47 protein-coding genes (2 of these 47 cut by a window edge) are annotated in these 57671 nt (G+C 69.6%); 25 read left to right on the forward strand and 22 right to left on the reverse strand.

Annotated elements, in window-relative coordinates:
• Both HXX10_RS11605 and HXX10_RS11610 read left to right on the forward strand, forming a co-directional pair.
• Nucleotides 1-163: the 3' end of a cupin domain-containing protein gene (locus HXX10_RS11605; protein WP_296522368.1), read on the forward strand. The gene continues 269 nt to the left of window position 1, outside the view; only the last 163 of its 432 coding nucleotides appear in the window; its start codon lies beyond the left edge, outside the window; it ends in the stop codon at nucleotides 161-163.
• Between the two features lie 797 nt (nucleotides 164-960).
• A complete protein-coding gene (locus HXX10_RS11610; protein ID WP_296522370.1) occupies nucleotides 961-2322 on the forward strand; it encodes an MFS transporter in 1362 nt (453 codons plus the stop codon).
• A gap of 81 nt (nucleotides 2323-2403) precedes the next feature.
• On the opposite strand, the gene HXX10_RS11615 is transcribed toward HXX10_RS11610, so the two are convergent.
• Nucleotides 2404-3276, reverse strand: a complete 873-nt coding sequence (locus tag HXX10_RS11615) for an EamA family transporter (RefSeq protein WP_296522371.1) — start codon at nucleotides 3274-3276, stop codon at nucleotides 2404-2406.
• Nucleotides 3277-3538: 262 nt separating this feature from the next.
• On the opposite strand from HXX10_RS11615, the gene HXX10_RS11620 reads away from it, so the two are divergent.
• From HXX10_RS11620 to HXX10_RS11640, 5 genes are all read left to right on the forward strand, one after another.
• Nucleotides 3539-4780: an ABC transporter substrate-binding protein gene (locus tag HXX10_RS11620; RefSeq protein ID WP_296522372.1), complete on the forward strand. Its 1242-nt coding sequence runs from the start codon at nucleotides 3539-3541 to the stop codon at nucleotides 4778-4780.
• A gap of 246 nt (nucleotides 4781-5026) precedes the next feature.
• The gene (locus HXX10_RS11625; RefSeq protein WP_296522373.1) at nucleotides 5027-5887 is read left to right on the forward strand and encodes a branched-chain amino acid ABC transporter permease; all 861 of its coding nucleotides are present in this window, start codon (nucleotides 5027-5029) and stop codon (nucleotides 5885-5887) included.
• The gene (locus HXX10_RS11630; protein ID WP_296522374.1) at nucleotides 5884-6891 is read left to right on the forward strand and encodes a branched-chain amino acid ABC transporter permease; all 1008 of its coding nucleotides are present in this window, start codon (nucleotides 5884-5886) and stop codon (nucleotides 6889-6891) included. The genes HXX10_RS11625 and HXX10_RS11630 overlap by 4 nt, the downstream gene beginning before the upstream one ends.
• Complete coding sequence (locus tag HXX10_RS11635; RefSeq protein ID WP_296522376.1) at nucleotides 6888-7625, forward strand: ABC transporter ATP-binding protein; 738 nt, start codon at nucleotides 6888-6890, stop codon at nucleotides 7623-7625. The genes HXX10_RS11630 and HXX10_RS11635 overlap by 4 nt, the downstream gene beginning before the upstream one ends.
• Nucleotides 7615-8334, forward strand: a complete 720-nt coding sequence (locus tag HXX10_RS11640; protein ID WP_296522377.1) for an ABC transporter ATP-binding protein — start codon at nucleotides 7615-7617, stop codon at nucleotides 8332-8334. Before HXX10_RS11635 ends, HXX10_RS11640 begins: the two co-directional genes overlap by 11 nt.
• 142 nt (nucleotides 8335-8476) lie before the next feature.
• On the opposite strand, the gene putA is transcribed toward HXX10_RS11640, so the two are convergent.
• Entirely contained in the window at nucleotides 8477-11596 is a 3120-nt protein-coding gene (gene putA / locus HXX10_RS11645; RefSeq protein WP_296522378.1) for a bifunctional proline dehydrogenase/L-glutamate gamma-semialdehyde dehydrogenase PutA, read from the reverse strand.
• Between the two features lie 189 nt (nucleotides 11597-11785).
• On the opposite strand from putA, the gene HXX10_RS11650 reads away from it, so the two are divergent.
• On the forward strand, nucleotides 11786-12811 hold the full coding sequence (locus HXX10_RS11650; RefSeq protein WP_296522380.1) for an ABC transporter substrate-binding protein: 1026 nt from the start codon (nucleotides 11786-11788) through the stop codon (nucleotides 12809-12811).
• Between the two features lie 30 nt (nucleotides 12812-12841).
• Here HXX10_RS11650 and HXX10_RS11655 read toward each other — a convergent pair whose 3' ends face one another.
• A complete protein-coding gene (locus tag HXX10_RS11655) occupies nucleotides 12842-13753 on the reverse strand; it encodes a LysR family transcriptional regulator (protein WP_296522381.1) in 912 nt (303 codons plus the stop codon).
• Between HXX10_RS11655 and HXX10_RS11660 the strand changes: the two genes are divergently transcribed.
• On the forward strand, nucleotides 13752-13919 hold the full coding sequence (locus HXX10_RS11660) for a hypothetical protein (RefSeq protein ID WP_296522382.1): 168 nt from the start codon (nucleotides 13752-13754) through the stop codon (nucleotides 13917-13919). The two genes, HXX10_RS11655 and HXX10_RS11660, sit on opposite strands and share 2 nt — an antisense overlap.
• 87 nt (nucleotides 13920-14006) lie before the next feature.
• Here HXX10_RS11660 and HXX10_RS11665 read toward each other — a convergent pair whose 3' ends face one another.
• On the reverse strand, nucleotides 14007-15515 hold the full coding sequence (locus tag HXX10_RS11665; protein ID WP_296522383.1) for an aldehyde dehydrogenase: 1509 nt from the start codon (nucleotides 15513-15515) through the stop codon (nucleotides 14007-14009).
• Between the two features lie 305 nt (nucleotides 15516-15820).
• Here HXX10_RS11665 and HXX10_RS11670 point away from each other — a divergent pair, with 305 nt between their 5' ends.
• The 4 genes from HXX10_RS11670 to HXX10_RS11685 all read left to right on the forward strand — a co-directional run bounded on the left by HXX10_RS11670 (nucleotide 15821) and on the right by HXX10_RS11685 (nucleotide 19734).
• Nucleotides 15821-17194, forward strand: a complete 1374-nt coding sequence (locus HXX10_RS11670; protein WP_367141964.1) for a D-alanyl-D-alanine carboxypeptidase family protein — start codon at nucleotides 15821-15823, stop codon at nucleotides 17192-17194.
• On the forward strand, nucleotides 17191-18366 hold the full coding sequence (locus HXX10_RS11675; RefSeq protein ID WP_296522384.1) for a GTP-binding protein: 1176 nt from the start codon (nucleotides 17191-17193) through the stop codon (nucleotides 18364-18366). Before HXX10_RS11670 ends, HXX10_RS11675 begins: the two co-directional genes overlap by 4 nt.
• Before the next feature lie 6 nt (nucleotides 18367-18372).
• Entirely contained in the window at nucleotides 18373-18960 is a 588-nt protein-coding gene (locus tag HXX10_RS11680) for a DUF924 family protein (protein WP_296522385.1), read from the forward strand.
• 117 nt (nucleotides 18961-19077) lie between these two features.
• Nucleotides 19078-19734, forward strand: a complete 657-nt coding sequence (locus HXX10_RS11685; RefSeq protein WP_296522387.1) for a DUF2147 domain-containing protein — start codon at nucleotides 19078-19080, stop codon at nucleotides 19732-19734.
• 193 nt (nucleotides 19735-19927) lie between these two features.
• On the opposite strand, the gene HXX10_RS11690 is transcribed toward HXX10_RS11685, so the two are convergent.
• Nucleotides 19928-22576 carry an MMPL family transporter gene (locus HXX10_RS11690; RefSeq protein WP_296522388.1) on the reverse strand — a complete coding sequence of 883 codons (2649 nt, stop codon included), beginning with the start codon at nucleotides 22574-22576 and terminating at the stop codon, nucleotides 19928-19930.
• Between the two features lie 564 nt (nucleotides 22577-23140).
• Here HXX10_RS11690 and hpnH point away from each other — a divergent pair.
• The gene (gene hpnH, locus HXX10_RS11695; RefSeq protein WP_296522391.1) at nucleotides 23141-24283 is read left to right on the forward strand and encodes an adenosyl-hopene transferase HpnH; all 1143 of its coding nucleotides are present in this window, start codon (nucleotides 23141-23143) and stop codon (nucleotides 24281-24283) included.
• Nucleotides 24284-24288: 5 nt separating this feature from the next.
• Nucleotides 24289-25005, forward strand: a complete 717-nt coding sequence (locus HXX10_RS11700) for a phosphoribosyltransferase (RefSeq protein WP_296522393.1) — start codon at nucleotides 24289-24291, stop codon at nucleotides 25003-25005.
• A 162-nt stretch (nucleotides 25006-25167) separates the two neighbouring features.
• Here the strand turns inward: HXX10_RS11700 and shc are convergent, their stop codons facing one another.
• From shc to hpnC, 4 genes are read right to left on the reverse strand one after another with little or no spacing between them, the layout of a single operon-like run.
• Nucleotides 25168-27150 carry a squalene--hopene cyclase gene (gene shc, locus HXX10_RS11705; protein WP_296522394.1) on the reverse strand — a complete coding sequence of 661 codons (1983 nt, stop codon included), beginning with the start codon at nucleotides 27148-27150 and terminating at the stop codon, nucleotides 25168-25170.
• A gap of 31 nt (nucleotides 27151-27181) precedes the next feature.
• Entirely contained in the window at nucleotides 27182-28414 is a 1233-nt protein-coding gene (gene hpnE / locus HXX10_RS11710; protein WP_296522395.1) for a hydroxysqualene dehydroxylase HpnE, read from the reverse strand.
• Nucleotides 28414-29262 (reverse strand): presqualene diphosphate synthase HpnD, encoded by an 849-nt coding sequence (gene hpnD / locus HXX10_RS11715; RefSeq protein ID WP_296522396.1) that lies wholly within the window; start codon nucleotides 29260-29262, stop codon nucleotides 28414-28416. The genes hpnE and hpnD overlap by 1 nt, the downstream gene beginning before the upstream one ends.
• A gap of 24 nt (nucleotides 29263-29286) precedes the next feature.
• Nucleotides 29287-30168, reverse strand: coding sequence for a squalene synthase HpnC (gene hpnC / locus HXX10_RS11720; protein WP_296522398.1), 882 nt, complete (start codon nucleotides 30166-30168; stop codon nucleotides 29287-29289).
• A gap of 455 nt (nucleotides 30169-30623) precedes the next feature.
• Here hpnC and HXX10_RS11725 point away from each other — a divergent pair, with 455 nt between their 5' ends.
• Nucleotides 30624-31586, forward strand: a complete 963-nt coding sequence (locus HXX10_RS11725; RefSeq protein WP_296522399.1) for a polyprenyl synthetase family protein — start codon at nucleotides 30624-30626, stop codon at nucleotides 31584-31586.
• A gap of 275 nt (nucleotides 31587-31861) precedes the next feature.
• Here HXX10_RS11725 and HXX10_RS11730 read toward each other — a convergent pair whose 3' ends face one another.
• The 9 genes from HXX10_RS11730 to HXX10_RS11770 form a co-directional block, all read right to left on the reverse strand.
• A complete protein-coding gene (locus tag HXX10_RS11730) occupies nucleotides 31862-32419 on the reverse strand; it encodes a 2-oxoacid:acceptor oxidoreductase family protein (protein WP_296522400.1) in 558 nt (185 codons plus the stop codon).
• Entirely contained in the window at nucleotides 32416-33261 is an 846-nt protein-coding gene (locus tag HXX10_RS11735) for a thiamine pyrophosphate-dependent enzyme (protein ID WP_296522402.1), read from the reverse strand. Before HXX10_RS11735 ends, HXX10_RS11730 begins: the two co-directional genes overlap by 4 nt.
• Complete coding sequence (locus HXX10_RS11740; RefSeq protein ID WP_296522403.1) at nucleotides 33254-34396, reverse strand: 2-oxoacid:acceptor oxidoreductase subunit alpha; 1143 nt, start codon at nucleotides 34394-34396, stop codon at nucleotides 33254-33256. Before HXX10_RS11740 ends, HXX10_RS11735 begins: the two co-directional genes overlap by 8 nt.
• Nucleotides 34393-35292 carry a 2-oxoacid:acceptor oxidoreductase family protein gene (locus HXX10_RS11745; protein ID WP_296522404.1) on the reverse strand — a complete coding sequence of 300 codons (900 nt, stop codon included), beginning with the start codon at nucleotides 35290-35292 and terminating at the stop codon, nucleotides 34393-34395. Before HXX10_RS11745 ends, HXX10_RS11740 begins: the two co-directional genes overlap by 4 nt.
• Nucleotides 35292-37127 carry an indolepyruvate ferredoxin oxidoreductase subunit alpha gene (gene iorA / locus HXX10_RS11750; protein WP_296522405.1) on the reverse strand — a complete coding sequence of 612 codons (1836 nt, stop codon included), beginning with the start codon at nucleotides 37125-37127 and terminating at the stop codon, nucleotides 35292-35294. The genes HXX10_RS11745 and iorA overlap by 1 nt, the downstream gene beginning before the upstream one ends.
• Nucleotides 37128-37412: 285 nt before the next feature.
• Nucleotides 37413-38687, reverse strand: a complete 1275-nt coding sequence (locus tag HXX10_RS11755; protein WP_296522452.1) for a phenylacetate--CoA ligase family protein — start codon at nucleotides 38685-38687, stop codon at nucleotides 37413-37415.
• A 403-nt stretch (nucleotides 38688-39090) separates the two neighbouring features.
• Complete coding sequence (locus HXX10_RS11760; RefSeq protein ID WP_296522406.1) at nucleotides 39091-40311, reverse strand: hydantoinase/carbamoylase family amidase; 1221 nt, start codon at nucleotides 40309-40311, stop codon at nucleotides 39091-39093.
• Between the two features lie 78 nt (nucleotides 40312-40389).
• Nucleotides 40390-41232, reverse strand: coding sequence for a DUF2189 domain-containing protein (locus HXX10_RS11765; RefSeq protein ID WP_296522407.1), 843 nt, complete (start codon nucleotides 41230-41232; stop codon nucleotides 40390-40392).
• A gap of 164 nt (nucleotides 41233-41396) precedes the next feature.
• Nucleotides 41397-42383 carry an ABC transporter substrate-binding protein gene (locus tag HXX10_RS11770; protein ID WP_296522408.1) on the reverse strand — a complete coding sequence of 329 codons (987 nt, stop codon included), beginning with the start codon at nucleotides 42381-42383 and terminating at the stop codon, nucleotides 41397-41399.
• Between the two features lie 596 nt (nucleotides 42384-42979).
• Here HXX10_RS11770 and HXX10_RS11775 point away from each other — a divergent pair.
• The 9 genes from HXX10_RS11775 (at nucleotide 42980) to HXX10_RS11815 (ending at nucleotide 54329) form a co-directional block, all read left to right on the forward strand.
• Nucleotides 42980-43399 carry a methyltransferase gene (locus HXX10_RS11775; protein WP_296522409.1) on the forward strand — a complete coding sequence of 140 codons (420 nt, stop codon included), beginning with the start codon at nucleotides 42980-42982 and terminating at the stop codon, nucleotides 43397-43399.
• A gap of 427 nt (nucleotides 43400-43826) precedes the next feature.
• Nucleotides 43827-45128: a L,D-transpeptidase gene (locus HXX10_RS11780; protein ID WP_296522410.1), complete on the forward strand. Its 1302-nt coding sequence runs from the start codon at nucleotides 43827-43829 to the stop codon at nucleotides 45126-45128.
• 398 nt (nucleotides 45129-45526) lie between these two features.
• Nucleotides 45527-47539 (forward strand): hydrogenase 4 subunit B, encoded by a 2013-nt coding sequence (gene hyfB / locus HXX10_RS11785; RefSeq protein ID WP_296522411.1) that lies wholly within the window; start codon nucleotides 45527-45529, stop codon nucleotides 47537-47539.
• Nucleotides 47530-48486, forward strand: coding sequence for an NADH-quinone oxidoreductase subunit H (locus HXX10_RS11790; protein WP_296522412.1), 957 nt, complete (start codon nucleotides 47530-47532; stop codon nucleotides 48484-48486). Before hyfB ends, HXX10_RS11790 begins: the two co-directional genes overlap by 10 nt.
• Nucleotides 48486-49157, forward strand: coding sequence for a hydrogenase-4 component E (locus HXX10_RS11795; RefSeq protein WP_296522413.1), 672 nt, complete (start codon nucleotides 48486-48488; stop codon nucleotides 49155-49157). Before HXX10_RS11790 ends, HXX10_RS11795 begins: the two co-directional genes overlap by 1 nt.
• Nucleotides 49157-50617: a hydrogenase 4 subunit F gene (locus tag HXX10_RS11800; protein ID WP_296522414.1), complete on the forward strand. Its 1461-nt coding sequence runs from the start codon at nucleotides 49157-49159 to the stop codon at nucleotides 50615-50617. Before HXX10_RS11795 ends, HXX10_RS11800 begins: the two co-directional genes overlap by 1 nt.
• Nucleotides 50618-50622: 5 nt before the next feature.
• On the forward strand, nucleotides 50623-52143 hold the full coding sequence (locus HXX10_RS11805; RefSeq protein WP_296522415.1) for a hydrogenase expression protein HypE: 1521 nt from the start codon (nucleotides 50623-50625) through the stop codon (nucleotides 52141-52143).
• A gap of 148 nt (nucleotides 52144-52291) precedes the next feature.
• Nucleotides 52292-52828 (forward strand): NADH-quinone oxidoreductase subunit NuoB, encoded by a 537-nt coding sequence (locus tag HXX10_RS11810; protein WP_296522416.1) that lies wholly within the window; start codon nucleotides 52292-52294, stop codon nucleotides 52826-52828.
• 157 nt (nucleotides 52829-52985) lie between these two features.
• The gene (locus HXX10_RS11815; protein WP_296522417.1) at nucleotides 52986-54329 is read left to right on the forward strand and encodes a dicarboxylate/amino acid:cation symporter; all 1344 of its coding nucleotides are present in this window, start codon (nucleotides 52986-52988) and stop codon (nucleotides 54327-54329) included.
• Nucleotides 54330-54528: 199 nt separating this feature from the next.
• Here HXX10_RS11815 and HXX10_RS11820 read toward each other — a convergent pair whose 3' ends face one another.
• The 4 genes from HXX10_RS11820 to HXX10_RS11835 form a co-directional block, all read right to left on the reverse strand.
• Entirely contained in the window at nucleotides 54529-54987 is a 459-nt protein-coding gene (locus HXX10_RS11820) for an acetyl-CoA carboxylase biotin carboxyl carrier protein subunit (protein WP_296522418.1), read from the reverse strand.
• 30 nt (nucleotides 54988-55017) lie between these two features.
• Nucleotides 55018-55377, reverse strand: a complete 360-nt coding sequence (locus tag HXX10_RS11825; protein WP_296522419.1) for a hypothetical protein — start codon at nucleotides 55375-55377, stop codon at nucleotides 55018-55020.
• A 34-nt stretch (nucleotides 55378-55411) separates the two neighbouring features.
• Nucleotides 55412-56974, reverse strand: a complete 1563-nt coding sequence (locus tag HXX10_RS11830; protein ID WP_296522420.1) for an acyl-CoA carboxylase subunit beta — start codon at nucleotides 56972-56974, stop codon at nucleotides 55412-55414.
• Nucleotides 56975-57204: 230 nt separating this feature from the next.
• On the reverse strand, nucleotides 57205-57671 hold the 3' end of the coding sequence (locus HXX10_RS11835) for a xanthine dehydrogenase family protein molybdopterin-binding subunit (protein WP_296522421.1). Its footprint extends 1858 nt past the window's final position; only the last 467 of its 2325 coding nucleotides appear in the window; its start codon lies beyond the right edge, outside the window; it ends in the stop codon at nucleotides 57205-57207.

Raw genomic sequence — 57671 nt, forward strand, 5'->3', positions numbered from 1 at the left:
CTGCCGGGCGACCATCGCCGGAAAGCAGCTCGAGGCGAAGGCCGGCTCGCTTCTCTACATCCCGGCCGACGCCGTCCACGCGATCAAGGTCACGTCGGACCACGACGTGGTCTTCTTCACGGTCAAGGACGCATCACACAACCTCTTCGGCATCAAGGCGTAAGGCCCCACGGCAGTGGCCGATGACGGACACTGCCGTGACCCATCGGTCCGGTTTGCCGCCGCGCGCTCCGCGCGGCCGGTGTATGTCCGCATGGGCCCGCCGGCCGGAGCCGACAGCCGCCGCGGTGGCGGCGCGGAGCAATCAAAAAAATCGATATAACCATGAATATTCAAGTTTGATATTGACTCTCGATTTTCTGGGTTTCACCGTCGACCCACTGTCCGATGCTCGACGGCCGCGGTCCGCCCGGATGCGGCCGGCGCTTGCCGCTTCCGACCTTTGCGATGCACCCCCCGCAAAGCCGCGCTCGAACTCCCGATTTGAATCGGAGATCGTGATGCCACCGGTCCGACAGGTTTTTCGCCCGTTTCCGAGCCGCCGCCGCAGTGTGGCGGCGGGCAGTTTCGCACCGTCCCGCCCCGCCTGAAGGCGCTGCCGCGCGCGGCCGTCGCGTCGGTGACGCGAGGCCGCGGCGAACGCCCTCCATCCGGCACCCCCGCGGAACGACGACAGGATTGCCGCTCCCCACCGACGCCCCGGCGACACGGTCGCCGGGTGTCGTCCGCCTCTCTCCGCGGGTCACGGCGCGCGTCCGTGATCCGCGTCTTCGCAGAAGCAACGACACGATTGTGACACCGCGGCCCGGGCCCGCAGATGCGGTCCGTGCCATGGGCAAATGGGGGAAGTCGATGTCTATCTCGGACGAGACCAAGACGACACCCGTGGCACCGGGCGTCGCTGCGGGGTCAACCGACCTCAATCTCAGAATTGTCGGGCATGCGATCGATGCGTCGCCGGTGACGAAGCCCATGCTCGGGGTCATCGTCATCGCGGCGCTCGCCTCGCTGTTCGACGCCGCGGACGCCTATCTGCTCGGCTTCGCGATGCCGGGCATCGCCAAGGAGTTCGACCTGAAGCCCGAGACGCTGGGACTGATCGCCTCGTCCACGCTGCTCGGCATGTGCGTGGGGTCGTTCTTCTGGGGCTGGGTCGCCGACAAGTGGGGCCGCAAGATCGCCTTCACGGTGACGATCCTGATGTTCTCGATCTTCTCGGGTGCGTCGGGGCTCGCCTTCTCGGTCGGGACGCTGCTCGGCGCCCGCTTCCTCTGCGGCGTCGGCATCGGCGGCTCGATCCCGGTCGACGCGTCGATTCTGGCGGAGTTCGCGCCCGCCCGCATCCGCGGCTACTCCAACGGGGCGCTGCCGATCACTTGGCCGCTCGCCACCTTCATCTCCTCGTCGCTGGCCCTGATCGTGCTGCCGATCTGGGGCTGGCGCGGGCTGTTCCTGTGCGGCGTGGTGCCGGCCCTGCTGGTGTTCTGGGTTCGCCGCAACGTGCCCGAATCGCCGCGCTGGCTGGTCAATCGCGGCCGTCACCAGGAGGCCCGTGATGCGCTCCACTACCTGAACATCTCCGACGCGGCGATCGAGCGCTCGCGCGCCGCGGTGGTGAACGAGATGCCTCCGCCCGTGCTGCCGCCGGCTGTGTTCGGCGATCTGTTCACCCGCGAGATGCGGGTCCGGACGATCCACACCTGGATGCTGTGGATTCTGCCCCTGATGGCGTCCTGGGGCATGAACCTGTGGATCCCGCAGCTCTTCGTGAAGCTGCACGGGCTTCCGGTCCAGCAGGCCGTCGCCAACATGCTGTACATCTCCTTCTTCTCGGTCGCCGGGCGCCTCACCGTGTACCTGCTGAGCGAGAAGGTCGGACGGAAGCCGTTCATCGTCATGGGCTTCACGGGCGCCGGCGTGCTGTTGCTCGGCCAGATCTGGACCACGAGCGCGTCCGAGTTCTTCTGGGTTGCCGCCATCTACGTGTTCTTCATGGAGATGGGCCTGTGCGGCAGCACCATCTACCTGCCCGAGGTGTATCCGCTGCACGTCCGCGTGCTGGGCGCCTCCACGGCGATGGGGCTCGGTCGTATCGGCGGCGCCATCGGCGGCTACGCGATCGGCGCCTTCATGGGGGCCGGCCTGGTGACCGGCATGTGGATCTTCCTGGCCACCGGCTGCCTGATCGCCGGCATCGCGACCATCTGGCTCGGCATCGAGCCCAAGGGCCAGAACCTCGAGGAACTCAACAAGGCGGGCGCCGAGGGCGCCGCGAAGCGGCTGCGCAGGGGCGAGGGCGCCCAGGAGCCTCTCGCGGCCTGATCGGCTCGACAGGTTGAGGCGGATCATGGAGCGGCGCGCGTCCGGCGATGCGCGCCGCTTCCTTTGGACGGGTCGATCGGCTCACCCCCAGGCGAGCAGCGCGAGGGCGGCGAGCGCCACCGCGAGGCCGAGCCCCTTGCGGACCGTCAGCGGCTCGCCACCGATGACGATGCCGAGCACGGACGCCGGCACGAAGCCCATCTGGGCGATCGGCACCACGACGCTCGCCGGACCCGAGCCGAGCGCGTGCACGAAGAACAGGAAGGCAGCGATCAGCACCACGGCCGCCGGCACCGCGTGCCGCCACAGGCCGGGCGGCCAGCGGAGTGACCTCTCCATGGTTGCCGTGAGCAGGGTCGCGAGGCTGGCGAACACCATGGCCTGCGCCGCCACCAGGGTCGACGGCGCTGCTCCAGCCGCGGTGCCGAGCTTGTGGCAGAAGTAGCCGATCCCGGCCAGCACGGTCGCGAGCAGCACCTCCAGCAACGAGCGGCGCGACGTCGGCGAGCGGCCAAAGGTCGCAGCACCGCTGGCGGTGCCGCCGGTCGTGCCGAGCAGCAGCCAGACGGCGATCAGCGCAAGCATTAATCCCGCTGCCTTTGCGGCCGTCAGCGGCTCGCCCAGCACCACCACGGCAAGGCCGACCGTGACGACGAAGCCGAGCCGGAAGATCGGTCCGTTGACGCTGACCGGGCCGCTCCGCAGGCTGCGGGCGAACAGCAGGAGGCCGAGAAACAGGAACAGGCCGGCGAGATTGCCCCAGGCCGCGCCGCCCGCCAGCGTCAGCGTCCCGGTCGCGGCGGCATAGAGGACCACGGACGGGCAGAACAGCCAGGCCTGCCCCATCAGGAAATGGTGGGCCGAAACGCCGTCGCGGGCGGCGCGCCGATAGATCCAGTCGCCGAGGCCGAAGAAGACCATGGCGACGAGGGCGTATTCTGTTCCGGCCGTCATCGCGGGCGATCGCCCGGCTGGTTTATACACAAAGCATGTTTCCACCTCGCCGCGGCATGCGTCTCCGCCCGCCGACCTCCGGCCCCGATCTCTTCCCTTTGCATTTCCCTCGGCCCTGTCGGATGATCGCGACCCTGCGATTTGTCCTCTCCAATCTCACCGCGACACGCGGTGCCGTCTTGAACGCACGAAGACGGCTCTCTAAAAGAGTCTCTGGGAGAAGAAGTTCCTGTCGAAATAACAACAGAAGGAACGAAACGCCATGCCGAGAGTGAACCGCCGTGCCTTCATGGCCGGTACGGCCGCCGGAACCGCCGCTGCGGCTCTGGGAATGCCTGCCATCGCCCAAGCCGCCCCCTTCAAGATCGGGCTTCTGACCGTCAAGACCGGTCCGCTCGCGCAGGGCGGCATCCAGATGGAGCAGGGCATCGTCACCCTGCTCAAGCAGAAGAACAACACCTTCGCCGGCCGCAAGGTCGAGCTGATCTCGGCCGACACCGGCGGCAATCCGGCCGGCGCCAAGACCAAGGCGTCCGAGCTGATCGAGCGCGACAAGGTCGACGTGGTGCTCGGGCCGCTCGCCGCCTTCGAGATGCTCGCCATCAACGACTATATCCGCCAGCAGGGCACGCCCCTGATGAGCCTCGCCGGCGCCGAGGACATCACCCAGCGGCTCGCCAATCCGTGGGTGATGCGCGGATCGGCGAGCTCGGCCCAGTGCTGCCATGTGCTCGGGGACTACGCCGCCAAGGAGCTCAAGTACAAGCGCGCCGTCACCATCGCCGAGGACTTCGCCTTCGGCTACGAGCAGATGTCCGGCTTCCAGCGCGTCTTCGAGGACGACGGCGGCAAGGTGGTCAAGAAGCTGTGGCCGCCGCTGGTGACGCCGGACTACACCCCCTACATCGCCCAGATCGGCAACGTCGACTGCGTGGTCAACGGCTTCGCCGGCTCCAACCCGGTGAAGTTCATGCGCGCCTATGCCGATCTCGGCATGAAGCGTATCCCGCTGCTCGCCGGCTGGACCGCGATGGACGACGCGTTGCTCAAGAGCCTCGGCGACGAGGCGATCGGCGTGGTGTCGGCGGCATGGTACTCGGCCTCGCTCGACAGTCCGGTCAACAAGCAGTTCGTCGCCGACATGGCGAAGGACTACAACGTCATCCCGGGCGGCTACTCCGCCGGCATGTACGTGGCCGGTCAGGTCGTCGAGGCGGCGCTCGCCAAGACGGGCGGCAAGGCCGACGACAAGAAGGCGTTCAACGAGGCGCTGCGCGGTGTCTCGCTGTCCGACACGCCGCGCGGACCGGTGAAGTTCGACGCCTACGGCAACGTGGTCGGCGACATCCATATCCGGCGCTGCGAGCGCAAGGGCGGGGCGCTCGTCAACACGATCATCAAGACGTATTCCGACGTGAGCCAGTTCTGGACTTACGGCGACAAGGCCTTTCTCGCGAACCCGGTCTACTCGCGCGATTATCCGCCGGCCAAAAACCTCGAATAACGAGCCTCGGCGCGACGGACGCATCGCGGGCCCCCCCGCGGTGCGTCCGGACGCCGGTCGGCGGCAAACGTCATAGTCGAAGCGGGCGCTCCGAACTCCGCTCATTCCCGCGCAAGCGGGCCGCCAGTGTCTCGACGTCCGGGTCCCTGCTTGTGCGGGGGTGAGCGGACCGCGATACGCCTGTGGCGATCCCCGCACGTCCGCAGTGAAGGCGACAATGGCAAGCCAGAATTGTCGGAGCCCGTCATGAGTCTCTGGTTGACCCTCGCCGTGAACAGCTTCGCCCTCGGTGGGCTGCTGTTCCTGCTGTCGGCGGGATTCTCGCTGATCTTCGGGCTGATGCGCATCCCCAACCTGATGCATGGCTCGTTCTTCATGCTCGGCGCCTATTTCGGCGTGACGTTGCTGAGCCAGGGTGTCAATTTCTGGCTGGCTGCCCTGGGGAGCGGCCTGCTGACCGCCCTGCTCGGCGGCCTGATCGAGCGTTTCCTGCTGCGCCGGCTCGAGGGCCAGGTGCTGCCGCAGGTTCTGCTGACGCTCGGCTTCGCCTTCATCATCGGCGACGTCTGCCTGATGATCTGGACGGGCGATCCCTGGCAGCCGCCGACGCCGGCGCATCTGCAGGGCGCCGTGCAGGTCGCCGGCCTGTTCTTTCCGATCTACCGGCTGGTGATCCTCGCCGTCGCCGTGGTGATCGCCGTCGCGTTGTGGATCCTGGTCGACTGGACGCGCCTCGGCGCCATGATCCGGGCCGGCGTCGACGACCCGCCGATCGCCCGCGTGGTCGGCATCCGGGTGTCGCAGCTCTTCACCCTGGTCTTCTCGCTCGGCGCGGCGCTCGCCGCCTTCGCGGGCGTGATGGGCGCGCCCTATCTCTCGGTCTATCCGGGCCTCGACTTCGAGATGCTGCCGCTCGCCCTCATCGTCGTCATTCTCGGCGGCACCGGCAGCCTGCTCGGCGCGCTGGTCGGCAGCTTCATCATCGGGTTCCTGTACAATTTCGGTCAGGCGATGTTCCCCGACCTCGCCTATGTCATCCTGTTCCTGCCGATGCTGCTGGTGCTCGTGCTGCGGCCGCAGGGCCTGTTCGGCAAGGTCGTCGCATGAGTGCGGTCGCCCGCCTGATCACGCCGCGCGCCGCCGCCATCGTGGTCGCGCTGCTGCTGCTGCTCACGCTGCCGGCCTGGGTCGGCAACCCCTACTACATCAACATCGCCAGCCAGATCCTGTTCTTCGCGGTGTTCGCGCTGGCCCTCAACGTGCTGGTCGGCTATGGCGGCCTGGTATCGCTCGGCCATGCCGGGCTGTTCGCCATGGCCGGCTACACGGCGGCGCTGCTGCTCGCCCGCGGCCACGGGCATCTCGTCGCCGACACGGCGGCGCTCGCCGTCACCGTCGTCACGGCCGCGGTCTATGCGCTGCTGTCGCTGCGCTCCACCGGCATCGGCTTCCTGATGATCACGCTGGCGATCGGCCAGATTCTCTGGGGCATCGCCTATCGCTGGGCGAGCCTCACCAACGGCGACAACGGCGTCAACGTCGCCTCGCGGCCGTCCCCGTTCGGCTTCTCGCTCGCCGGTGCCGACGGCTTCTACTATCTCTGCCTGGTCGTCTTCCTGGTCTGCGTCGCCACCATGGCCGTGGTGGTGCGCTCGCCCTTCGGGGCGAGCCTGCGCGGCACTCGCGACCAGGAGCGCCGGATGAGCGCGCTCGGCTACAATGTGTGGCTGATCCGTTTCTACGCATTCCTGCTGTCGGGCTTCTGGTCGGGTGTCGCCGGGCTCCTCTTCCTCTACTACAACCAGTTCATCAGCCCGCAGATCGTCGCGCTCACCACATCGGCCGAGACGCTGCTGATGGTGATCTCGGGCGGCACCGCGACGCTGCTCGGCCCGATCGTCGGCGCCGCCATCGTGGTCATCATGAAGAACGTGGTCAGCGCCTATATCGTGCGCTGGAACATGGTGCTCGGCATCATCTTCATCCTGATCATCAGCTTCATGCCGGAGGGGCTGGTGCCCGGCTCGGCACGGCTGTGGGCCTGGCTGCGGCACCGCTGGGGGGCAGGCAAGGCGCAGCCCGCCGCCAAAACCGGGGAGGACGGGGCATGATGGCGCTCCAGGTCAGCGAGCTGCAAAAGTCTTTCGAGGGCCTCAACGTCACGCGGCGCGTCAACCTCGCGGTCGAGGCGGGCGAGCGGCGGCTGATCATCGGGCCGAACGGCGCCGGCAAGACGACGCTGTTCAACCTGATCACCGGCGAGATCGCGCCCGACGGCGGCTCGATCGGCCTGTTCGGCGACGACATCACCAGGACGTCGGTGCGCGCGCGCGCCCATCTCGGCATGGCCCGCACCTACCAGATCATCACGTTGTTCGGCCGCGACACGCTCTTGCGCAACGTGATGCTGGCGCTGCTCGGCCTCTGCCCGCGCCGCTGGAACCCGCTGATCGACTTCGAGCGGCAGCAGGATCTGGTCGAGAAGGCCGAGGCGGCGCTGGCGCGGGTCGGGCTCGCGCATCTGGCCCATCGGCCGCTTGCCGAGACCTCCTATGGCGAGCGGCGGCGCGTCGAGATCGCCATGGCGCTCGCCCAGAACCCGCGCGTGCTGCTGCTCGACGAGCCCTTCGCCGGCCTGTCGATCGACGAGCGGCGGGACGTGCAGAAGCTTCTCCTCGCCATCCCGCGCGACGTCACCATGGTGATGATCGAGCACAACATGGACGTCGCGCTCGAGTTCGCCGAGAAGATCACGCTGCTGCATTTCGGCGAGGTGATCGTCGAGGGAACCCGGGCCGAGGTCGTCGCGAATCCGCGCACCAGAGAGGTCTATCTTGGCCACTAGCGCGCTCGAGCTTCACGATGTGGACGCCTATTACGGCGACAGCCACGTGCTCCAGGGGGTGTCGTTCCGGCTGGGCGAAGGGCGGCTTCTCGGCCTGCTCGGCCGCAACGGCGCCGGCAAGACCACCTGCCTGAACGTCACGGTCGGGTTGCTGCCGCCGCGTCGCGGCGGCGTCCTGGTGTTCGGCGAGGAGGTCGCCCGGCTGCCGCCCGAGCAGATCGCGCTGCGCGGCGTCGCGCTGGTGCCGCAGGGCCGCCGCGTCTTTCGCAGCCTCACGGTGCGCGAGAACCTGGCCGTCGCCGCCCGCAAGCCGACTCACGGCACCGCGTCCGCCTGGACGTTCGACACCGTCTACGCGATGTTTCCCCGCCTCGAGGAGCGCAAGAGCCAGATGGCGGCGCATCTCTCCGGCGGCGAGCAGCAGATGCTGGCGATCGGCCGCGCCCTGATGTCGAATCCGCGCGTGCTGCTGATGGACGAGCCCTCCGAAGGCCTCGCGCCCCAGATCGTCGCCGACGTGATGACGACCGTCCGCAAGCTCAAGGAAAGCGGCCTCTCGATCGTGCTGGTCGAGCAGAATCCCAGGCTCGTCTTCGAGATCGCCGACGACATCGTCATCCTCAACACGGGCCGGGTCGCGGTTGCGGCGACGACGGATCAGGTCGAGCACGGCGGCCTGGACCTCACCCAGCATCTCGGGGTGTTTTGAGCGGCGCAATTTGCAGCCCGAGCGATTGTCTCACCGTCATTCCGGGGCGCACCGAAGGTGCGAGCCCGGAATCTATAACCCCTGTCTGTGTGTATGGATTCCGGGCTCGCCGCTGCGCGGCGCCCCGGAATGACCAGCGAAATCACTCCTCCTTCTCGGCCAGCAGGGCGGCGTTGCCGCCGGCCGCGGCGGTGTTGATCGTCACGGTCTGCTCGACCGCGAAGCGGCGCAGATAGTTCGGCCCGCCCGCCTTCGGCCCGGTGCCGGAGAGGCCGCTGCCGCCGAACGGCTGGGTGCCGACGACGGCGCCGATCATGTTGCGGTTGACGTAGACATTGCCGTGCGACAGCCGTGTCGTCACCTGTTCGGCCGTCGTGCCGATGCGCGAATGGAGGCCGAGCGTCAGGCGCGTGCCGTTGCCGGCAATGTCGTCAAGGAGCTCGTCGAACGCGTCGGCACGCCAGCGCACCAGATGGAGGATCGGGCCGAACACCTCCTCCCTCAGGTCGTGGGCGCGGTCGAGCGCGACGATCGCGGGCGGCACGTAAAACCCGCGCCGGGGCAGCAGTCGGTCCTGGTCGGCCCGGTAGACGACGCTTCCCTGCCGCTCCATCTCGGCGAGCCAGGCCGTCAGCTTTTCGCGCGCATCGGCGTCGATCACCGGTCCGACATGGGTCGCCGGGTCGCGCGGGTCGCCGACCAAAAGCTCGCGGGCCGCGCCGACGATCATCTCGGTCACGGCGTCGGCGATGTCGTCCTGTACGCACAGTAGTCGCAGGGCCGAGCAGCGCTGGCCGGCGGAGCGGAACGCCGAGGTGATGACGTCGTCGACGAGCTGCTCGGGCAACGCGGTGGCGTCGGCGATCAACGCATTGATGCCGCCCGTCTCGGCGATCATCGGGAGGAGCGCGCCGTCCTGCTCGGCGCGCACGCGGGCGATCGACCGCGCCACCGCGGTCGAGCCCGTGAAGGCGACGCCGGCGAGCCGCGGATCGCGCACCACCAGGGCACCGACCGCGCCATCGCCGGGCAGAAGATGCAGCGCGGTCTTCGGGATCCCTGCCAAGTGCAGCAGCCGCACGACGCGGGCGGCGACCAGCGGGGTCTGCTCGGCCGGCTTCGCCACCACGGCATTGCCGGCGGCGAGCGCGGCGGCGACCTGGCCGGTGAAAATCGCCAGCGGAAAATTCCACGGACTGATACACGCGAAAACGCCGCGGCCGCGATAGCGCAGGGTATTCGATTCGCCGGTGGGGCCGGGCAGGGCCTCCGGCACGAGCGCGCGGCGCGCCTGTGCCGCGTAATAGCGGCAGAGGTCGACCGTCTCGCGGATCTCGGCGATCGCGTCGTCGAGGGTCTTGCCGCCTTCCGCCTGAAGAAGCGCGATCAGCGGTCCGCGGTCGGCCGCGATGGCGTCGGCGGCGCGCATCAGCGCATCGGCGCGGGCATCGACCGGCGTCGCGTCCCAGGATGCAAAGCCCGCTTCGGCCGCCGCCATGGCGGCGATCACCAGCGCCGCGTCGGCCTCGGTGACGCGGCCGAGCGGGGCGCCGTCGATCGGCGAGGTCACGGCGCGCTCGTGGCCCGGCAGCGCGAGGCCATCGACCAGCGGCGCTGCCATGGGCGCGTCGGGCAAGCGGATCTCGGCCTGAAGCGCCGCCAGGCTGTCGGCATGGCCGAGCTCGATGCCTTCTGCGCCCCGGCGGTCGGGGTAGAGACCACAAGGCAGCGCCAGGCGGGGATGGCGGGCGCGGTCCGGCGTTGCGATCACGGCCTGCGGGCGTCGCAGCACGGTGGCGATCGGCACGGCGGGGTCGGCCGCGAGCGACACGAAGGAGGAGTTGGCACCGTTTTCCAGCAGCCGTCGCACCAGATAGGCGAGCAGGTCGCGATGCTCGCCGACCGGCGCATAGACCCGGCAGGTCGCCGTCGTCTCCTCGGTCAGCAGCGCCGCATGGAGCGCCTCGCCCATGCCGTGCAGCCGCTGGAGCTCGTAGCCCTCGGTGCCGCCGGCGATCTCGATCACGGTGGCGATCGTCAGGGCGTTGTGGGTGGCGATCTGCGGCCAGAGGTGTGGGCGCGCCGCCAGCAGGGCGCGGGCGCAGGAGACATAGGAGAGGTCGGTCATCGCCTTGCGGGTGAACACCGGATAGTCGGCCAGGCCGCGCTCCTGCGCCCGCTTGATCTCGGTGTCCCAGTAGGCCCCCTTCACCAGCCGCACCGGAATGCTTGTGCCGTGCCGGGCGGCGAGGTCGGCGAGCCAGGCGATCACGGCGCCGGCGCGCTTCTGGTAGGCCTGCACGGCGAGGCCGAGCCCGCCCCAGCCGGCCAGCGCCGGGTCCGCCAGAACCCGGCCGAACAGGTCGAGCGACAGCTCCAGCCGGTCGGCCTCCTCGGCGTCGATGGTCAGGCCGATGTCGTGCGCTCTTGCGGCGCAGGCGAGATCGGCGAGGCGCGGGACGAGCTCCGCCACGACGCGGCCGTGCGAAACCGCTTCGTAGCGCGGATGCAGCGCCGAAAGCTTGACGGACAGGCTCGGCCGGCCGTCGCCGCGCGCGGCATACCGGTGCGTTGCGATGCCGGCGAGCGAGGCGGCATAGTTCGCGGCATAGCGGTCGGCGTCGGCCGCCGTGCGGGCGCCTTCGCCCAGCATGTCGAAGGAGTGCCGCACCCGGGGGTGGCGCTCGGCCCGGCCGATCGCCTCGGCAATGGTCTCGCCCAGCACGAAATGCGAGCCGAGCAGCTTTATCGCCTGCCGGACCGCGGCGCGCACGGCCGGGCGGCCGAGCCGGCCGACCAGGCCGGTGAGCACGGAGTGCGGCGGCTCGCCCGCGGCGACGACCCGGGCCGAGAGGCCGAGCGCCCAGGCGCCGGCCGCGCCCACCAGCGTCCCGGACCGGCCGGCATGGTGGGCGAAGTCGGCGGCACGCAGCCGATCCTCGATCAGCCGGTCGGCGGTGGCGTCGTCCGGCACCCGCAGCAGGGCCTCGGCGAGCACCATCAGGGCGAGCCCTTCGCGGGTCGAAAGGGCGTATTCCTGCAGCAGGTCGTCGATGCCGCCGATGCCGGCGGGGCGCCGGCGCACGGCCTCGACCAGGCGGGTGGCGCGTGCGTCGACCCTCGCCTCGGCCGCGGCATCGAGGCCCGGCTCGGCCAGGAACCGCGCCGCCAGCGCCTCGTCGGGCGGCCCATAGGGGGCGCGGAACGGCGCCGGCCGGCCTGCCGCCCCGCCGGCTGCTTCGTGTCCTGGCGCTGCCGTCATCGCGACCTCCTGGACAGGCCCTGATCCACCGCGCTGCCGCCATGAACGGCGCAGGTCGCCGCTGCGACACAGTGTCGAGCGGCGGCGTCGCCGACCGAAGCAAAATCCCGCGCGGTTCGGGCGCCCTTGTGGCATCGTCCCGACGGCGCCGGCAAAGCGAGGCGGCGAGACCGCAAAAGGGCAAGAACAATGACGATCCGCGGGCTCCTGCGGTGCCTGTGTCCGCTCCTCGCGCTGGCGGCCGCGTTGTCCACCGGTGTGCCGGCGGCTGCCCAGCCCTTCCTGAAGTTCTCGCTCGACGGGCGCATCGACGGCGAGGCGACACCCTACCTGCTGGCGCTCGACCGGGGCTACCTCAAGGCCGAGGGGCTCGACGTCTCGATCGATCCGGCGGCCGGCCCACATGAGACGCTGACCCGTGTGGCGTCCGGCACCTACGACCTCGGCGTCGTCGACATCAACGCCCTGATCCGGTACCGCGACCAGAATCCGGGTGTCGCGATGCCGGCCGTGTTCATGGTCTACAACCGCCCGGCCTTCGCCGTGCTGGCGCGGCGCAGCCGCGGCATCAACGGCCCGCGGGATCTCGACGGCAAGCGCGTCGGCGCCTCCGCGGCCGACGGCTCGCTCGCCTATTTTCGCATCTTCGCAAGGCTCAACGACATCGATGCGGCGCGGCTGCGACTGGAGACGGTGGCGCTGCCGGTGCGCGAGCCGATGCTGGCGGCCGGCCAGGTCGATGCGATCAGTGCCACCACCTTCACGGCCATCGACCTCACGGCGCGCGGCGTGCCGGCCGACGACATTGCGGTCCTACCGATGGCGGACTACGGGGTCGAGCTCTACGGCCAGGCCATCATCGCCAGTCCGCGGCTCGCGGCGGAGCGCGGCGACACCGTGCGGGCCTTCCTGCGGGCCTTCGTCGAGGCGCTGAAGGACACGGTGCGCGACCCCGGCCGGGCCGTCGAGGTCGTCGTCAAGCGGATCGACGGTCAGCCGCGCGCCCGCGAGCTCGAGCGGCTCGAGATGGCCCTGAAGGGCAACATTCTCACCTCGGAAGTCCGGGCCAACGGGTTCGGCACGATCGAGCCGGCGCGGTTCGCCCGCGCGATCGATCAGCTTGCGTTCAGCTACGAGTTCCGTGCCAAGTCGAAGGCGGTCGACGTGTTCGAGCCGTCCTACCTGCCGCCGAAGGCAGACCGCATGCCGCCGTGAGGTTTCGGAAGGGCGTCGTACGGTCCCGCCTCAGGCCACCGACTGCATGGTCGGTCGTGGCCGCGTTTCGGCGATGACCGGCTTGGTGGCCGGACGCGGATTCAGGGTCTCGGCCAGCAGGGCGACCAGGTCGTCGCGCACGGCCGGCTCGGTGTCGGTGCCGACACAGATGCTGCAGGCAAGGTCGGCGAGCTTGGGCAGGCTCGGGTCGTCGCAGATCAGCGCCGGGTCGGCGAGCGTGCGGGTGAGGGCGGTGAGGCCCAGCCCGGCCGCGACGGCGCGGCTCAGCTCGTCCACATGGCCGGCCATGAAGACGATCTCGAAGCTGCGGCCGGCCGCTTCCAGCGCGGCCACCATATGGCGGTGGAACATGCAGTTCTCGCCGCGGCTGACCAGCGGCAGCGGCTGCGTCGGATTGATCGGCGCCATCGGGCCGCGCACCCAGACCAGATCCTCGCGCCAGTGATGGCTCGCCATCTCGTGCGGCTGCGGGCTCGTCATCGCCACGACGACATCGATATCGCCCATCTCCAGCTCGTGCAGCAGCGTGCTGCTGCAGCAGGTCTTCATGTGCAGCCGCACATCCGGCCAGCGAGCCCGGAACGCCGCGAGGCTCTGCCACAGCGGCAGCCCGACGAAGTCGCCCGGCAGGCCGAACCGCAAGAGCCGGCTGCGGCCGTTGCCGCGCGCCAGCGAGACGATCTGGTCGTTGATGGCGAGCAGGCGGCGCGCCTGGCTGACGACGCAGCCGCCCTTCTCGGTCAGGCTCACGCCCGGGGCGCTCTTGTCGAGGAGGTCGAATCCCAGGAGGAACTGCAGCCGCTTGATCTGGGCGCTGACGGCCGGCTGGGTGACGCCCAGCTTTTGCGCCGCCTTGGTGAAGCTGCGCAGATCGACCACCGTGAGCAGCGTACGCAGAAGCTCGGTCGGGATGTTGGTCATGAGGAACCTGCTTTGCCTCGGTGTCGTGCGCTCGATCGGCCTCGCTCCTGGGGTCGATCGCAAGAGCGTGCCAAATCTTTCCGGCCATAAATTTGATTTAGGTCAGTTCACGCGCTGCAGTGCGGCGTTTTCCGCTCCTGCAGCGCGTTCTGCAGACATTTTATGACCCGACCGCGGGTTTCCGCGGCCGACCCGACCGGCAATCCGGGGCTCCGCGTGCCCAGGAACTCGGACTAAAGACGGAGTAGCCCGATCAGGAGTAACGCTTCTCGCCCCCGTCGTCGGAGTACCAGTCGAACGCCGCGTCCGACAGGTTGACGATGACGCTCTGTATCTGGGTGTACTCGTCATAGGCGATCAGGCCGTTCTCGCGGCCCAGCCCGCTCATCTTGAAGCCGCCCCACGGCGAGGCCGGATCGATGCGATGATGGTCGTTGATCCACACGATGCCGGCCCGGATCGCGTGGGCGACTCGGTGAGCCCGGGCGACGTCCTTGGTCCACACGCTGGTGCCGAGACCGAACTCGGTGCCGTTGGCGAGTGCGATCGCCTCCTCCTCGGTGTCGAACGGGATCACCACCACGACGGGGCCGAAAATCTCCTCCTGGGCGATGCGCATCTCGTTCTTCACGTCCGTGAACACGGTCGGGCGATAATAGTAGCCGCGGGAAAACGCTTCGCCGTCCGGCCGCTTGCCGCCGGCCGCGAGCGTCGCGCCCTCGTCGAGGCCGATCTTGACGTAGCGCTCGACGGTGTCGCGCTGCCGCTTGGACGACAGCGGGCCGAGCTGCGTCGCCGGATCCTGCGGGTCGCCGAGCCGAATCAGGTCGGCGCGGCGCGAAAGCTCCGCCACCACCCGGTCGTGGATCGAGCGGTGCACCACGAGGCGCGAGCCCTGCACGCAGGTCTGGCCCGTCGCGACGAACGAGGCGAACAGCGTCGCGGCGACGCAGCGCTCGACCGGGGTGTCGGGGAACATCACCAGCGACGCCTTGCCGCCGAGCTCGGCCGTGAAGGGAATGAGGTTCTTGCCGGCCATCTCGGCGATCACCCGGCCCGTGGCGGTGCCGCCCGTCAGGTCGATCTTTCGGATGCGCGGATGCGACGTCAACGCCAGGCCGGTGGTCGGCCCGTATCCCGGCACCACGTTGTAGACGCCGTTGGGCAGGCCGGCCTCCTTGAACACCTCGCCCAGCATCAGTGGCGTGATCGGCGCGATCTCGGAGGGTTTCACCACCATGGTGTTGCCGGCCGCCATGGCGGGCGCGATCTTCTTGGTCAGGATCAGGATCGGGTGGTTCCACGGCGTCACGTGACCGACCACGCCGATCGGAACCCGGCGCGTGTAGTTGAGGTGGGTGCGGCCGAACGGCGGCACCGTGTCCTCGTGGGTGCGGGCGACGGCGCCGAAATAGCTGAACCATTCGGGCACGCGCGAGAGTTGGGCCGCCATCTCGCGGCGGCAGCGGCCGATCTGGTCGATCTCCAGGCTGACGAATTCGGGCAGGCGGCGCCGCAGGATTTGGGCGGCCCGCTCCATGATGTCGGCGCGCTCGGCTCCGGTGGTGTCGCCCCAGGTCGTAAAGGCGCGCTCGGCCGCCTGGACGGCGGCTTCGATGTCGGTCGCGTCGCCGTCGGCGACCACGCCGATGATCTCGCCGTTCTTGGGGTTCTCGACCGGGAGCGTCTTGCCGGCGGCGGCATCGACATAATCGCCGTCGACGAACATACCCCGGGCGAATTGCGGCTGGTGGATCGTCATGCGCGCCTCTCTTTCGGTGTCTGCTTGGCGGGGGTCGATCCGAGAATTTCGATTTTTTCTGCTTCGGGCCGGGGATGCAAGCCGCTGCGGCCCCGTCCTGGCACAGACCTGCCATGGCGGGAGCGAGTGACCGGCCAAAGCGACGGCCGCCGGCCCGCGTCGAACTTTGGACGTTTTCCTGGCCCTTGGCTGTCCCGGATCGGTCAGGCCCCCCGGCCTTTGCGTTCATGGGCCCGATCGGCTTACATAGGTGCCCGCCCGTGGACGCCCGGGCGTGATCCTTGCCAACGGAGCTGGAGTCCTCGATGCGCGTGTCCTTTCCGCTCGTCGCTCTTCCGGCCGTCGTCGGCCTCGCGCTCATGGTCGCCTCGGTCGATGCGAGGGCCTCCGGAGAGGCGCTGCTGCTGATCGAGGCCGACAGCGGCAAGGTGCTGAAGGCGGAGAACGCCACCCATCCCTGGTATCCGGCGTCCGTCACCAAGCTGATGACGGCCTATGTCACGCTGCGGGCCATCAAGGAGGGGCGAATCACGCTCGATACGGTATTCACCGTGTCGCCCAATGCGCTCGCCCAGCAGCCGACCAAGATGGGGTTCAAGACCGGAACCCAGGTGACGGTCGACAACGCCCTCAAGATGATGCTGGTGCGCTCGGCGAACGACATCGCCGTGGTGCTGGCCGAAGGCGTGTCGGGCTCGGTCGAGCGGTTTTCCGACGAGATGAACGCCGCCTCTCGGCGGCTCGGCATGACCCAGTCGAGCTGGGTCAATCCGAACGGGCTGCCGGCCGACGGCCAGATCACCTCGGCCCGCGACATGGCGATTCTGGCCCGCGCGCTGCTGCGCGAGTTCCCCGAATACGAGGGCTATTGGGGCATCGCCGCAATCCGGTTCGGTAAGCGGATCATCCACAACACCAACTCGATGCTGGTTCGCTATCCGGGCGCCGACGGCATGAAGACCGGCTTCATCTGCGCCTCCGGCTTCAACGTGGTGGCGAGCGCGACCCGCGACGGTCGCCGCCTGATCGCGGTCGTGATGGGGGCGCCCTCGTCGGCCGTGCGGGCCGCCAAGGCGGCATTCCTTTTCGAGAACGCCTTCAACAACGCCGGGCTGAACTGGCTGATGCCGGCCTACGGCACGGTCGAGTCGCTGCCCGCCGTCGAGGCCGAGCCGCCGAATCTGCGGGAGGAGATGTGCGGCAAGCACCGCCGCCGACCGGCCGCCGAGGAGGCGGACGAGGAGGAGGTCGCCGGCAACGGGACGGGAACCGGCAGCGGCGAGCCGGGCAGCGTGCAGGCGCTGCTGTTCGGCGGCGGCGCCAAGAGTGCGGCCGGGCCGAAACCGTCGAGCCTGGTCGGACAGACCATTGCGGTCGGACCGCCCATCGACGTCTATATCGGCCCCGCCCGCAAGCAGGGGGCGACGCCGACGCTCGCCTCGTCGGGGGCCAGGATCGTGACGCCGTCCGCCAAGCCCGAGGCCGGGGCGCTCGCCAAGAAGAAGCCGGCCCCCAACGGGCTGGTGGCGCTGCCATCGCGCGGGTCGGGCGCCGGCGCCATGCCGGTGCCGCAGGTGCGGCCGGCCGCCAAGCCGGTTGTCGCCGGCGCCAAGCCCGCGACCACGGCCGCCAAGCCGACGACGACGACCGCCAAGCCGCCGGCCACCTCGCCGCAATGAGCGAGGCGTTCGACTCGCGGTCGCGCGGGCCTCTCCCGCCGATCCCGCTCACCGTGCTGACCGGGTTTCTCGGCGCCGGCAAGACGACGCTGCTCAACCGCTTGGTGCGCGACCCGGCCCTCGCCGACACGGCCGTGCTGATCAACGAGTTCGGCGAGATCGGCCTCGATCACCTGCTGGTCCAGCCGGTGCGCGACGGCGTCGTCATGCTGACCACCGGCTGCCTGTGCTGCACGGTGCGGGGCGACCTCGTCACGGCGCTGGAGGGCCTGCTGCGCGACCTCGACAACGGGCGCGTGCGCTTCAGTCGCGTGGTGGTGGAGACCACCGGACTGGCCGATCCGGCGCCGATTCTCCACACCGCGATGGTGCATCCCTATCTGCTGATGCGCTTCCGGCTCGACGGCGTGGTGACCGTGGTCGATGCCGTCAACGGCGCCGCGACCCTCGACGCCCATCCGGAGGCCGTGAAGCAGGCGGCCGTCGCCGACCGGCTGGTGATCAGCAAGGCCGACCTGCTCGACACGCCCGAGCGGCGCGCCGCCTGCGAGGATCTGCTCGATCGCCTCGCGGTGCTCAACCCGGCGGCGCCGCGGCTCGCCGTCGACGAGGCGACGCCCGATCGGCTGTTCGACTGCGGCCTCTACGACCCGGCCACCAAGACGGCGGACGTGCGGCGCTGGCTCGCCGAGGAGGCCTATGCGGCGCGCCCGCGTCCCCATGGCCACGACCACCACGGTCATGGGCACCACGGCCACGGGCACGACCACCACGCTCACGACCCGAACCGCCACGACGACCATATCCGGGCCTTCACGCTGGCGACCGACGAGGCCCTGCCGGCGGCGGCCTTCGACATGTTCCTCGAGCTCTTGCGCTCCGTGCACGGCCCCGAGCTGCTGCGCCTCAAGGGCGTCGTGAAGCTCGCCGAGGAGCCCGACCGCCCGATGGTGATCCACGGGGTGCAGCACGTCTTCCATCCGCCGGCGCAGCTCGCCGCCTGGCCGGACGACGACCATCGCACCCGCCTTGTGCTGATTGTCCGCGACATCGCCGAGGCGCGCATTCGCGAATTGTTCGCGGCCTTCCTGTCGGCGGTCGGCCCCGACCGGCCGGACCGTGCCGCGCTCGTCGACAATCCGCTGGTGCCGTTCGGCGGCATCGACCGGTAGATGCCCATGGCTGAACCGACCGACCTGCCGTCCGCCGACCCGCCGTCCGCCGGTCTGCCGACCCCCGCCGCGGTGATCGCCTGGTGGCTCTGGCTCGGGGCGGACCGCTGGTTCGTCAAGGATTTTTCCGTCGACGACGAGATTCGGGGGCGCTTCGGCGGTGCCTACGAGGCTGCCGCCGCCGGTCGGCTCGCCGCCTGGGAGGAGACGGCCGAGGGTGCGCTGGCGCTCCTCCTCGTCGTCGACCAGTTTCCGCGCAACATCTTTCGCGGCTCGCCGCAGGCCTTTGCCGCCGATCCGCTCGCCCGCGCGGTCGCCGACAGGGCGGTCGCCCGCGGCTTTGATCGCGCGTTCGAAAACCCCGTCCGGCGCTTCTTCTACCTGCCCTTGATGCACTCCGAGAACCTCGCCGACCAGGACCGCTGCGTCGCCCTGTGCCGGGCGGTGGGCGACGACGAGGGGGTGCATCACGCCGAGGTGCATGCCGACATCATCCGGCAGTTCGGCCGGTTTCCGCACCGGAACGTGCTGCTCGGGCGGGCGACAACCGCCGAGGAACAGGCCTTTCTGGACGGCGGCGGCTTCGCGGGCTGAGCCGAATACGACTCCGGGGGGCGCCGAAACCGGCGGCCCCGCCAAGGTTTCGTCGATTTTGCCGTGTTGAAAGCCGGTACGATCGACGCTGACACGAACACCGTTTGGAGCCGACCGATGATCGAAACGACGCGTGCAGGCCGCAGCGGATGGTTGGCTCTCGCAGGACTCCTGCTGGCCGCGGCGCCCGCCTTGGCGGCCGAGCCGGCCGGGCCGACCGGCGAGTGGATGGTTGCCGACGGGGTCGCGAAGGTCCGCATCGAGAATTGCGGCAACCAGCTCTGGGGCGTCGTCTCCTGGGAGAAGGAGCCGGGCGGCACCGATCAGTACAACCCGGACCCGGCCAAGCGGGCGCGCCCGACGCTCGGCATGCCGCTGCTGCTCGGCATGCAGCAGGCCAATCCCAACCGCTGGGACGGCGAAATCTACAACGCCCAGAACGGCAAGACCTACACGGCCAATATCAAGCTCACGACCCCCGACCAGCTCGAGCTGCAGGGCTGCGTGCTCGGCTTCCTGTGCGGCGGCCAGACCTGGACCCGCACGGCGGCGGCACTGCCGACCCAGAAGCCGGCCGGTGCCAAGCCGCCGGCGGCCCGGCCGGGCACCACGGGCGCCGGCGCAGGGGCGGCGGTCGGCGCCACCAAGGCGTTCGAGACCGTCAAGGATCTTTGCGTGGCGGTCTCCGAGGCGACCGGTCTGCCGGTGGCCGACCCTCCGGCGCCCGCGCCACGCAGCGGCGGCGCCCCGCGCCCGGCTCCGGCTCCGCGCTGATCCGACGCCCGTCCGCCACGCGGTAAAATGCCCGCCGAGAGGCGGGCATTTTTCTTTCACCTGCTGGTCGTTCCGGGACGCGCCGAAGGCACGCGCCCGGACTCCATCGACACTGGCTGGAGTTATGGATTTCGGATCGCTTCGCTTCGCGAGGCGTCAGCAATGAGAGGGATGGCGGCCGACGACGGCATCCTCACTCGGCCGAGACGTGGTCGGCGCGTGTGGACGTCTCCGGCTCACGCGTCACCGGCTCCTCCTTCACGATCACCCGCGGCGGCCCCATCAGGGCCGGCTGGAACAGCACCGCGAAGCACATGGTGGTGATGAGCGAGAGGGCCAGGAGCTCGCCCATGCTGGACGTGCCCGGATGGCTCGACATCCACAAGGAGCCAAACGCGGTCGCCGTGGTGAGCGCGCTCCAGATCACGGCCCGGGTGAGGCTCGACTGCAGGAGCCCGGTCTGCCCGGCCCGCCACGCCATGATGTAGTAGATCTTGAACGCGACACCGACGCCGAGCAGCAGCGGCAAGGCGATGATGTTGGCGAAGTTCATCGGCATGCCGATGATGACGCAGAACTCCAGCGTCAGCACGCCGGCGAGCAGCAGCGGCACCAGGGTCATCAGCACGTCGCCGAACCGCCGCAGCACGATCCACAGCAGGACCATGATCGACAAGAGCGCGTAGGTGCCGGCATGGACGAAGGCCGACACCACGGTCTCGCCCGACTTCAGGATCGAGATCGGCGCGCCGGTCGCGGCAGGATAGAGCGCCAGGATCGAGCGCGCGAAGGTGCGCAGCACGTCGGTGTCGTTCGGGTCGCCCTTCGGCGTCACCTCGACCCGCACGCGTCCGTCCGCCGTCACCCACTCGCGCACCAGGTCCGGCGGCAGCGTGTCGGCCGAGACCGGCTGCGCCTCGAGCAGGTTGCGCCAGTCGTCCAGCACGGTCTTGAGCGGCACGATGAAGGCCGCCTCGACCTTGTCGCGCATCGCCTTGTCGGCATCGGCGAGCTTCGCCAACGCGGCGGCGAGCCGCTTGGCGGCGTCGACGCCCGGTCCCGAGCGGTCGACGATGATCTGGCCGAGGATATCGTTGCCGCGGCGGAGCGCCGCCACGTTGTCGGCGTCGGTCGGCGTCGGCATCATGCGGGGCTGCAGAGCCGGCCCCAAGACCTTCTTGAGGCCGTCGATCATCGCCAGCTTCTGCTCCTGATCGGACGGCACGAAGCTCGCGACGGTCAGCACCCGGCCGACCGCGGGCAGCGCCTTCAGCTTCTCGGCCGCCGCCGCGCCCTCGGCCGCGTTCGGCATCAGCACGTCGATGGCGTTGGCGCCGACATTCGGGTCCGCGCGCAGGTCCAGCAGGGTCGCGACCGACTCGACATGCTTGTTGCGCAGGTTGATCGGGTTGAAGTCGAAGGTGAGGAAGTAGAGGAGCGGCGCACCGAGCAGCGCCACCAAGGCCGTGCCGCCGACCACCCACAGCCGGTTGCGCTCGAGGAAGCGGTCGACCGGCGCCAGCGCCCGGTAGCCGATCTCGGCCGGCTCGCCGGGCGGGTTCAGCACCTTCAGGAGGGCCGGCAGCAGCGTGACGCTGGTGATCAGTGCGATCAGCATGCCGACGCCGGCGATCTTGCCAAGCTCGGAGATGCCCGAATAGTCGGTCGGCGTGAACGACAGGAAGGCGGCCGCGACGGCGCTCGCCGCCAGCGTCAGCGGCGCACCGATGCGGCGCGCGGTGGCGACCAGCGCGGTCTTCAGGTCGTCGATCTCGTGCCGCTCGGCCCGGTAGCGCACCGCGAACTGAATGCCGAAGTCGACGCCGAGCCCGATGAACAGCACCGCGAAGGCGACCGAGATCGGATTGAGCGCGTCGACCATCAGCAGGCCCATCGCGGCCGTCATGGCCAGGCCGACGAACATGTTGGCGTAGACGGCGAAGATCAGCTTCCCCGAGCGCAGCGCCAGCCACAGGATGCCGAGCACCAGCACGATGGTGGCGACGGCGTCGCGCACGGCGCCGTGCTGCATGGTGGAGAATTCCTCGTCCGCCATGGCGATAGGTCCGGTGAGGCGGACCCGCGCCTGGTACTGGCCGGCGAGGTCGAGATCGCGGGCGGCGTCGCGGATCGCCGCCGAGGCGGCGGCGCCCGGCTCCAGCGCCGAATAATCGAGCACCGGGCGCACCATGATGAATCGTCGCAGATCCTCGGGCGCCGGATTCTTGCCGGTCATCACGGCCTGCCACGAGAAGGTCGCGGGCTTGCCGGCGAGTGCGGTCTCCACCGTGCTGGCTGCGCGGTTGAAGGCGGGGGCGGCGGCGTCGAGCGACACCAGGTTGCCGCGCACGCCGGAAAGGACGAGCGACATCCCCTGCACGAGGCCGCGCAGGCTCGGGTCGCCGCCGAGCGTGCGCACCAGCGGGCCGGCCTGGGCAAGGCCCTTCACGGTGGCGTCGAGCTCGTCGACCGACTGGAACAACAGCCCGTTGCGAGCGAAGAACGTCCCGCCGCCGGCCTCCTCGACCGAGCGGAACGCGGTCTGGTTGGTTTTCAGACGCGGGGTCAGGGTAGCGACGGCCCGCGAGGCGAGCTCGGCGGTCGGCGCATCGACCACCACCAGGATGGAATCGAAGCGGCCCGGGAACGACTTCTCGAAGTCGAGCTCGCGCTGGCGCCAGTCGAGTGCCGGCGAGATCAGCTTGTTGACGTCGGTGTCGATCGCGAAGTTGCGTGCGGCGTAGACGCCGGACACGACCGCCAGCACCAGATAGACCGCAATGACGGTCTTGGGGTGCCGGATGCAGGCGCGAACGGTGCGGACGATCGTTGAAACGAGCATGGAACCGGACGTGGGGGTCGGACCAATATGATGTCGCGTGCCTTGGACGGCCAAGCCGAACGTCGAGCCGATCTCGACGATCCGCAGCCGCATCACCGCACCGACGACGAAGGGCGGCCCCGTAGGGCCGCCGAGCATGTCCTTCATAAACAGGCCGGAATTGAGGTGGCAACCCCGCCATGGGCTAGCCGGCTCCCCGCCTGGCGGGCACCTCCCCGGTGTCGGGGCGGCCCTCTCGGCTGACGCAAGGAGGGGTTGACGGGTTCAACTCATGGATTATCAATGTCTTGCCGGTAGAAAGCGCGGTCGCCGGCAGGGCGGCCGGACACCATCGGCCGCGCTGCCGCACTGCACATTCTGCCGGAGCGGGTGGTTGTGGCCGCGCCCGGCGGGGCCCAAATGCCCTGGAATTGATCTCGGGTGAGACCGGATGGGTCGTCGACGCAATCGGCGTGTGCTTGATCAGCGAGCGCCTTCCGACTAACACCAGACGTTCTGCCGCATTGCCACAAAATACCGTGGCGGCGCCGCAGGTCCGCATGCAGGTTCGGGAAAGCAGGCACTATGGCAATACCGTTCTTCAAGGAAATGCGTATTGGCGCGTACGTCGTGAAGCAGAAGCTGCTCGGACGGAAGCGTTACCCGCTGGTTCTGATGCTCGAGCCGCTGTTCCGCTGCAACCTGGCCTGCTCGGGTTGCGGCAAGATCGACTACCCCGAAGCGATCCTCAACCAGCGCATGTCGGTCGCCGAGTGCCTGGCCGCCGTCGACGAGTGCGGCGCCCCGATGGTCGCCATCCCGGGCGGCGAGCCGCTGATCCACAAGGAGATCGGCGAGATCGTCGCCGGCATCGTGGCGCGCAAGAAGTTCGTGTCGCTGTGCACCAATGCGCTGCTCCTGGAGAAGAAGCTCGATCTGTTCGAGCCGTCGCCCTACCTGTTCTTCTCGGTCCATCTCGACGGCCTGAAGGATCATCACGACCGCTCGGTCTGCCAGAAGGGCACGTTCGACCGCGCCGTGTCCGCCATCAAGGCCGCCAAGGCGAAGGGCTTCGCCGTCAACGTCAACGCCACCGTCTTCGAGGGCATGCCGGCCGAGGACATCGCGGCCTTCATGGACTTCACCGAGGAGCTCGGCGTCGGCGTGTCGATCTCGCCCGGCTACGCCTATGAGCGCGCCCCGGACCAGCAGCACTTCCTCGCCCGTCGCCGCACCAAGGAGCTGTTCCGCAAGGTGTTCGCGCTCGGCAAGGGCAAGAAGTGGCAGTTCATGCATTCCGGCCTGTTCCTCGACTTCCTGGCCGGCAATCAGGAGTTCCGCTGCTCGCCCTGGGGCATGGCCACCCGCAACATCTTCGGCTGGCAGAAGCCCTGCTATCTGGTCGGCGAGGGCTACACCAAGACCTTCAAGGAGCTGATGGAGACCACCGATTGGGACTCCTACGGCACCGGCCGCTACGAGAAGTGCGCCGACTGCATGGCGCATTGCGGCTACGAGCCGACCGCGGCCGACGCCTCGATGACCAACCCGTTCGCGGCCCTCAAGGTGGCGCTGTTCGGGGTGCGCACCGAGGGCGAGATGGCGCCGGAAATCTCTCTGGAAGGCCAGCGGCCGGCCGAGTTCGTCTTCTCACGCCACGTCGAGACCAAGATCGCCGAGATCCACGCGGCCGAGCCGAAGAAGCAGCAGCTCACCGCGGCGGAGTGACGAGCGTGGTCCCCGGCGCGTCGGCTGCGGCCGGCGCGCCCGACTTGCGACAGGCGTTGGACCTGATGTCGACCGAGGGATTCTGGCAGCGTTTCTACGCCCCCGACGAGGTGCGAGAGCCGCCCTATGTCGACCGCTATCCGGCCCGCGTCGCCGCGGACCGGATCCTCGATCTGCCGCTGCGGGTGCTGCCGGAAGGCGACCGCGCCGTCGCCTCGATCATCATCAACCAGGCCTCGTTCGCCGTGGTCGACTGGTTCGCCGACGCGATCGCGGCGCAGGCCCGCGACCTCGCTCCGGACGTGGTCGTCGGCCTGCCGACCCTCGGGCTGACGCTCGCGCCCCGTGTCGCGCAGCGCCTCGGCTTCGAGAATTACGTCGCGATGGGGTACTCGCGGAAATTCTGGTACGACGAGGCGCTCTCCGAGACGGTGTCGTCCGTCACCACGCCGAACCAGGCCAAGCGCCTCTATCTCGATCCCAATCTGGTGCCGCGCCTGAAGGGCCGCCGGGTCGTGATCGTCGACGATGTGGTGTCGCGTGGCACCACCGTCATGGCCGCCCGGCGCCTGCTCGGCAGCATCGGCATCGAGACCACCGCAGCCCTCACCGTCATGGCGCAGACCGAGCGCTGGCGAACTGCGCTGAACGGGCTTGAGCTGCGCGCCGTGTTCACGTCGCCCGCCTTCGAGCGCCGTGCCGAGGGGTGGTGGCCGATCTGACGGCTGCAGGCCTCCTCCTTCGTCATTGCCGGGCTCGACCCGGCAATCCATCTCACGAACAGGAGGCCAATTGGTTTTTTCGAAGATGGATACGCGGGTCGAGCCCGCGTATGACGGGTCGGAGTGCGTGACGGCCGGTATCGGCCGTCCGCCGCCTCCGCCTCACATCCCGAACGCCACCCGGGGATCGTTGGCGCGCTTGAGGTTGCGGTAGCGCGCTATCGCCCACAGCGGGAAGAACTTCCGGTAGCCGTGGTAGCGCAGATAGAACACCCGCGGGAATCCGGTCGCGGTGTAGCGCTCCTCGTCCCACAGACCGTCCGGCGCCTGGGTGCGGGCCAGATAGGCGACGCCGCGCTCGACGGCCGGATGATCGACCTCGCCGGCGGCCATCAGGCCGAGCAGCGCCCAGGCGGTCTGCGAGGCGGTGCTGGGCGCCGGCTCGAAGCCGCGATAGTCGAGCTTGTAGCTGGTGCCGTCCTCGCCCCAGCCGCCGTCGACGTTCTGGATGCGGATCAGCCAGTCGGCCGCCTTGCGCATCGCCGGATCGTCGCGCCCGAGCCCGGCGGCGTTGAGGGCGCACAGCACCGACCAGGTGCCGTAGACGTAATTGAGCCCCCAGCGGCCATACCAGCTCCCTTCGGCGAGCTGCGTCTTGCGCAGATAGTCGACACCGCGCGCCATCGGGGCGCTGGTCTGCAGCGTGTCGCCGAGCTGCGCCAGCATGGAGACGCAACGCGCCGCCACGTCCTCGGTCGGCGGATCGAGCAGCGCGCCGTGGTCGGAGAACGGGATGTTGTTGAGATACGTGTAGGAGTTGTCTGCGTCGAACGCCGCCCAGCCGCCGTCGCGGCTCTGCAGGCCGAGCACCCATTCGCGGGCGCGGTCGATCGCGATGTCGAAGCGCTGGTCCCCACCCGCAGCCTGGCGGGCGCGGTCCATCGCCATCACCACGACGGCGGTGTCGTCGAGGTCCGGATAGTGGGCGTTGGCGTACTGGAACGCCCAGCCGCCGGGCCGGACATCCGGCTTGGTCACGGCCCAGTCACCCGCGAGATCGAGCACCTGGAGGGGCTTCAGCCAGTCGAGGCCCTTGTTGGTCTTGGCGACGGCCGTCTCGCCGCCGGCCTCGAGCAGGGCGTGGCAGGTCAGCGCCGTATCCCACACGGGCGAGACGCAGGGCTGGCAATAGGCCTCCTCGTCGCCGACGACGAGGAGCTTCTCGATCGAGCGGCGGGCGACGGCCCGCTCCGGGTATTCGGGCGGGAAGCCGAGCACGTCGAACATCATCACCGAGTTGGCCATCGGCGGATAGATCGCCCCGAGACCGTCCTCGCCGTTCAGCCGCTCGCGCACGAAGGCGAGCGCCGCCTCGATGGCGCGCTTGCGTGGCCCCCGCGGCATCAGCGGGTCGAGCGCGCGCAGCGCCATGTCGATGCCGCGGAACAGCAGGAACCACGACCACCTCTGGTGTGGCGCCTTGGCGGGCGGCCCGACCGTCGCGGGCGGCTCGACGAACAGCTCGTCGACCGTGATGCCGCGCGGATTGCGGGCCTTGGGCTTCAGGGTCTGCAGCACCAGCAGCGGCACGATGGTGGTGCGCGCCCAGTAGGAGATCTTCCAGATGGTGAACGGCGACCAGTGCGGCAGGAAGATGATCTCGGGCGGCATCACCGGCACGGCGCGCCACGGGATCACGCCGTAGAGGGCGAGCTGGATGCGGGTGAACACGTTGACGCGCGCGCCGCCGCCATGCGCCAGGATCGCCTCGCGGGCACGCCGCATATGGGGGGCGTCGGGCGAGTCGCCGATCATCTTCAGGGCGAAGTACGCCTTCACGCTGGCGCTGATGTCGAAGTCGCCGTCCTTGAACAGCGGCCAGCCGCCGTGGTCGCCCTGGATGCGGCGCAGATAGACGCCGATCTTGCGCTCCAGTTCCAGGTCCGGCGTCTCGCCGAGATGATGCACCAGCAGCACGTATTCGGACGGGATGGTGGCGTCCGCCTCGAGCTCGAATACCCAGTGCCCGTCGGCCTGCTGCCAGGCGAGGAGCGCGTCGGTCGCCTTCTGGATGTGCGTCTCCAGGGCGCCCATCAGGGGCGAGCTGGACGCCGGCGTGGCCGACAGGGTGGTGACGTCTCTCATCGAACCTGCTCTCGTCGTCGGTCTGGTCGGGTCACATCAGCGCGGCGGCGGCGTTGCCGGACCGGATCGCGCCCTCGATCGTGGACGGCAGTCCGGTGGCGGTCCAGTCACCGGCCAGCACGAGGTTTTTCCACGCGGTGCTCGGGCCGGGGCGACGCGCGTTCTGCTCCGGTGTCGCCGCGAAGGTGGCGCGGCGCTCGCGCACGATCTGCCAGGGCGGCATCTCGCCGGTGAGGCCCGTGACGGCGCAGACCTCGCCCCAGATCGTCTCGGCGAGCTTTTCGCGCGGCTCTTTCATGAACCGGTCGGCATTGCTGGTCGTCACCGAGACGCGATCCGGGAAGACGAAGATCCATTCGGTGGTGCCGCCCAGGACGCCGGTCAGCGCCGGCGTACCCGCAGGCGCCACGGCGCGGAAATGCGTGTTGAGGATCGAGCGGAACGCGGTCGGGCCGCTGACGCCCGGCACCAGCGCGGTCGCGGCCCAGGCCGGCACGGCCAGGATCACGGCGTCGTCCGCCGAGAGATCGATGCGATCGCCGCCGAAGTCGAGGGCGACCACCCGCTCGCCCTCCAGCACCAGCGCGCGCAGCTCGTGGTCGAGGCGCACCGCGACGCCGCGGTCGCGCAGCATCGCCACGGCCGGCTCGACGAACACGGTGCCGAGCCCGTCGCGGGCGATGCGCGGCCGGCACGCCTCGCCGCCGACCGCGAGCGTCTCGCGGACGATGTTGCGGGCCAGCAGGGCGGACGATTCCGGCGGGGAGGTGTTGAGGGCGGCCACCATCAGGGGCTCGATCAGCCGGTCGTAGAGCGTGCCCGTGCAGGCGATCACCTCGCCGAGCGGCCGGTCGGACGCGACCAGGATTTTCGCCAGCCCCAGATAGTCGCGCCAGGTCGTGTCGGGCACGCGCCATGCTGGATCGAAGATCCACCACGGGATTCGGCCGTCGCTGATCCGGATCCGCCAGCCCTTGCGGCTGCGCAGGTCGTGGAAGGCGAACTCCGCCGCGTCCGGGCCGGTGAGCCGGTGCTCCGTCCCGATCGCCCGCGCATAGTCGTGCGCCGCGCGGTTGCCCGACAGCAGCAGGTGGTTGCCGTTGTCGATGAGGAGGCCGGTGGCGTGGTCGTGATAGGAGCGGCAGCGGCCACCCGCATAGGCCGTGCCCTCGTGCACGGCAACGGTGCGGCCGGCACCGGACAGGCGCACCGCGGCGGCGAGGCCGGCGAGGCCGGCCCCGATGATGTGAACCGTGCCGGTCATCACACGAATCCGTACTGCAGCACGACCAGCAGCAGCGACAGCTTGTTGACGCGCACCGGTTCGCGCGGCGGGGCGAAGCCGCGCACCGCGAGGTCGTCCAGGATGGCGCGGTAGACCTTGCCCATGATGCGCGGCGCCCGCACCATCCAGCGCGGCGAGCCGTCCATCACCGCGTCGGCCTTCTCGAAATGGTCGCGGGCGCGCTCGATCAGCGCGGCGCCGACCTGGCCGAGGGCCGGGTGGGCGGCGACGGCGCAGGGGTCGGTCGTCTCGATCCCGGCCCGGTGCAGCAGCTCGCGCGGCAGATAGAGCCGGCCGTTCTCGGCATCCTCGTCGATGTCGCGCAGGATGTTGGTGATCTGCAAGGCGCGGCCGAGATGGTGGGCGAGGCGCTCGCCGTCCGGCTCGCCCATGCCGAAAGCCTTGACCGAGAGACGGCCGACCGCGCTCGCGACGCGGTCGCAGTAGAGGTCGAAGGTGGCGAGGTCGGGGGCGCGGATGTCCTCGGCCGCGTCCATCTCCATGCCCTCGATGATGGCGATGAAGTCCTCCTGGCGGAGCGAGAACTCGCCGATCGCCTGGGCGAGGCCGCGATGCTCGGGCGCGACCCGCCCCGCATAGACGGCATCGAGCTCGTGCCGCCACCGCTCAAGCCCGGCGAGCCGCTCGGCGCGCGGCGCGGCCGAGTCGGCGATGTCGTCGACATGCCGGCAGAACGAGTAGATTTCGAACATGCCGTCGCGGCGGGCCCGCGGCAGCATCCGCATGGCGAGGTAGAACGAGCTTCCGGCGGCGCGACGCGACGCAAGTGGTTCTGGTTCTTCGGCTTGAACGGCGAGCTGGGTCATGGCTGACGTCGCTGGTTCACGGGATCAGTCGCGCACGGTGGCAGCCGCGGCGACGGGCGGGCGCGCAAAGCGCCCGAGCAGGCCTTTGATGACGCCGACGAGGCCGGTCACGGCGACCTGCGGCTTGCCCAGATGGACCCGCTCGGACAGCGGGTCGCGCACCTTCAGCAGGCCGGTCAGCCGCTCGGCCAGCGCCTGGATGACGGCGACCTCGAGGGCGAGCCGGCGGTCGCGGATCAGCGACGAGAACACCCGGCTCTGGTCGAGCAGTCCGCCGGTGCGCTCGGCGAGCGCGGCGATACAGGCGCGCAACGCGGGCGTCGCCCGGTCGGCGCCGAGATCCTCGACCTTGGCGCCATGCGCCGCGAAGGCGTCGAGCGGAATGTAGATCCGGTCGAGCGCGCGGTAGTCCTTGGCGCAGTCCTGCAGGTGATTGATGATCTGCAGGGCGGCGCAGAGCTGGTCGTTGGCGTCCCAGGTGGTGCCGCGCTCGCCGTGCACGTCGAGCACGAAGCGTCCGACCGGCATGGCCGAGTACCGGCAGTAGTCGATCAGGTCGTCGAAATCGCGGTAGCGGCGCTTGGTGACGTCGAGCCGGAACGCCGTGAGCAGGTCGCGGGCGTGGCGCGGCGACAGCGCCCGGTCGGCGAGCGCGATCTTCAGGGCGACGCCCTGCGGCTCGCTGCTGCCGCGGCCGAGCAGGCTGTTCTCCAGACGGTCCAGGAGGGCGAGCTTCTCGCCCTCGGCAAGGGTCGGGTGGTCGGCGATATCGTCGGCGACCCGGACGAACTCGTAGAAGGCGAGGATCGCCGGGCGGTAGCGCGGATGCACGATCCACGACGCGACCGGGAAATTCTCGTCACCCGATCCCTTGCCGGACCGCAGCTCGGCGGCGGTGCCGGTCACGACGCGGGTCCGCCAGCCGGCACGACGGTGCCCCGGTCGACCGGGGACCTCGCGGAATGGAACACAGGGGCGAGCATCGAGGTCATGGGCGAACGGGCAGGCCCTGGGCTTGTCAAAAACAAAGGCCGCGCGTGGACGCGCGCTTGGCCGCGGAGCGGGCCGGACCCTCGAGGACGGCGCGCGGGCACGATAACGCAATGTTCGAGTGCCGCAAGCCTCGGAAAGTTCAAAGCATGTGGTTTTGGTCGAGTCAACGCGACGCCCGGCCGGATCGCCCGGCCGGGCGTCCGGCCGGTATGCCCGGGTGCATGGAACGGCGGGGGAACCGGTTGCCCTCGCGGGCCGTGATGATTAAGCCTGTGTCGAGACGTCCCGTCATCGGACGGTAGGACCCTGTGCCATGCGGGCGCGGGCGGCCCGGTCCCGACGCACGGGTATCGCGGGGAGAGCCGATCTTGTTGGGTAAGACCAAGCACGCCGACGTCGCCAGGGCCGACGCCGGGTTTCCCGAGCGGCTGGATGCCGTAGCGGCCGACACGGAGACGCTGCTCGACAGCCTGCTCGGTGGCGAGCCGGTGGCGGGCGAGCGGACCCGGCCGGCACGGCTGCTGGAGGCGATGCGCTATGCGAGCCTCGGCGGCGGCAAGCGGTTCCGGCCGTTCCTGGCGGTCGAATCGGCCGCCTTGTTCGGCGGCGATCGCTCCCGCGCCCTGATGGTCGGGGCGGCCGTGGAGTTCGTCCACTGCTACTCGCTGGTGCACGACGACCTTCCCGCCATGGACAATGACGACCTGCGGCGGGGCCGGCCGACCACCCACAAGGCCTTCGACGACGCCACCGCCATCCTGGCCGGCGACGCGCTCCTCACGCTGGCGTTCGACGTGTTGGGCCGGCCCGAGACCCATCCGGACGCCGCCGTGCGCATCGAGCTGGTGCTGGCACTCGCCCGCGCCTCCGGGCTCGGTGGCATGGTCGGCGGGCAGATGCTCGATCTCGCCGCCGAGGGCCGGTTTGCCGCCGGCACACCGCAGCCGCTCGACCGGGCCGCGACCGAGACGATGGAATCCATGAAGACCGGCGCGCTGCTGCGCTTCTCGTGCGTCGGCGGCGCCATCGTGGCGCAGGCCGATGCGGCCGCGCAAGGCGCGCTCGACCGCTACGGCACGGCGATCGGCAAGGCCTTCCAGGTCGCCGACGACCTCCTCGACGCCGAGGGGGATCCGGCGACGGTGGGCAAGGCGACCAACAAGGACGCGGCTCTCCACAAGGCGACACTCGTCCGCATCATGGGCATCGACGGCGCCCGCCGGGCGCTCGCCGATCTGGTCGCCGAGGCCGAGGATGCGGTCGCGCCGTTCGGCGCCGAAGCCGACATTTTGCGTGCCGCGGCGCGGTTCGTCGCGGAACGCAGCCACTGATCGGGTCGTTCCGGGCCGCGATTGCCGGCGGTTCCGGCGAGTTCCGACCTGTCGGAATATGCTTTCTCACACCGGATCCGTTTGATCCCTTCGGTCATTCCGGGACGGCGCGGAGCGACGGACCCGGAATCCAGCCACGCCCTCGGCATCCGTCGCTGGATTCCGGGTTCGTACCTTCGGTGCGCCCCGGAATGACGGTGAACTGATCGCTCGGATTCCGTCTCACTGCCGCGGGGCGAGCCCGGCGATGACGACTCGGCGGGTGTGGGATGTCCTCACACCGCCACCGTCTCGCCGAGCGTGTAGCCGACCCGGGCGGCGGCGAGGTTGAGGTCGGCGAAGCGCTCCGGTGTCTCGCGGCGGATCGCCTCCTCCAGCGAAACAGGGTGGCACAGGCCGGACAACGTCACGAAGGCGCCGAGCGCCACCATGTTGGCGATGCGGGCGTGGCCGGTCGCCACGGCCCGCGCGGCCAGCGGCAGCCGATGCAGGCGGCCGACATCGCGCACGGCGAGGCGCTCGTCGACCACCACGAGCGCGTCCGGCTTGATGAGCCCGATCGAGCGGTCGTAGCCGACCTGGTCGAGCGCGATCAGCGCGTCGAGGCCGGTGACCAGCGGGAAGTCGGACAGATCCTCGCTCACCACCACGTCGGAGTGGCAGAAGCCGCCGCGCGAGGTCGGCTCGTAGCTCTGCGACTGGGAGGCGCGCCGGCCCTCGATCGCGAAGGCCTCGAACAGGATGCGGGCGCCGAGGATGAGGCCCTGGCCGCCGCTGCCGGCGAGGCGGATTTCGCGGCGTTCCATGGTCCGGCGATCGAGCATCTGGGTCATCGGCCGGCCTCCTTGCGGATCGCTGCCGCATGCGCCCGCAGGCGTGCGCCGTACTCCGGCAGGTCGCGCTCGACGAACACGCCGGTCGGCAGCGCGTGCGGGCGGAACGGCTGGTCGGTCGCGTCGCGATGCGAATCGGGCCGCATGTCTGCCTTCTGGCTGAGGATCATCTCTGGCGCCTCGCCGAGGTCGTTCTTGCGGCCATAGATCTCGGTGCAATCCGACATCACCTCGACGAAGGAGAAGCCGGGGTGGCGCAGCGCCCGGGCGATCAGCGTCTTCAGCGCCGGCGCCTGGCGCGTCACCTCGCGGCCGACGAAGCTGGCGCCGGCGGCTGCCGCGAGCGCGCAGGCGTCGAAGGTCGGCTCGATGGCGCCGGATTGCGTCGTCGAGGTGAAGCGGGTCGCCGCCGTGGTCGGCGAGGCCTGGCCGCCCGTCATGCCGTAGACCTCGTTGTTCAGCATCAGGCAGGTGAGGTCGAGATTGCGCCGCGCCGCATGGATCAGGTGATTGCCGCCGATGGCGAGGCAGTCGCCGTCGCCCGTCACCACCACGACGGTGAGGTCGGGGCGGGCGAGCTTGAGGCCGGTCGCGAACGCCAGCGGCCGGCCATGCGTGGTGTGGAACGTGTTGGCGTCGATATAGCCGCCGACCCGGCCCGAGCAGCCGATGCCGCACACCACCGCGAGGTCGTCCTTGGCGATGCCGCAGTCGTGCACGGCGGCGAGCAGCGCATGCAGCGCGATGCCGTGGCCGCAGCCGGGGCACATGAAATGCGGCATGTATTGCAGCCGCAGATAGTCCTTCGGGTCGAAGGATCGGCTCGGGGCGGCGTCAAGCATGGACGGCGAGCTCCTTCACGGCAGTGACGATCTCGTCCGGGGCGATCGGCTCGCCGTCGATGCGGCCGAGCGGGTGGACGGGCGGATCGCGTCCGACCAGCCGTTGGATTTCGAGCACGAGCTGGCCGGCGTTCATCTCCGGCACCAGCACGGCACGCGCCGGTCCGGCGAGCCGGCGCAGCGGCGCCTCCGGGAACGGCCACAGCGTGATCGGCCGGAACAGGCCGGCCTTGACGCCCTCGGCCCGCAGCACCGTGACGGCGCGGCGCGCGGCGCGCGCCGTGATGCCATAGGCGACGATCAGCACGTCGGCATCGTCGGCCATGAGCGTCTCGTACTTCTCGATCAGCGCCTGATTGACGTCGATCTTGCCGAGCAGGCGCCGCATCATGCGGTCGACCACGGGCGGCGACTGGGTCGGAAAGCCGCTCTCGGAATGAGTGAGGCCGGTGGTGTGGGCGCGGTGCCCGTCGCCCGGGCGCGCCATCGCGGGCACGCCGTCCTCGCCGGCCGCATAGGGCTGATAGGCGGGGCCGGCGCCGTTCGCCCATTTCCGCTCGCTGACATGCACGGCCTCGGGCGGCGGCACCGCGACGCTTTCCAGAAGCTGGGCGATCACCTGGTCGTACAGCACGGTGACGGGCGTGCGCAGCCGCTCGGCGAGATCGAAGGCGCGGATCGTCTCGGTGTAGATCTCCTGCACCGAGGCCGGCGCCAGCGCGATCACGGGTCGGTCGCCATGGCTGCCGAAGCGCGCCTGCATGATGTCGCCTTGGGCAGGGCGGGTCGGCATACCCGTCGATGGACCGCCCCGCATCACGTCGATGATCACGCACGGCACCTCGGTCATCGCCGCGTAGCCGATGTTCTCCTGCATCAGCGAGAAGCCGGGCCCCGAGGTCGCCGTCATGGCGCGCAGGCCGCCGAGCGAGGCCCCGACCACCGCGGCGATCGAGGCGAGCTCGTCCTCCATCTGCACGAAGGTGCCGCCGATCCGCGGCAGCTCGTGCGACATGTGCTCGGCGATCTCGGAGGACGGCGTGATCGGATAGCCGGCGAAGAAGCGGCAGCCCGCCGCGATCGACGCGAGCGCGCAGGCGTGGTTGCCGTGCAGTGCAGTCAGCCGGGCGCTCATGCCGGCACTCCTTCGTTCTTGACCGTGACGGCGAAGTCCGGACACAGCCATTCGCACACCCGGCAGCCCGTGCAGGCGGCGGGCGTCGCCACCACGGCGACCGGGCCCTCCATGGCGAGGCAGCGCTCCGGGCACAGCTTCACGCAGATGGTGCAGCCCTTGCACCACGCGGGATCGATGGCGACGCTGATGTGCAGATCGGGCATCGGCGCGGCGACGGCCGGCGCCGCCGCGTCGTCCTCGTCGGGGGCCGGCGCCGTCCAGGCGCGGCCGGCGTCGAAGGCCTTGCGGTTGATCTCGCGCGTCCCCTTCGGAACGATCGCGTCGATCACCTCGTGCCACTCGGCGACTGGATAATCGAGCCACACCGAGAGGCGGCCGAGCAGCACCGTGTTGGCTGCACGCGCGTCGCCGAGCGCGGTGGCGATGCCGGTCGCGTCGAGCGCGCAGCCGTCGGCGTGGCGGCCGACGATTTCCGCAGGCGTCTCCCGGGCGTAGGCGGAGGCTGCGCCCGCCTTGCGGCTGCGGCAGGCGAAGGGCGGCACGATCTGGCGGGTGTCGGCGATGAAGACGCCGCGGCCGGGGCGCAGATGGTCGAGCCAGCGCAGCGCCTCGGCCCATTCCAGCGCCACCAGCATGTCGGCCTCGCCCTTGGCGATGGTCGGCGACCACACCTCCTCGGCGAAGCGCACATGGCTGAACACGATGCCGCCGCGCTTGGCCATGCCGTGCACTTCGCTCTGCTTCACCGCGAAGCCGCGACGCTGCGCCATCAAGGCGATCGCCTTGGAGATCATCAGCACGCCCTGGCCGCCGACGCCGACCACCAGAATGTTCATGCCGGTGGTGACGGGCCAGGGCGCCGGGGCGAAATCGTCGTTGGGAAGGGGTCGCATCAGTGTGTCGCTCGCAGCGTGACCGGCTGGATGCAGTCGGACGGGCAGACCTGGGCGCAGAGCGTGCAGCCGATGCAGGTCGTCGCATCGATCTTCACCTTGTGGCGCCCTTCGAACAGCTCGCCCGACCAGGTGATCGAGGGGCAGCCGAGATTCATGCAGGAGCTGCAGGCGATGCAGCCCTCGGCCCGCACCGCCACCGGCGCGCCCTTGATCTTGACCGGATCGAGCACGCAGGGTCGCGACGCGATGACGACCGAGACGCCGTGATGCGCCGTCGCCTCGCGAAGAGTCTGCAGAAGGCGGCCGACGTCGTAGGGATCGACGACCCGGACCCAGTCGATGCCGATGGCGCGGCAGAGTGCGGCGTAGTCGACGCGCGGCGCCGCGTCGCCCCGCAGGCTGCGGCCGGTGCCGGGATGGTCCTGCCCGCCCGTCATCGCCGTGATGTGGTTGTCCAGCACGACCACCGTAATGTCGGCCTTGTTGTAGACGGCGTCGATCAGCGGCGGGATGCCCGAATGCAGGAAGGTCGAGTCGCCGATGGTGGCGACGACGGGCTTGTCGGTGCCGGCCTTGGCCATGCCGATGGCGTTGCCGATGCTGGCGCCCATGCACACGCAGGTGTCCATCGAGCGCAGCGGATCGATCGCGGCGAGCGTGTAGCAGCCGATGTCGCCGGCGACATGGGCGCCGACGCTGCGCAACGCCAGAAAGCTCGCGGTGTGCGGGCAGCCGGAGCACAGCACCGGCGGGCGCGCCATCGGCTGGATGTCGAGCGGAGCGATGACGGCCGGCGCCTCCATCAGCCCGGCCTTGGCGAGGCCCTCGCGCAAGAGCTCGACGGAGAGCTCGCCGAGGCGCGGGAACAGGCTCTTGCCCTCGGCGGGAATCCCGAGCGACCGGATGGCCTCTTCCAGCGCTGGCTCGAGCTCTTCCACGACGATGACGCGCTCGACCGAGGCGGCGAAGTCGCGAATCGCGTCGGCGGCGAGCGGATAGGAGCCGGCGAGCTTGAGGATCGGCAGATGCGGTGCTGCCTCCTTGACGTAGAGATAGGCGAGGCCGCTGGTGATGATGCCGCAGCTCTTGTCGCCGTCGCCGTCCTCGCGCTTGGTCAGCGGCGTGGTCGACAGCCAGCGCGCCAGAGCGGCCTCGCGGGCGATCACCTTGGGATGCAGGCGGCGCGCATTGGCGGGAATCGTCACCGTGCGGGTGTGGTCGTCGATGAAGCCGCGCGGCGCCGGCACGGTGCGATGTCCGACCCGCACGACGCTGCGGGTGTGCGACAGTCGCGTGGTGCCGCGCACGATCACGGGCGTCTGGAAGGTCTCGCTCAGATCGAACGCCACCTTGGTGAAGTCGAGCGCCTCCTGGGCGTCGGCCGGCTCCAGCACGGGCACGCCGGCGAGGCGGCAGAACAGCCGCGTGTCCTGCTCGTTCTGCGAGGAGTGGATACCGGGATCGTCGCACACCACCAGCACGAGACCGCCATGCGCGCCGATATAGGAGAAGCTCATCAGCGAGTCGGACGCGACATTGAGGCCGACATGCTTCATCGCCGCGAGGCTGCGCACGCCGGCGAACGACGCGCCGATCGCGGTGTCGAGCGCCACCTTCTCGTTGGTCGACCACTGCGCCGTCACGTCGGCGGGGTCGTACTCCGACAGGCTCTCCAGGATTTCGGTGCTCGGCGTGCCCGGATAGGCGGCGGCGACCCGCACGCCGGCCTCCCAGGCGCCACGCGCGATCGCCTCGTTGCCGGTGAACGGAAACGCCTCGGCGGCCCTGCTCTTGGTGTCGACCGCGTCGTGCGCCAGCGCTTCAGTGTTCACGGCATACTCCTTCGGGCCCGTCGGAGGGCCGACCGGCCAGTTTGGAATCACTCTGGTCCGTCTCGCCCGGACGGGTGTTGAGAAAGGTCAAACGGAGATTTGGCATGTCCATGCATTGCCGCGCGCCGCAGCCTGCTCTCTCCCCCCTTGTGGGGGAGAGGCGGAGAGGGGGGTAGCCCCCGAGCACGACGCGAGCGCTGTACCCCTCTCCCTGTCCCTCCCCCACAAGGGGGGAGGGAACGCAGGAGTCGCGATGTCATTCGCGCTGGGAAGCGGGTGTAGCGATCACCCCGGCGTGTGGCGCTGGTCCTTCACCCGCACGGCCTTGCCCTGCGAGCGCGGCACCTCGCCGGGCAGCTTGGCGACGACGCCGCAACTGATCCCGATGGTCGACTTGATGCGGTGCTGCACCTCGCGCGAGACGCGCGTGAGCGTCGCCTCGTCGCGCGGCAGCTCGGGGGCGATCTCGACCTCGACGGTCATCTGGTCGAGCGCCTGCTGGCGGGTCAGCACGAGCTGATAATGCGGTGCGATGCCGGGCAGGCCGACCAGCACGGCCTCGACCTGCGAGGGATACACGTTGATGCCGCGGATGATCATCATGTCGTCGTCGCGGCCGGTGACCCGCATGATCCGCACATGGGTGCGGCCGCAGGCGCATGGCTCGTCGACCAACCTGGTGATGTCGCGCGTGCGATAGCGGATCATCGGCAGGGCTTCCTTGGTGAGCGTCGTGATCACGAGCTCGCCGGTCTCGCCGCGCGGCAGCGGCTCCAGCGTCCTCGGATCGACGATCTCGAACAGGAAGTGATCCTCCCAGCCGTGCAGGCCGGCCTGCTCCGTGCATTCGCAGGCGACGCCGGGCCCGAGGATTTCCGAGAGCCCGTAGATGTCGATCGCCTGCAGGCCGAGCCGCGTCTGCAGCTCGTGGCGCATCGCCTCGCTCCACGGCTCGGCGCCGAACACGCCGACCCGCAGCTTCAGCTCGTTGCGCGCAATGCCGCTGCTCTCCGTCACCTCGGCGATGTTGAGCGCATAGGACGGCGTGCAGCACAGCACATTGGCGCCGAAGTCGCGCATCAGCGTGACCTGCCGCTCGGTCATGCCGCCGGAGACCGGCACCACCATGCAGCCGAGCGCCTCGGCGCCGTAATGGGCCCCGAGCCCGCCCGTGAACAGGCCGTAGCCATAGGCGATGTGCACGATGTCGTGCCGCGTCACGCCGGCGCCGGTGAGCGAGCGCGCTATCAGGTCGGCCCACAGGGCGATGTCGCCTGCCGTGTAGCCGACCACGATCGGCTTGCCGGTGGTGCCCGACGAGGCATGCACCCGCACCACGTCCTCGCGCGGCACGGCGAACAGGCCGAACGGATAGTTGTCGCGAAGATCCGCCTTGCCTGTGAACGGGAAGTGGCGGATGTCGGCGAGCGTCTTCAGATGGTCCGGCGTGACGCCGGTCTCGGCGAAGCGGCGGCGCATGTGCGGGACGTTGTCATAGGCGCGCTGCAGCGTCGCCTTCAGGCGTGCGAGCTGCAACTCGGCGATGTCGCGCCGCGGCATCGTCTCGGCCTTGGGGTCGAACAGCGCCGTGGTGTCTGGCTCACGGATCAGGGCCGGCCGGTTCATTCATGTCCCCTTCGGTCTGGTGCGCGTTCGGCCGAACGGGCTGAGCCCGCTCGTTCGTCGCGACGGGTGTGGTCGAGGTCGGGGGAGCCGGCCGCCGGTCGAACCGGTCTGCACTGCGGAAGTGTTTGTACACACAGCAACAATCGGGAATACCGAGGTGGCTTCGAGGCTCTCGCGTGATAATCTTGTTTCCATAAGGGATGCGACGGCGCAGCGCAATTGCGCACAATCCCCGAGTTCGGGCAGCCGCGTTGCGTGCTGATCAGATCGCCTCCCGCCGACGCGGGTGATCGGCGCTGCTGTTCATTCAAAAATCGTGATGCGGCATAAAATGAATTTATGCCGCCAGGATCTTCCGCAGCCGCGAGACCGCGTCGGCCAGCACGGTGCAGCCGAGCACGATGTCGGCATCGGCCGTGTTCTCCGACACATGGTGGCTGATGCCGCCGATGCTCGGCACGAACAGCATGCCGGCCGGGACGACGCGGCCCAGCACCATGGCGTCGTGGCCGGCGCCGCTCGGCAGCCGCACCGGCTCCTCGCCATGCGCTGCGGCGGCCGCCGCCAGCGCCGCGACGAGGTCGTCGGCCATGGCGGTCGGCGTCACCTCGGTGGTCCGCTCCATGGCGACCGAGACGTTGCCGCGTCCGGCCTCGGCGACCCGCTCCCTCAGGGCGTTTTCCATGCGGTCGAGCAGCGCCGTGTCGAGATCGCGGATCTCGACCGCCATCTCGGCCTCGCCCGGCACCACATTGGCGGCACCGGGGCGAAACGCCATGGCGCCGATGGTGAACACCGTCTCGGCGCCGGCCAGCCCCGGGAAGGCGTCGCCGATCCAGGCGGCGATCCGGATCAGGGCGGCGCCGGCGTCGCGCCGCATCGCCATCGGGGTGGTGCCGGCATGGTTGGCGGCGCCCTTCGCCGTCACCCGGAAGCGGCGGATGCCGGTGATGCCGGTGACGACGCCGATGCGGCGCCCCGAGGCCTCGAGGCGCGGGCCCTGCTCGATATGGGCCTCCAGATAGGCGAGGTGGCGGGTCGGGTCGAGCCGGTGCAGCGTTGTTTCGCCGGCGAGCGGCGCCAGGGCGGCGGCAAGGCCGGTGCCGTCCTCGGCGCGGGCGGCGGCGATCTCGGCCTCGGCGAGCGTCCCGCAGAAGCTGCGGCTGCCCAGGAAGGGCAGGAACGTGCCCTCCTCGTCCTCGAACGAGACGACGTCGATCCCGACCGCACCCTTGTCGCCCGCCTCGCGGGCCGCCCGGGCGATCTCCAGCGCGCAGATCACCCCGAGCGCGCCGTCGAGCCAGCCGCCGCGCGGCACCGTGTCGGTGTGGGAGCCGATCAGGATGGTCTTTCTCGCGCCGGGGTCGCGGCCCACGACGTTGCCGACCCGGTCGAGCGAGGCGGTCAGCCCCGCCTCCTGCAGACGCCCGACCAGCCAGCGGCGGGCGGCGAGGTCGGCTGCCGAGAGAGCGACCCGGTCGACCCCGGATCCGTGGGCACCGAATTGCTTCAGGGCGCGCAGGTCGGCGAGAAGGCGGTCGCCGTCGATGGCGATCATGCAGAAGCTCCGGAAAACGCACCGTGCCGCCGCGACTTGCGTCGCGACGGCCCGAACAGTTGAGACGGGCGAACCGGATCAGGCGATCGGCAGCACGATGCGCCGATAGAGATGCCAGGTCGCGTGACCCAGCACTGGTAGCACGACCACGAGGCCGAGGAAGCCCGGCAGCGAGGCGACCAGCAGCAGCAGAACGACCGTGGCGGCCCAGCCGATCATCGGCACCGGGCTGGTCGTCACGGCGCGGACGCTGGTGATCATCGCGGTGACGCAGTCGACGTCACGGTCGAGCAGCAGCGGGAAGGACACCACGGTGAGCGAGAACAGCACCAGCGACAGCGCCGCCCCGACCGCGTGGCCGATGATCAGGAACAGCCAGCCCTCCGGCGTGGTCGAGATCACCACCAGGAATTCCTGCAGCGACGTGAACGAGCGCAGCCCGAGCATCAGGGCGATCAGCAGCCGCACTTGGTACATCCAGACGATGAACACGAACAGCGTCACGAAGGCCATCCAGCCGAGCTCGCGATGGCCCTGCGCCCAGATGGTGCGCAGCACGGCCGACCACGACAGCGGCTCGCCGGTCTCGCGCCGCCGGCTCACCTCGTAGAGGCCGACCGCGATGAACGGGCCGACCAGCGCGAAGCCGGCGGCCAGCGGATAGGCCAGATAGCCGACCCCGGCCGCGAAGGCGCAATACACGATCAGCATGCCGCCGATCGCGTAAAGCGCGCCGAAGGCGAGGCCGTAGAGCGGCGCGGCCTGGAAGTCGCGCAGGCCGGCGGCCAGCGCCTCGACAATGTCCCTCACCGTCACCGGGCGCACCTGCGGGTCGCTGCGGCGGACGACGGCCGGAGCGGCGGCGTCGGCGACGGCGGCGGGCAGGCTGGTCTCGTGGACGGCGTGTTCGTGGTGGTTCATGGCGACCCCCTTCGGCACGTCGGCGTTTCCTCGACCCCTACAGTTGCGGGAACGCTGTCCGGTTGCAAGGGAATCGGGAGAGCGCGGCGATCACGCCATCGCGACGGGAGCCGTGTGTAAAGACGATTGGACAGCGCGGTGCGCCGCCAGATGCATCGCTTTTGTCAGAGCTTGAAGGAGGCGACTGTCGCGGGGTGAAAAAGCTCCTCGACCGTGACGCGTCGGGACGACAACCCCTGCGCATGATGGTGACGCAGGAAGGCGTCGAGGGTCTTGCGATTCGGCTCGACGCCGTAGGCCCAGAAGTCGTCGCCCATCAGCTCGCGTGCCTCCTTCAGGCGCTCCTCGACGAAGGGCAGCGTCACCTTGGTGGCCGAGGTGTCGCCGAGCAGCGCCAGCGCCGCCGTCTTCGAGGCCTCGAAGGCCTTCAGCACCGCGGCCGGCAGCCACGGATGCTGCTCGACCAGCGTGCGGCGCACGCCGATCAGATGCATGATCGGAAAGATGCCGGTGCGGCGGAAATAGTCCTTCGCGACGGCGACCGGATCGGCAAACAGCCAGCCGATGTTCGGCGCCCCGGCGATGAAGGACGGCGGTCGCGGCGCGATGAAGGCGTCGATCTCGCCGGCCAGCAACAGCGCGGAAATCGTCGCGCCGGGCGGCGCGTCGTCGAGCCGGACGCCCGCCGGCAGCGTGACGGCGATCTTCTCGGGGCGCCCGGGCGTCTCGATGCCGCCGCGGATCCAGTGGATGTCGGACGGCGTCACGCCGTAGTCGTCCTCCAGGAAGGCGCGCGCCCACACGTTCGCGGTGAGCTGGTACTCGGGCACTCCGACCTTCTTGCCGATCAGGTCGCGCGGCTCCTTGATGCGGTCGGTCCGCACATAGATCGCGGTGTGCCGGAAGGCACGCGACACGAAGGCCGGGATGCCGACATAGGGCGCGTCGCCGGTCGCGGTCTTCACCGTGAAGCTCGACAGTGACAGCTCGCAGATGTCGAAGTCGACCGTGCGGAAGGCCCGAAAGAAGATCTCCTCCGGCGACAGCCTCATGAACACCGGATCGACCCCGTCGATTTGGACTGCGCCGTCGATCAGCGGGCGGTTGCGGTCGTAGTCGCCGACGGCGACCGACAGGCGAAGATTGGGCATGCGGAGCGTGTCCTCGTCGTGATCGGGTGCGGGGGTGGATGCAGGTTTGTTGCGGGGGGCGATCGAACCGACGCGGGCGCGCGGCGTTGGCAGGCGAGGGCGTCGGGGCTGGCGAAGCCTTGGTGAACTCCTGTCGGGTCCGGAACGACCTATGCACTGAGGCGGCAGGCTGCAGGGTGCGCGGGAACCGGCCCCGATGGCAAGCGTGATGGCGGCCGCGCGGGTCGCCGGCCATGGCCGGCATCCCGGCCGCGCCGAGACGACGGGAGCACCTGGATCGTGCAAGACACCCTCACGGACCGCTATCGCCTCGGACTTCCCCAGCCGGCGCAAGGCGCATCGCGGCGGTTCTTTCGGTCCTTCATCCATTTCTTCTCGTATCAGCTCTTTCTCAAGCGCCGGCAGCGGCGCACCGTCGAGGCGGCCGGCTTCCGGCTTGCCGTGCTGCCGACCGTGTTCGACCCGCGGCGCTTCATCACCAGCGAGTTTTTCGCCGGCTTCATCGGCACCCTCGACCTGCAGGGGCTCAGGGTCGCCGATGTCGGCACGGCTCCGGCATCCTGGCGCTCGCGGCCGCCCGCGCCGGTGCCGAGCGGGTGCTCGCCGTCGACATCAACCCCAATGCGGTCCGCGAGGCAGTCGACAACGCCGAGACCAACGGGCTCGGTGGCCGGGTCGCCGGCATCGGCTCGAATCTGCTTTCGGCGGTTGCGCCGCAGCCGCTGTTCGACGTGATCATCTCGAGCCCGCCGTCGTTCGCCGGCGAGCCGCGCGACGTGGCCGACCGGGCCGGGGCGGCGGGGCCCGGCTATCGCGACATCGCCGGCCTGTTCGTCCAGGCGCGAGAGCGGCTGCGGCCCGGCGGCCGCATGTATGTGCTGTTCTCCTCGGACTCCGACCTGCACCGCCTCGGCGCCCTGATCAGCGAGGCGGGATTCGCGGCCCGTCTGGTCGGCGAGCGCTCGATCGTGCTCGAAACCTTCATTCTCTACGAGCTGCGCCCGCAGCTCGGATAGGGCAGGGCCGGGCGGCCCGGCGGCCCGGCCGGGTGCGGCTCGCGGGCGAGCGACCGCCGCGCCGGGCCGCCTCGGCGGCTGATTCGACAAGAGCGGTGGCTGTCGGGATCGGGCCGGCGCCGGGGGGCGGACTCGATCATTAGAATGCGATCGATCCGTCTAGGCTCAGGCTAACCGTCGGTTCGGAAACTGCCTGTCCGGACCGCCCCGGCGGTCCTCGGGTGTGGCTGAAAAGCCATGTCTTTTAAGAATTGACGGCGAGAATAATCAGAAAGAGCGCCGGAACCTTGTTAGGGCTTCGGCGTTCTACTACCACGGCGCGATATGACCTTCGGCGCGCCGAGCAACACGGGGGGCTCTCGTGACAGACACGACGTGTGACGAAGTGCGTGAGTGTGGTTGGATGCTCCCGGTCGGAGCATCGGCCTTGTCCGGATTTTCCGCGATCGCGCTGGGCGCGGCGCTGACCATTCTGTCAGTCGGCACGGCGGATGCCTCCTACTATTACTATTACGGCCAGTCGGCACAGCCGGGCAGCGTCTATCTGCCGGCACAGCAACGCCCCGCCGTGAAGAAGCAGGCGCGCCGGCCCAAGGCCGAGCAGCCCAAGAAGGACGCCGCCGCGCCGCACCAGCCGCGCGGGCCGCTGACCATCGTGGTCTCGCTCGGCGAGCAGCGGGCGCGGGTGTTCGACGCGACCGGCCAGATCGCCGAGGCGCCGGTCTCCAGCGGCACCAAGGCCCACCCGACCTTTACGGGCGTGTTCAGCGTCATCCAGAAGGACCGCTATCACCACTCGAATCTCTACAACAACGCGCCGATGCCCTACATGCAGCGGCTCACCTGGTCCGGAACCGCAATGCACACGGGCGTGCTGCCCGGCTATGCGGCGTCGCACGGCTGCATCCGGCTGCCGAACTCCTTCGCCTCGCAGCTCTGGGGCATGACCAAGCTCGGCACCCGGGTGGTCGTGGCGCGCTCCGGCGTCACGCCGGTCGACATCTCGCATCCGCAACTCGCGCTGCTGAAGCGCAAGCCCGATGCCGCCACTCCGATCGCCGACAGCCGCGCCGCCGGCAAGAGCGCCGCGGTCGATTCGACCGTGTCGGATGCGCCGAGCCCGGCCGTCCCGTCGGGCGAGCCGCTTGCCGCCGAGCCGGCGCCGACCCCCGCGGTCGAGCCCGTCGCCACGCCGGCCGCATCGCCTGCCGCGGACACGCCTGCTCCGGCGGCCGCCGCGCCCGCGCCCTCGACCCCGCTGGTCGAGTACGGCCCGCCGCGGCCCATGAAGCCCGGCCCGGTGTCGATCTTCGTCAGCAAGAAGGAAGGCAAGCTGTTCGTCCGCAAGGGTTTCGAGCCGATCTACGAGACCCCGATCACGTTCGCCCGGCCGGATGCGGTGCTCGGCACCCATGTCTTCACGGCGACCGCCTTCGAGGATGACGGCCAGGCGCTGCGCTGGACCGCGCTGTCGCTGCCGCCCGAGCTGCGGGCTGAGCCGACTGCCGAGACCCGCAAGGGCAAGGGCGCCAAGGCGGCTGCTCCGGCCATCGCGGCCGCCACCCCCACAGCCTCGGCGAAGGATGCGCTCGATCGCGTCCAGCTCCCGGCCGAGGCGGTCGAGCGTCTCGCCGAGCTGATGTCGCCGGGTGCATCGCTGATCGTCTCCGACAAGGGCCTCGGCTCGCACACCGGCCGCGGCACCGACTTCATCGTGCTGAGCCGGTGACGCTCGGCCGGTGACGCTGGGTCGGTGAGGTGGGGGCGGCCAAAGCCGCCTTCCGCCGAGCCGGCCGCTCCGCCTCGCGCCCAGCCGATTCGGGTGCATGCAAATCCCAGACTGTCGCGGCCGGGCTCGTCCCGGCCGCTGCGTTTTCGGATACCGCTCGTCGCGCCGGCGGGAATTCTCTGGCCGTCCAGCTCCTCGTGCGTTAAGGAACCGTTTTCCGATCTGGCCGATCCGGCTTCGGTGAGGGGGGCGTCGCGTGCTCGCGCGAAGCGTGAGCCGTCCGTGGCGCTTCTGGCCGGTGCGCCCGGCGCATCCGCTGCGCTTGAACGCGTCGCGGCATAAGGGCCGCCGCAGAACGGCGGGGCGCTGGCCGGATCGAGACAACGAGGTGGGGGGGAATGCCGGAGGTCACCATCGGGCTTTGGTGCATTGCGGGCTTTCTCGGGACCGGCGTGCTCGGCGCCGTGCTCGGGCGGCATGCGGTCGCGACCCCGCTGGTCTACGGCACGGCCATGTGCGTCGCGCTCGCCGCCGTGCTGCTTGCCCTCGAGGTGCTGCTCGGCGCCGCGCCGGCCACCAGCCTGGTGCTGCCGATCGGCCTGCCGGGTCTGGGAGCGCATTTCCGTCTCGACGCGCTGGCTGCCTTCTTCATGCTGGTGGTGAATTTCGGTGCCGCCGCCGCGAGCCTCTACGCCATCGGCTACGGCCGCCACGAGAAGGCGCCCCTGCGGGTGCTGCCGTTCTACGGCCCGTTCCTCGCCGCCATGAACCTCGTTCTGCTGGCCGCCGACGCCTTCACGTTCCTGCTGTCCTGGGAGCTGATGTCGCTCGCCTCCTGGACGCTCGTCGTCTCGAATCATCGCCAGAGCGCCAACATCAGGGCCGGCTTCATCTATCTCCTGATGGCGAGCTTCGGCACGCTGTGCCTGCTGCTCACCTTCGGCCTGCTGTCGAATGCGACCGGGGACTTCACCTTCGAGCGGATGCGTGCCGCCGGCTCGAGCGAGACCGTGGTGGCGATGGCGACCCTGCTGGCGCTGGTCGGGGCGGGCTCGAAGGCCGGCCTGGTGCCGCTGCATGTCTGGCTGCCGCTCGCCCATCCGGCGGCGCCGAGCCATGTCTCGGCCCTGCTCAGCGGCGTGATGACCAAGGTCGGCGTCTACGGCTTCATGCGCATCGTCTTCGACGTGATCGGCGATCTCAGCCCCTGGGCCGGCCTCGTGGTCGTGGTGGCGGGGGGCGCCACCGCCGTGCTCGGCGTGCTCTATGCCGTGATGCAGCGCGACCTCAAGCGGCTGCTCGCCTACTCGACAGTCGAGAACATCGGCATCATCTTCATCGGGCTCGGCCTGGCGCTCGCCTTCCGGGCGGATGGGCAGGCGCCGGCCGCGGCGCTCGCCCTGACGGCGGCGCTGTTCCACGTGCTCAACCACTCGGTGTTCAAGAGCCTGCTGTTCTTCGGCGCCGGCGCCGTGCAATCGGCGACCGGCGAGCGCGACATGGAGAAGCTCGGCGGGCTCGTCCACCGCATGCCGCAGACCGCCGTGGTGTTCCTGATCGGCTGCATGTCGATAGCCGCGCTGCCCCCCCTCAACGGCTTTGTCTCCGAGTGGATGACGTTCCAGGCCATCCTGCTCAGCCCGCAGCTCACGCCCTGGGGCCTCAAGTTCGCGGTGCCGGCGGTCGGCGCCATGCTGGCGCTCGCGGCCGCGCTCGCCGGCGCCTGCTTCGTCAAGGCGTTCGGTGTCGTCTTCCTCAGCCGGCCACGCTCGCCCGCGGCCGCGAACGCCACCGAGGTCGACGGCTTCGCGCTGACCGCCATGCTGATGCTCGCCTGGGTCTGCGTCGTCGCCGGCACGCTGCCCGGCTTCGTCATCGACGCGCTCCACCCGGTGACGCGCGCGCTCGCCGGCAGCGCGCTGCCCACCCAGGCCGGCGTGCCGTGGCTCTCGATCGTCCCGATCGCCGAGAGCCGCAGCTCCTACAACGGCCTGATCGTCTTCTTCTTCCTGATCGCCTCCGGCAGCATGACGGCCCTGGTGGTGCATCGCCTCGCCTCGCGCCGCACCCGCAAGAGTCCGGCCTGGGACTGCGGCTATCCGCTCGACAGCCCGATCACCCAGTATTCGAGCGCGAGCTTCGCCATGCCGATCCGCCGCGTGTTCGGCACGGTGGTGTTCGGCGTGCACGAGACAGTCGACATGCCCCGCCCCGGCGAGATGCGCGCCGGTCACTACCGCCTGCGGGTGCGCGACCCGGCCTGGCGCTACCTCTACGGCCCGCTGGCGCGGCTCGTGCTGCGTTCGGCGCACAAGCTCAACCGGCTGCAGTTCCTCACCATCCGGCGCTATCTCGCGCTGGTCTTCGCCGCCCTCATCGTCCTCATGCTGGTGGTGGCGGCATGGCGCTGACCATCGATCTCCCGCTGCAGCTCCTGCAGATCACGTTTCTCCTGGCGATCGCGCCGCTGATCGTCGGCATCACCCGCAAGGTGCGGGCCCGCCTGCTGTGCCGGCGCGGGCCGCCGCTGGTGCAGCCCTATCTCGACATCTGGAAGCTGATGCACAAGGACGCCGTGGTCGCCGACAACGCCTCCTGGGTGTATCGCCGCGCGCCCTACATGATTTTCGCCGCGACCTGGGTCGCCGCCGGCCTGATCCCGACCTACGCGACCGGGCTCCTGTTCTCCTGGTCGGCCGACCTGATCGCCGTGATCGCGCTGCTCGGCACGGCGCGCTTCGCACTGGCGCTCGCCGGCATGGATGTCGGCACGGCGTTCGGCGGGATCGGTTCGTCGCGCGAGATGATGATCGCCTCGCTGGCCGAGCCGGCCATGCTGCTGATCTCCTTCGCGGTGGCGCTGATCGCCGGCACCACCCAGCTCTCCGCCATCGCGTCGCTGTTCTCGACCGGCGACGTCGGCGTGCGCGTCTCGCTCGGCCTCGCGCTGCTCGCCCTGATCGTGGTCGGCATCGCCGAGAACGCCCGCATACCCGTAGACAACCCGGCCACCCATCTCGAGCTCACCATGGTGCACGAGGCCATGATCCTCGAGTATTCCGGGCGCCATCTCGCCGTCATCGAGGCGGCCGCGCAGCTCAAGCTGGTGCTGTATTTCTCGCTGATCGCCTGCCTGTTCGCCCCGTTCGGCATGGCGACGGGCGAGAAGACGGCACTCGCGCTCGTCGTCGGCCTCGTCACCTTCGTTCTGAAGCTCGTCGTGCTCGCCGTGCTGCTGCCGATCGCCGAGACGACGGTCGCCAAGATGCGGGTCTTCCGCTACCCCGCCTTCGTCGGCAGCGCGTTCGCGGCGGCGGCGCTCGCCGTGTTCCTGCGCTTCGTGTCGCGAGGCTTCTGATGAACCCGCTGTGGTTCGACATCGCCCATCTGCTGGCCGGCGGCGTGCTGGTGCTCAGCCTGATGCTGCTCTACCAGGACCGCATCACGGCAGTGATCAACGTGTTCGCCCTGCAGGCCGTGGTGCTGTCGCTGTCGGTCGGCTGGCAGGCGCTGGTGCAGAGCGCGCCGCATCTCGTCGCCACCGCCCTGATCGCCCTGGTCGCCAAGGGCGTGATCATCCCGACGGCGCTGCACCGGATCGTCCGCAAGCTCGACATCCATCGCGAGGTCGAGCGGGTGGTCTCGGGCGGCCCGACCATGCTGGCCGGGCTCGGCCTCGTCGCCCTCTCGATCCTCCTGGTGCAGCCCGTGGTCGAGACCGCCGACCCGGTCGCCCGCGAGGACTTCGCCTTCGCGCTCGCAGTCGTGCTGCTCGGCCTCCTGGTGATGATCACGCGGCGCAACGCCGTCACCCAGGTGATCGGCTTCATGTCGCTCGAGAACGGGCTGATTCTCGCCGCCACCGGCGCCAAGGGCATGCCGCTGGTCGTCGAGGTCTCGGTCGCCTTCTCGGTGCTGATCGCCTTCATCGTCTTCGGCGTGTTCGTGTTCCGCATCCGCGAGCGGTTCGACACCGTCGACGTCAACGTGCTCGAACGCTACCGCGGCGAGCGACGGGAGCACCTGTGATGCAGGACCTCGTCGCCGCGTTGCCGCTCGCACCCGTCACGCTGGTGCTGCTGCTGCCGGCGCTGGCCGTGCCGGTGCTGGCGGGGCTGTCGAACTATCGCGTCAGCGCCGGCCTCAACATGCTGTTCTCCGGCCTCACGTTCGTGGCCGGCCTGCTGATGCTCGCCGCGCCGCGCTCGCGCAGCGACTTCATCATCGTCGACGACTTCAACATCTTCCTGGTGGTGCTCACCACCTTCATCGGCTTCTCCACCAGCGTCTACAGCGCCAGCTATATCGGCCACGAGCTGGAGACCGGGCGGCTGACGCCGACCTTCCTGCGCTTCTACCACGCCATGTACCAGGCCATGATGGGCGCCATGAATGTCGCGCTCGTCTCCAACAATATCGGGCTGATGTGGGTGGGCCTCGAGGTCGCGACGCTGGCGACCGTCATGATGGTCGGCATCTATCGCACGCCCGAGGCCATCGAGGCGGCGTGGAAATACTTCATCCTGGGCAGCGTCGGCATCGGCCTCGCCTTCTTCGGCACCATCCTGATCTACATGGTGTCGTCGAACGTGATCGGCGGCGGCATCCCGGCGATGGCCTGGGACGAGATCGTCCGCCATGCCGACCGGCTCGACCCCAAGCTGCTGTCGCTCGCCTTCGTGTTCCTTTTGGTCGGCTACGGCACCAAGGTCGGGCTGGCGCCGTTCCACGCCTGGCTGCCCGACGCCCATGCCGAGGGACCGACGCCGATCTCGGCGGTGCTGTCCGGGCTGCTCCTCAATGTCGCGCTCTACGCGCTGCTGCGCTTCAAGATGGTGGTGGCCGGCAATCCGGCGGCCATCAATGTCGGTGCCATCCTGATGACGCTCGGGCTGATCAGCCTGTTGTTCGCGGCCTTCATGCTTTACGGCCGGCGCGACATCAAGCGGCTGTTCGCCTACTCGTCGATCGAGCACATGGGCATCGCCACCTTCGCGTTCGGCCTCGGCGGGCCGCTGGCGAACTTCGCCGGCCTGCTGCACATGACCATGCACTCGCTGGTCAAGTCGGCGATCTTCTTCGCGGTCGGCCATGTCGCCCAGGCCAAGGGCACGCAGCGGCTCGCCGACATCAGCGGTCTGTCGACGACCCATCCGCTGCTCGCGGTCGGCTTCGCGCTCGGCGTCATCGCCATCGTCGGCCTGCCGCCCTTCGGCGTGTTCATGAGCGAGTTCCTGCTGGTGTCGACCGCCTTCGCGCGTCAGCCCATCCTCACCGTGCTGCTGGTCGCCGGCATCATCCTGGCGCTCGGCGCACTGCTGCTGCGGCTGCAGCAGGCGATCTTCGGCGAGCCGCATGGGAAGGCCGATCCGGTGAAGGCGTCCTACTTGCCGCTGTTCGTCCATCTGCTGCTGGCGCTGGTCGCCGGCCTGTGGCTGCCGGACGCACTGGTGCGCTGGTTCCGCAGCGTCGCGGCGCTGCTCGGGTGATCGCGATGCACGAGGACAGCATCTCCGCACTCTTGGCCGACGCTCTCGCCGTGGTGCCGCTGCGCCCGTGGCCGCGCTACGAGCTCGCGACGGCGGCCTTCGACGCCGTCGCCCGGGCGGTCGGCGACGGCGAGCGCGAGATGCTCGCTCTGTGGGCCGAGTCCGGCATGGTCCACATGGCGATCCGCCCGATCGGCGAGACCCCTTGCGTGGTGTCCACCGCCGTGATCGAGGGACGCTTTCCCTCGGTCGGGCGCTGGCACGCGCCGGCGATCCGGCTCGAGCGGGCGATCCACGATCTCTACGGCTACGTCCCCGAGGGCGCGCCGGACGAGCGGCCTTGGCTCGACCACGGCGCCTGGGACCGCAGCGGCCCGCTCGGCACCCGCGGCGAGGCGGTGCCGCGCGACCCCGCCGACTATCCGATGCTGCCGGTGACGGGCGAGGGGCTGCACCAGATCCCGGTCGGCCCCGTCCATGCCGGCATCATCGAGCCCGGCCATTTCCGCTTCACGGCGAACGGCGAGACGGTGGCGCGGCTGGAGGAGCGGCTCGGCTACGTCCACAAGGGCATCGACGCGCTCACCACCAATGCGCCGATCGATCGCGCCGGCAAGGTGGTGGCGCGCGTGTCCGGCGACTCGACCGTGGCGGCGAGCTTCGCTTTCGCCCGTGCCGTCGAGGCGGCGCTCGGCCTCGACGTGCCGCCGCGCGCCAGCGCGATCCGCGGCGTGATGGCCGAGCTCGAGCGATTGGCGAATCATTTCGGCGACATCGGTGCGATCTGCAACGACGCCGCCTTCGCCATCGTGCTCGCCCATTGCGGCATCTTCCGCGAGCGCATCCTCGCCGTGTCGGCGGCCGTGTTCGCCCACCGGCTGATGATGGACACCATCGTGCCGGGCGGCGTCACCACCAACATCACCACGGAGGGCGCCCGGCTGATCGGGGCGGCGCTCGACGAGGTGGCGCCGGCCTTCGCCGAGATCGTCCGCCTCTACGAGGACACGCCGTCGATCCAGGACCGCACCTGCGGCACCGGCCACCTCCCCGCCGACCTTGCGGTGCGGTTCGCCGCCGGCGGCCCGGTCGGCCGCGCTTCGGCGCGCGACTTCGACGCCCGCCGCGACCTCGCTTATGCGCCTTACGAGGGACTTCCCTTCGACGTGCCGGTGCTCACGACCGGCGATGTCGATGCCCGCGTGCAGGTGCGCATCCGCGAGGTGGCGGCGTCGATGGACCTGATCCGCATGCTGCTGGCGATGCTGCCGGAGGGGCCGACCCTGGTGCCGGTGCCGGACGCCGCTGGCCCCTGCGAGGGCGTGGCCGTCACCGAGGCGTTCCGCGGCGACCTCCTGGTGTGGCTGCGGCTCCTCCCGGGCGGCAAGGTCGCGCGCTGCCATGTGCGCGACGCGTCCTGGTTCCAGTGGCCGCTGCTGGAGGCCGCGATCGAGGGCAACATCGTCGCCGACTTCCCGCTCTGCAACAAGTCGTTCAACTGCTCCTACTCGGGACACGACCTGTGAGACGCGGGCGCTACTTTCCACTCGTCCCCGCGAAGGCGGGGACCCAGGGGCCACGCGACGTGCGGCTCTGGATTCCCGCTTTCGCGGGAATGAGCGGAGGCCAGGGCCGGCGGTTCGAAACGAACGCGAACGACGGGACTTCGCTCCGATGCGCACCCTGATCCTCAAGTCGCTGTTCGCCAAGCCCGTCACCATCCCGGCGCCGGACCCGTCAGCCGCCGCCCTGGAGGAGGTCGGCCGCGCCCTGGAGGCGCGGGTGCGCCGGCTCTACGGCCGCTCGCTCGCCATCCGCGAGGTGGACGCCGGCTCCTGCAATGGGTGCGAGCTGGAGATCCACGCCCTCAACAACGCCGTCTACGACTGCGAGCGCTTCGGCCTGCGCTTCGTCGCCTCGCCGCGCCATGCCGACGTGCTGATGGTGACGGGACCGGTCACCCGCAACATGAAGGTCGCGCTGGAGCGCACCTATGCGGCGACCCCCGATCCCAAATGGGTCGTCGCGGTCGGCGACTGCGGCTGTGGCTGCGGGGTGTTCGGCGAGAGCTATGCCGTGGTCGGCGCGGTCGACAAGGTGATCCCGGTCGACCTGTCGCTGCGCGGTTGTCCACCGCGGCCGCTCGATCTGCTGCAGGGGCTGATCGCCCTGGTCGACAAGACGACCGCTCGCCAAAGATCCGCGGGTTGATCCCTCGCGCCCCCGGGGCCGGCCCTCTGCGGGCCGTGCGAGGCGCGCGGCCGGTTGCCTTTTATCGGCTATACTACTGATAGACTCCGACGACCGTCTTCAGTGACTCTCCCACTGCCGATTTTTTGCAGAATTTATTCCGCGGTGGGGTTTCTTCATGTCGACCATGACGATGCATATCGAGGCGGGGACTCCGGTTCGCGCCCGCAAAGCGTTCTACCACACGCTCTATGTTCAGGTGCTGTTTGCGATCGTCGTCGGCGGCCTGCTCGGCTGGCTGGCGCCCGATATCGCCACCAATGATTGGATCAAGGCGCTCGGCGACGGCTTCATCAAGCTGATCAAGATGGTGATCGGCCCGATCATCTTCTGCACCGTCGTCTCGGGCATCGCCCATATCCAGGACGCCAAGAAGGTCGGCCGGGTCGGCGTCAAGGCGCTCCTCTATTTCGAGGTGGTGTCGACCTTCGCGCTGGTGATCGGCCTCGTCGTCGGCAACCTGTTTCCGGTCGGCCACGGCATCGGGGCGCAGGCCAATGCCCAGGCGGTCGCGAAGTTCGCCCAGCAGGCGAGCGAGCACAAGACCGTCGACTTCGTGCTCGGCATCATCCCGGACAGCGTGGTCGGCGCGTTCGCCAAGGGCGACATCCTGCAGATCCTGCTGTTCTCGATCCTGTTCGGCTTCGCCTTGATGCTGCTGGGCGAGCGCGGGCACGGCGTGCGCACCTTGATCGACGATCTCGCCCAGGGCGTGTTCGGCGTCATCGGCATCGTCATGAAGGCGGCGCCGTTCGGTGCCTTCGGAGCCATGGCCTACACGATCGGCAAGTTCGGTCCGTCGGCGCTCGGCAACCTCGCCGGCCTGGTCGGGCTGTTCTATCTGACGGCCGCGCTGTTCGTCTTCGTCGTGCTCGGCACCATCGCCCGGGTCGTCGGCTTCAACATCTTCAGGTTCCTCGCCTACATCAAGGACGAGCTGCTGATCGTGCTCGGCACCTCGTCGTCGGAGAGCGCGCTGCCGCAGCTCATGCGCAAGCTGGAGGCGCTGGGGTGCTCGAAGTCGGTGGTGGGCCTGGTCGTGCCGACCGGCTACTCGTTCAATCTGGACGGCACCAACATCTACATGACGCTGGCCACCCTGTTCATCGCCCAGGCGATGGGAGTCCATCTCGATTTCGGCCAGCAGATGACCATCCTGATCGTCGCGATGCTGACCTCGAAGGGGGCGAGCGGCGTCACCGGGGCGGGCTTCATCACGCTGGCCGCCACCCTGACGGTCGTCAATCCGGCGCTCGTTCCCGGCATGGCGATCGTCTTCTCGATCGACAAGTTCATGAGCGAGTGCCGCGCCCTGACCAACCTCACCGGCAACGGCGTCGCCTGCATCGTGGTGTCGTGGTGGGAAGGCGAGCTCGACCGGACCAAGCTCGAGGAGGCCATGTCGGGCAAGGCCGCCGTCGTCCCGCACAGCGCCGAGGCCTCCGCTCGCGCGGCGGCATGAGCCGGGATTGCGCCGGGCTCGACGCGGCGCCGGATCGCGAGGCCCCGGCCGGCGACATGCCGGAGGGGATCGCGCAGGTCCCGGTCCGCAAGGACCCGGCCTGGCGGCGGGCAGGCGGGCACGTCCAAAAAAGAGAACCGGCCGCGTGGCGGCCGGTTCTCGACGGCCCGGATGACCGGGCGAGGGAAAGCGACGGCGGTTAGCTGATCGTCACCAGCGGCTGGTCGGCGTCGACCGCGTCGCCCTGCTTGACGTGGATGCCGGTGATCTTGCCCGCCTTGTGGGCGCCGATCACGGTCTTCATCTTCATCGCCTCGAGCACGACGACCTGGTCGTCGATGTCGACGGTGTCGCCGATATTGACGCTGATCTCGAGAACGACGCCGGCGAGCGGCGCCAGCCGGTCATCCGGGCCGCCGCTCGGGGCGGCCGACGGGCCGCCGGACGACGCTGCCGGGGCATCAGGGGCAGGAGCGGGAGCCGCAGGCGCGGCGGCAGGAGCCGGGGCCGCCGGGGCGGGCCGCGGCGCGGCGACTGGCGCATAGGCGACGGGCGCCGGAATCGGTGCTGGCGCGTAGGCGCCCCCCAGGTCCGTCACGTCCTCGACGACGACGTCGAAAGCTCGGCCGTCGACTGTGATCCGCAGGTGTCTCATCATGATAGGTCTCGTTCCCCGAACGGCGCGATGTCAGTGGTTGGGTTTGTATGGCGCGTGCGACGTATGGTGCCGCGTCCGCATCTCGGCGGTCCAGCCGGAGCCGGGCCGCGCCTCGCCGATGTAGACGACGCGATGCGCACCGAACGCCGCCGCTGCGATGGCGGCGATGACCGCGAGGTCGTCGGTACCGACACCCGGTCCGAGAACCGGGCGGCCGGCCGGCGCCGCGGCCGGCAGGCTCGCTGCGGCCGGGACCGAAACGGCCTGCTCGGGCGAGCGGCGCGTCATGATCCTGACCGTGATGATGGCCGTCAGGGCCGCCACCACGGCGCTCACCAGGAACGAGCCGTAGAGCTGGAGGAGGACGCCCCCGAGCATCTCCTGAGTCATGTCCGAAGGACTCCGTTTGTCTGAGGCATGGCGATCAGAGCGGGATCAGGCCGTGCTTCTTGGCCGGACGCAGCTCGCGCTTGGTGAGCAGCTTGCGAAGCGACAGCGAGACGGTGGCGCGGGTCATCTCCGGCTCGATGACGTCGGTGATGTAGCCCTTGGAGGCCGCCAGATAGGGCGAGGCGAACTCGTTGCGGTACTGCTCGACGAACTCCTTGCGCTTGGCCTTCTTGGCGCCGGCGTCGTCGATCGCCTTCAGCTCCTTGCTGTACAGGATGTTGACGGCGCCTTCGCCGCCCATCACGGCGATCTGGGCGGTCGGCCAGGCGAACACCACGTCGGCGCCCATCTCCTGGCTGCACATCGCGAGATAGGAGCCGCCATAGGCCTTGCGGGTGACGATGGTGATCTTCGGCACCGTCGCGGAGGAGTAGGCGAACAGCATCTTGGCGCCGTGCCGGATGATGCCGCCGCGCTCCTGGTCGATGCCGGGCAGGAAGCCGGGCACGTCGACGAAGGTGACGATCGGGATGTTGAAGGCGTTGCAGAAGCGGATGAACCGCGCGCCCTTGTCGGAGGAGTCGATGTCGAGGCAGCCGGCCTTCTCCATCGAGTTGTTGGCGATGATGCCGACGATCACGCCCTGGACCCGGCCGAAGCCGACGATCATGTTCTTGGCGAACTGCGCGTGGATCTCGAGCAGGTCGCCGCCGTCGAGGACGCGCCGCACGATCGCGTGCATGTCCATCGGATCGGAGGCGTCGGAGCGCACCAGCGCGTCCATCCCCGGATCGGGTTCGAGGTCGAGCTCCGGGGTCGGATCGTGCGGCGGGTCCTCGGTGTTGTTGCTCGGGAAGAACGACAGCAGCTTGCGCGTCAGCTCGACGGCGTGGCGGTCGTCGTCGGCGAGCAGGTGGACGTTGCCGCTCACCGAAGCATGCATCTCGGCGCCGCCGACCTCGTCCATGCTCACGTCACGGCCCGACACCGCCTTGATGACCTGCGGGCCGGTGATGAACATTTGGGCGTTCTGCCGCGTCATGATGATGAAGTCCATCAGCGCGGGAGAGTAGGAGGCGCCGCCGGCGCACGGGCCGGCGATGATGGCGATCTGCGGCACCACGCCGGAGAGCACGACGTTACGATAGAACACCTCGCCGTAGCCGGAGAGCGCGTCGATGCCCTCCTGGATGCGGGCGCCGCCCGAATCCTTGAAGCCGACCAGCGGCACGCCGTTCTTCTCGGCGTAGTCCATCGCCCACACGATCTTGTGGCCATGCATCTTGCCGAGCGTGCCGCCGACCACCGTGAAGTCCTGGCTGAAGGCGGCGATCTGGCGCCTGCCCACATAGCCGGTGCCGACCACGACGCCGTCGGCGGGGATGTCGACTTCCGACATGCCGAACGCCGTGCAGCCGTGCCGCGCATGCGCGCCGTATTCCTGGAAAGTCCCGTCCTGGATCAACGCGGCGATACGCTCGCGCGCCGTCATCAGACCCTTGCTGTGCCGATCCGCCGCCTTCTTCGCGCCGCCGGCAGCAAGAATCTTGTCGCGCTTTTTCTTGAGTGTGGACCGTAGTTCCTCGTCGAGCGGCATGCTCGCCCCCTTGTCCAACGATACCTGATGGATGACGGCGCCCCGTGCTCGTCCACCGGAATCAGTCGCAGCCCTCGGTCAAATCACCCCGCGGCCGCGGTCGAGGCGACTACACCATAAGCGCAGGCCTACGTCGAATCCTCAGGCCCTCGCGGCAGTTATGCACTGGCGCCATATAGTGCTGACGAATCAATAAGCAGTGATCCGTAGGCAGCTCCAGCGCGCAGCCGCTATACCTCCACGGCACGGATTGCCCGCCATACTTTCTCGGGCGTGGCCGGCATCGCGACCGGCCCGGCGCCGATCCGCGCGAGCGCGTCGTTGACGGCGCTGGCGACCGCCGACAGCGCCCCCACCGTGCCGGACTCGCCGGCGCCCTTGACGCCGAGCGGATTGGTGGTGGTCGGCACCTCGTTCTCGCCGAGCACGAACGGCGGGAAGTCGCCGGCGCGCGGCATGCAGTAGTCGGTGAATGACCCGGTCAGGAGCTGGCCGCTCGAGTCGTGGACGACGCTTTCCATCAGGGCCTGCCCGGTGCCCTGTGCGATGCCGCCGTGGATCTGGCCCTCGACCAGCAGCGGATTGATCATGTGGCCGACATCGTCGACCGCCGCATAGCGGACCAGCGTGACGACGCCGGTTTCCGGATCGATCTCGACCTCGCCGACATGGCAGCCGTTCGGATAGGTGCGCACGC

Origin of the sequence: Rhodoplanes sp. (genome assembly GCF_013377085.1) — a bacterium.
Classification (GTDB): Bacteria; Pseudomonadota; Alphaproteobacteria; order Rhizobiales; family Xanthobacteraceae; genus Rhodoplanes.

Bases quoted from the DNA above. Each gene is read 5' to 3' on its own strand.
- HXX10_RS11655 (WP_296522381.1), bottom strand. From the start codon at position 13,753: ATGACCAACATCCCGACCGAGCTTCTGCGTACGCTGCTCACGGTGGTC.
- HXX10_RS11810 (WP_296522416.1), top strand. From the start codon at position 52,292: ATGCGCACCCTGATCCTCAAGTCGCTGTTCGCCAAGCCCGTCACCATC.
- HXX10_RS11680 (WP_296522385.1), top strand. From the start codon at position 18,373: ATGGCTGAACCGACCGACCTGCCGTCCGCCGACCCGCCGTCCGCCGGT.
- HXX10_RS11740 (WP_296522403.1), bottom strand. From the start codon at position 34,396: ATGAGCGCCCGGCTGACTGCACTGCACGGCAACCACGCCTGCGCGCTC.
- hpnD (WP_296522396.1), bottom strand. From the start codon at position 29,262: ATGACCCAGCTCGCCGTTCAAGCCGAAGAACCAGAACCACTTGCGTCG.
- HXX10_RS11625 (WP_296522373.1), top strand. From the start codon at position 5,027: ATGAGTCTCTGGTTGACCCTCGCCGTGAACAGCTTCGCCCTCGGTGGG.
- HXX10_RS11615 (WP_296522371.1), bottom strand. From the start codon at position 3,276: ATGACGGCCGGAACAGAATACGCCCTCGTCGCCATGGTCTTCTTCGGC.
- HXX10_RS11800 (WP_296522414.1), top strand. From the start codon at position 49,157: ATGCAGGACCTCGTCGCCGCGTTGCCGCTCGCACCCGTCACGCTGGTG.
- HXX10_RS11650 (WP_296522380.1), top strand. From the start codon at position 11,786: ATGACGATCCGCGGGCTCCTGCGGTGCCTGTGTCCGCTCCTCGCGCTG.
- HXX10_RS11660 (WP_296522382.1), top strand. From the start codon at position 13,752: ATGAGGAACCTGCTTTGCCTCGGTGTCGTGCGCTCGATCGGCCTCGCT.
- HXX10_RS11670 (WP_367141964.1), top strand. From the start codon at position 15,821: ATGCGCGTGTCCTTTCCGCTCGTCGCTCTTCCGGCCGTCGTCGGCCTC.
- HXX10_RS11630 (WP_296522374.1), top strand. From the start codon at position 5,884: ATGAGTGCGGTCGCCCGCCTGATCACGCCGCGCGCCGCCGCCATCGTG.
- HXX10_RS11730 (WP_296522400.1), bottom strand. From the start codon at position 32,419: ATGACCCAGATGCTCGATCGCCGGACCATGGAACGCCGCGAAATCCGC.
- HXX10_RS11735 (WP_296522402.1), bottom strand. From the start codon at position 33,261: ATGCTTGACGCCGCCCCGAGCCGATCCTTCGACCCGAAGGACTATCTG.
- HXX10_RS11620 (WP_296522372.1), top strand. From the start codon at position 3,539: ATGCCGAGAGTGAACCGCCGTGCCTTCATGGCCGGTACGGCCGCCGGA.
- HXX10_RS11770 (WP_296522408.1), bottom strand. From the start codon at position 42,383: ATGCCCAATCTTCGCCTGTCGGTCGCCGTCGGCGACTACGACCGCAAC.
- HXX10_RS11825 (WP_296522419.1), bottom strand. From the start codon at position 55,377: ATGACTCAGGAGATGCTCGGGGGCGTCCTCCTCCAGCTCTACGGCTCG.
- HXX10_RS11795 (WP_296522413.1), top strand. From the start codon at position 48,486: ATGAACCCGCTGTGGTTCGACATCGCCCATCTGCTGGCCGGCGGCGTG.
- HXX10_RS11765 (WP_296522407.1), bottom strand. From the start codon at position 41,232: ATGAACCACCACGAACACGCCGTCCACGAGACCAGCCTGCCCGCCGCC.
- HXX10_RS11790 (WP_296522412.1), top strand. From the start codon at position 47,530: ATGGCGCTGACCATCGATCTCCCGCTGCAGCTCCTGCAGATCACGTTT.
- HXX10_RS11815 (WP_296522417.1), top strand. From the start codon at position 52,986: ATGTCGACCATGACGATGCATATCGAGGCGGGGACTCCGGTTCGCGCC.
- shc (WP_296522394.1), bottom strand. From the start codon at position 27,150: ATGAGAGACGTCACCACCCTGTCGGCCACGCCGGCGTCCAGCTCGCCC.
- HXX10_RS11760 (WP_296522406.1), bottom strand. From the start codon at position 40,311: ATGATCGCCATCGACGGCGACCGCCTTCTCGCCGACCTGCGCGCCCTG.
- HXX10_RS11635 (WP_296522376.1), top strand. From the start codon at position 6,888: ATGATGGCGCTCCAGGTCAGCGAGCTGCAAAAGTCTTTCGAGGGCCTC.
- HXX10_RS11830 (WP_296522420.1), bottom strand. From the start codon at position 56,974: ATGCCGCTCGACGAGGAACTACGGTCCACACTCAAGAAAAAGCGCGAC.
- hpnE (WP_296522395.1), bottom strand. From the start codon at position 28,414: ATGACCGGCACGGTTCACATCATCGGGGCCGGCCTCGCCGGCCTCGCC.
- HXX10_RS11690 (WP_296522388.1), bottom strand. From the start codon at position 22,576: ATGCTCGTTTCAACGATCGTCCGCACCGTTCGCGCCTGCATCCGGCAC.
- HXX10_RS11805 (WP_296522415.1), top strand. From the start codon at position 50,623: ATGCACGAGGACAGCATCTCCGCACTCTTGGCCGACGCTCTCGCCGTG.
- putA (WP_296522378.1), bottom strand. From the start codon at position 11,596: ATGACGGCAGCGCCAGGACACGAAGCAGCCGGCGGGGCGGCAGGCCGG.
- HXX10_RS11675 (WP_296522384.1), top strand. From the start codon at position 17,191: ATGAGCGAGGCGTTCGACTCGCGGTCGCGCGGGCCTCTCCCGCCGATC.
- HXX10_RS11820 (WP_296522418.1), bottom strand. From the start codon at position 54,987: ATGATGAGACACCTGCGGATCACAGTCGACGGCCGAGCTTTCGACGTC.
- HXX10_RS11685 (WP_296522387.1), top strand. From the start codon at position 19,078: ATGATCGAAACGACGCGTGCAGGCCGCAGCGGATGGTTGGCTCTCGCA.
- hyfB (WP_296522411.1), top strand. From the start codon at position 45,527: ATGCCGGAGGTCACCATCGGGCTTTGGTGCATTGCGGGCTTTCTCGGG.
- HXX10_RS11755 (WP_296522452.1), bottom strand. From the start codon at position 38,687: ATGCCGCGGCGCGACATCGCCGAGTTGCAGCTCGCACGCCTGAAGGCG.
- HXX10_RS11745 (WP_296522404.1), bottom strand. From the start codon at position 35,292: ATGCGACCCCTTCCCAACGACGATTTCGCCCCGGCGCCCTGGCCCGTC.
- HXX10_RS11665 (WP_296522383.1), bottom strand. From the start codon at position 15,515: ATGACGATCCACCAGCCGCAATTCGCCCGGGGTATGTTCGTCGACGGC.
- hpnH (WP_296522391.1), top strand. From the start codon at position 23,141: ATGGCAATACCGTTCTTCAAGGAAATGCGTATTGGCGCGTACGTCGTG.